The organism is Tenacibaculum adriaticum, assembly GCF_008124875.1.
GTDB lineage: Bacteria > Bacteroidota > Bacteroidia > Flavobacteriales > Flavobacteriaceae > Polaribacter > Polaribacter adriaticus.
Map to the genome: position 1 here is coordinate 1 of NZ_VNIA01000005.1, position 57671 is coordinate 57671.

At 31.2% G+C, this 57671-nt stretch carries 56 protein-coding genes (1 of these 56 running past the window's edge); 22 read left to right on the forward strand and 34 right to left on the reverse strand.

The features are described from left to right. Positions 1-322: 322 nt before the first annotated feature. A complete protein-coding gene (locus tag C7447_RS12875) occupies positions 323-1060 on the reverse strand; it encodes a hypothetical protein (protein WP_148870925.1) in 738 nt (245 codons plus the stop codon). Between the two features lie 223 nt (positions 1061-1283). Here C7447_RS12875 and C7447_RS12880 point away from each other — a divergent pair, with 223 nt between their 5' ends. Next, the gene (locus C7447_RS12880; protein ID WP_148870926.1) at positions 1284-1763 is read left to right on the forward strand and encodes a DinB family protein; all 480 of its coding nucleotides are present in this window, start codon (positions 1284-1286) and stop codon (positions 1761-1763) included. A gap of 8 nt (positions 1764-1771) precedes the next feature. Here the strand turns inward: C7447_RS12880 and C7447_RS12885 are convergent, their stop codons facing one another. The 11 genes from C7447_RS12885 to rplS form a co-directional block, all read right to left on the reverse strand. Continuing rightward, on the reverse strand, positions 1772-2947 hold the full coding sequence (locus tag C7447_RS12885; protein ID WP_148870927.1) for a gliding motility-associated C-terminal domain-containing protein: 1176 nt from the start codon (positions 2945-2947) through the stop codon (positions 1772-1774). A gap of 8 nt (positions 2948-2955) precedes the next feature. Next, positions 2956-3813, reverse strand: coding sequence for a G8 domain-containing protein (locus C7447_RS12890; protein ID WP_148870928.1), 858 nt, complete (start codon positions 3811-3813; stop codon positions 2956-2958). A 17-nt stretch (positions 3814-3830) separates the two neighbouring features. Further along, positions 3831-5009: a hypothetical protein gene (locus C7447_RS12895; RefSeq protein ID WP_148870929.1), complete on the reverse strand. Its 1179-nt coding sequence runs from the start codon at positions 5007-5009 to the stop codon at positions 3831-3833. Positions 5010-5031: 22 nt separating this feature from the next. Then, on the reverse strand, positions 5032-5175 hold the full coding sequence (locus tag C7447_RS14865; protein ID WP_170246036.1) for a hypothetical protein: 144 nt from the start codon (positions 5173-5175) through the stop codon (positions 5032-5034). Between the two features lie 191 nt (positions 5176-5366). Next, a complete protein-coding gene (locus C7447_RS12900) occupies positions 5367-5771 on the reverse strand; it encodes a hypothetical protein (protein WP_148870930.1) in 405 nt (134 codons plus the stop codon). Between the two features lie 35 nt (positions 5772-5806). Continuing rightward, entirely contained in the window at positions 5807-6736 is a 930-nt protein-coding gene (locus C7447_RS12905; RefSeq protein ID WP_148870931.1) for a hypothetical protein, read from the reverse strand. Between the two features lie 121 nt (positions 6737-6857). Beyond that, entirely contained in the window at positions 6858-7907 is a 1050-nt protein-coding gene (locus C7447_RS12910; RefSeq protein WP_148870932.1) for an ATP-grasp domain-containing protein, read from the reverse strand. 1 nt (position 7908) lies between these two features. Continuing rightward, the gene (locus C7447_RS12915) at positions 7909-8145 is read right to left on the reverse strand and encodes a DUF6095 family protein (RefSeq protein WP_148870933.1); all 237 of its coding nucleotides are present in this window, start codon (positions 8143-8145) and stop codon (positions 7909-7911) included. Positions 8146-8147: 2 nt separating this feature from the next. Beyond that, entirely contained in the window at positions 8148-8960 is an 813-nt protein-coding gene (gene murQ / locus C7447_RS12920) for an N-acetylmuramic acid 6-phosphate etherase (protein ID WP_148870934.1), read from the reverse strand. A gap of 173 nt (positions 8961-9133) precedes the next feature. Next, positions 9134-11359, reverse strand: coding sequence for an NADP-dependent isocitrate dehydrogenase (locus tag C7447_RS12925; RefSeq protein WP_148870935.1), 2226 nt, complete (start codon positions 11357-11359; stop codon positions 9134-9136). A 668-nt stretch (positions 11360-12027) separates the two neighbouring features. Further along, the gene (rplS, locus tag C7447_RS12930; RefSeq protein ID WP_148870936.1) at positions 12028-12375 is read right to left on the reverse strand and encodes a 50S ribosomal protein L19; all 348 of its coding nucleotides are present in this window, start codon (positions 12373-12375) and stop codon (positions 12028-12030) included. 497 nt (positions 12376-12872) lie between these two features. On the opposite strand from rplS, the gene C7447_RS12935 reads away from it, so the two are divergent. Together C7447_RS12935 and C7447_RS12940 are read left to right on the forward strand one after the other, a co-directional pair. Further along, entirely contained in the window at positions 12873-13322 is a 450-nt protein-coding gene (locus C7447_RS12935) for a phosphatase PAP2 family protein (RefSeq protein WP_170246038.1), read from the forward strand. After that, complete coding sequence (locus tag C7447_RS12940; RefSeq protein ID WP_148870938.1) at positions 13322-14815, forward strand: ArnT family glycosyltransferase; 1494 nt, start codon at positions 13322-13324, stop codon at positions 14813-14815. Before C7447_RS12935 ends, C7447_RS12940 begins: the two co-directional genes overlap by 1 nt. Here C7447_RS12940 and C7447_RS12945 read toward each other — a convergent pair. The 4 genes from C7447_RS12945 to C7447_RS12960 are packed head-to-tail and all read right to left on the reverse strand — an operon-like array spanning position 14805 to position 18193. Continuing rightward, a complete protein-coding gene (locus C7447_RS12945; RefSeq protein WP_148870939.1) occupies positions 14805-16283 on the reverse strand; it encodes a glycosyltransferase family 39 protein in 1479 nt (492 codons plus the stop codon). The genes C7447_RS12940 and C7447_RS12945 overlap by 11 nt on opposite strands. Next, a complete protein-coding gene (gene trmD, locus C7447_RS12950) occupies positions 16276-16953 on the reverse strand; it encodes a tRNA (guanosine(37)-N1)-methyltransferase TrmD (protein WP_148870940.1) in 678 nt (225 codons plus the stop codon). Before trmD ends, C7447_RS12945 begins: the two co-directional genes overlap by 8 nt. 51 nt (positions 16954-17004) lie before the next feature. Then, on the reverse strand, positions 17005-17664 hold the full coding sequence (locus C7447_RS12955; RefSeq protein ID WP_148870941.1) for a pyridoxamine 5'-phosphate oxidase family protein: 660 nt from the start codon (positions 17662-17664) through the stop codon (positions 17005-17007). 10 nt (positions 17665-17674) lie between these two features. After that, positions 17675-18193 (reverse strand): DinB family protein, encoded by a 519-nt coding sequence (locus tag C7447_RS12960; RefSeq protein ID WP_148870942.1) that lies wholly within the window; start codon positions 18191-18193, stop codon positions 17675-17677. An 82-nt stretch (positions 18194-18275) separates the two neighbouring features. On the opposite strand from C7447_RS12960, the gene pdxR reads away from it, so the two are divergent. Continuing rightward, positions 18276-19769, forward strand: a complete 1494-nt coding sequence (pdxR, locus tag C7447_RS12965; protein ID WP_148870943.1) for a MocR-like pyridoxine biosynthesis transcription factor PdxR — start codon at positions 18276-18278, stop codon at positions 19767-19769. On the opposite strand, the gene C7447_RS12970 is transcribed toward pdxR, so the two are convergent. The 4 genes from C7447_RS12970 to C7447_RS12985 all read right to left on the reverse strand — a co-directional run bounded on the left by C7447_RS12970 (position 19744) and on the right by C7447_RS12985 (position 24669). After that, entirely contained in the window at positions 19744-20607 is an 864-nt protein-coding gene (locus C7447_RS12970) for an RluA family pseudouridine synthase (protein WP_148870944.1), read from the reverse strand. The genes pdxR and C7447_RS12970 overlap by 26 nt on opposite strands. Then, the gene (ggt, locus tag C7447_RS12975) at positions 20607-22292 is read right to left on the reverse strand and encodes a gamma-glutamyltransferase (protein WP_148870945.1); all 1686 of its coding nucleotides are present in this window, start codon (positions 22290-22292) and stop codon (positions 20607-20609) included. Before ggt ends, C7447_RS12970 begins: the two co-directional genes overlap by 1 nt. Positions 22293-22303: 11 nt before the next feature. Further along, entirely contained in the window at positions 22304-22888 is a 585-nt protein-coding gene (locus tag C7447_RS12980; protein ID WP_246143075.1) for an acyl carrier protein phosphodiesterase, read from the reverse strand. 320 nt (positions 22889-23208) lie between these two features. Continuing rightward, positions 23209-24669: an aminoacyl-histidine dipeptidase gene (locus C7447_RS12985; protein ID WP_148870946.1), complete on the reverse strand. Its 1461-nt coding sequence runs from the start codon at positions 24667-24669 to the stop codon at positions 23209-23211. Positions 24670-24737: 68 nt separating this feature from the next. Here C7447_RS12985 and recR point away from each other — a divergent pair, with 68 nt between their 5' ends. Then, positions 24738-25355: a recombination mediator RecR gene (gene recR, locus C7447_RS12990; RefSeq protein ID WP_148870947.1), complete on the forward strand. Its 618-nt coding sequence runs from the start codon at positions 24738-24740 to the stop codon at positions 25353-25355. A gap of 512 nt (positions 25356-25867) precedes the next feature. On the opposite strand, the gene C7447_RS12995 is transcribed toward recR, so the two are convergent. The 4 genes from C7447_RS12995 to C7447_RS13010 all read right to left on the reverse strand — a co-directional run bounded on the left by C7447_RS12995 (position 25868) and on the right by C7447_RS13010 (position 29013). Continuing rightward, positions 25868-26455 carry a CopD family protein gene (locus C7447_RS12995; RefSeq protein ID WP_148870948.1) on the reverse strand — a complete coding sequence of 196 codons (588 nt, stop codon included), beginning with the start codon at positions 26453-26455 and terminating at the stop codon, positions 25868-25870. A gap of 66 nt (positions 26456-26521) precedes the next feature. Beyond that, on the reverse strand, positions 26522-27544 hold the full coding sequence (hemH, locus tag C7447_RS13000) for a ferrochelatase (protein ID WP_148870949.1): 1023 nt from the start codon (positions 27542-27544) through the stop codon (positions 26522-26524). A gap of 50 nt (positions 27545-27594) precedes the next feature. Next, on the reverse strand, positions 27595-28128 hold the full coding sequence (locus C7447_RS13005) for a TrmH family RNA methyltransferase (RefSeq protein WP_148870950.1): 534 nt from the start codon (positions 28126-28128) through the stop codon (positions 27595-27597). Continuing rightward, complete coding sequence (locus C7447_RS13010; RefSeq protein ID WP_148870951.1) at positions 28129-29013, reverse strand: helix-turn-helix transcriptional regulator; 885 nt, start codon at positions 29011-29013, stop codon at positions 28129-28131. A 210-nt stretch (positions 29014-29223) separates the two neighbouring features. Here C7447_RS13010 and hemA point away from each other — a divergent pair, with 210 nt between their 5' ends. From hemA to C7447_RS13060, 10 genes are all read left to right on the forward strand, one after another. Further along, on the forward strand, positions 29224-30486 hold the full coding sequence (gene hemA / locus C7447_RS13015; RefSeq protein WP_148870952.1) for a glutamyl-tRNA reductase: 1263 nt from the start codon (positions 29224-29226) through the stop codon (positions 30484-30486). Next, positions 30470-32053: a hydroxymethylbilane synthase gene (gene hemC / locus C7447_RS13020; protein WP_148870953.1), complete on the forward strand. Its 1584-nt coding sequence runs from the start codon at positions 30470-30472 to the stop codon at positions 32051-32053. Before hemA ends, hemC begins: the two co-directional genes overlap by 17 nt. A gap of 4 nt (positions 32054-32057) precedes the next feature. Then, positions 32058-33023 carry a porphobilinogen synthase gene (gene hemB, locus C7447_RS13025; RefSeq protein WP_148870954.1) on the forward strand — a complete coding sequence of 322 codons (966 nt, stop codon included), beginning with the start codon at positions 32058-32060 and terminating at the stop codon, positions 33021-33023. Positions 33024-33114: 91 nt separating this feature from the next. Next, positions 33115-34404: a glutamate-1-semialdehyde 2,1-aminomutase gene (hemL, locus tag C7447_RS13030; protein WP_148870955.1), complete on the forward strand. Its 1290-nt coding sequence runs from the start codon at positions 33115-33117 to the stop codon at positions 34402-34404. A 91-nt stretch (positions 34405-34495) separates the two neighbouring features. Next, positions 34496-35521, forward strand: a complete 1026-nt coding sequence (gene hemE, locus C7447_RS13035; RefSeq protein WP_148870956.1) for a uroporphyrinogen decarboxylase — start codon at positions 34496-34498, stop codon at positions 35519-35521. Positions 35522-35540: 19 nt separating this feature from the next. Next, the gene (locus tag C7447_RS13040; RefSeq protein WP_148870957.1) at positions 35541-36140 is read left to right on the forward strand and encodes a TlpA family protein disulfide reductase; all 600 of its coding nucleotides are present in this window, start codon (positions 35541-35543) and stop codon (positions 36138-36140) included. Positions 36141-36203: 63 nt separating this feature from the next. Further along, a complete protein-coding gene (locus C7447_RS13045; protein ID WP_148870958.1) occupies positions 36204-36950 on the forward strand; it encodes an EI24 domain-containing protein in 747 nt (248 codons plus the stop codon). Positions 36951-36979: 29 nt separating this feature from the next. Continuing rightward, positions 36980-37882: an oxygen-dependent coproporphyrinogen oxidase gene (gene hemF / locus C7447_RS13050; protein ID WP_148870959.1), complete on the forward strand. Its 903-nt coding sequence runs from the start codon at positions 36980-36982 to the stop codon at positions 37880-37882. A 176-nt stretch (positions 37883-38058) separates the two neighbouring features. Further along, the gene (locus C7447_RS13055) at positions 38059-39363 is read left to right on the forward strand and encodes a dihydrolipoamide acetyltransferase family protein (RefSeq protein WP_148870960.1); all 1305 of its coding nucleotides are present in this window, start codon (positions 38059-38061) and stop codon (positions 39361-39363) included. A gap of 86 nt (positions 39364-39449) precedes the next feature. Beyond that, positions 39450-40187: a hypothetical protein gene (locus tag C7447_RS13060; RefSeq protein WP_148870961.1), complete on the forward strand. Its 738-nt coding sequence runs from the start codon at positions 39450-39452 to the stop codon at positions 40185-40187. A 30-nt stretch (positions 40188-40217) separates the two neighbouring features. Here C7447_RS13060 and C7447_RS13065 read toward each other — a convergent pair whose 3' ends face one another. From C7447_RS13065 to C7447_RS13085, 5 genes are all read right to left on the reverse strand, one after another. After that, entirely contained in the window at positions 40218-40907 is a 690-nt protein-coding gene (locus C7447_RS13065; protein ID WP_148870962.1) for a GNAT family N-acetyltransferase, read from the reverse strand. Next, positions 40894-41787, reverse strand: a complete 894-nt coding sequence (locus C7447_RS13070; protein WP_148870963.1) for a TIGR01777 family oxidoreductase — start codon at positions 41785-41787, stop codon at positions 40894-40896. Before C7447_RS13070 ends, C7447_RS13065 begins: the two co-directional genes overlap by 14 nt. After that, positions 41788-42354 carry a YdeI/OmpD-associated family protein gene (locus C7447_RS13075; RefSeq protein ID WP_148870964.1) on the reverse strand — a complete coding sequence of 189 codons (567 nt, stop codon included), beginning with the start codon at positions 42352-42354 and terminating at the stop codon, positions 41788-41790. It abuts the gene before it with no gap. Then, positions 42354-43682 (reverse strand): M28 family peptidase, encoded by a 1329-nt coding sequence (locus C7447_RS13080; RefSeq protein ID WP_148870965.1) that lies wholly within the window; start codon positions 43680-43682, stop codon positions 42354-42356. Before C7447_RS13080 ends, C7447_RS13075 begins: the two co-directional genes overlap by 1 nt. Positions 43683-43774: 92 nt before the next feature. Further along, a complete protein-coding gene (locus C7447_RS13085; RefSeq protein WP_148870966.1) occupies positions 43775-44122 on the reverse strand; it encodes a DUF6249 domain-containing protein in 348 nt (115 codons plus the stop codon). 121 nt (positions 44123-44243) lie between these two features. Here C7447_RS13085 and C7447_RS13090 point away from each other — a divergent pair, with 121 nt between their 5' ends. Beyond that, entirely contained in the window at positions 44244-44843 is a 600-nt protein-coding gene (locus tag C7447_RS13090; protein WP_246143076.1) for an RNA polymerase sigma factor, read from the forward strand. Beyond that, entirely contained in the window at positions 44830-45252 is a 423-nt protein-coding gene (locus C7447_RS13095; protein ID WP_148870967.1) for a hypothetical protein, read from the forward strand. The genes C7447_RS13090 and C7447_RS13095 overlap by 14 nt, the downstream gene beginning before the upstream one ends. 70 nt (positions 45253-45322) lie before the next feature. On the opposite strand, the gene C7447_RS13100 is transcribed toward C7447_RS13095, so the two are convergent. From C7447_RS13100 to C7447_RS13120, 5 genes are all read right to left on the reverse strand, one after another. Further along, a complete protein-coding gene (locus C7447_RS13100) occupies positions 45323-47110 on the reverse strand; it encodes a DUF885 domain-containing protein (RefSeq protein WP_148870968.1) in 1788 nt (595 codons plus the stop codon). Positions 47111-47237: 127 nt separating this feature from the next. Continuing rightward, complete coding sequence (locus C7447_RS13105; RefSeq protein WP_148870969.1) at positions 47238-47750, reverse strand: MORN repeat-containing protein; 513 nt, start codon at positions 47748-47750, stop codon at positions 47238-47240. Between the two features lie 443 nt (positions 47751-48193). Then, complete coding sequence (locus C7447_RS13110) at positions 48194-48688, reverse strand: hypothetical protein (protein ID WP_246143077.1); 495 nt, start codon at positions 48686-48688, stop codon at positions 48194-48196. Positions 48689-49018: 330 nt separating this feature from the next. After that, positions 49019-50905 carry a molecular chaperone HtpG gene (gene htpG, locus C7447_RS13115; RefSeq protein WP_148870971.1) on the reverse strand — a complete coding sequence of 629 codons (1887 nt, stop codon included), beginning with the start codon at positions 50903-50905 and terminating at the stop codon, positions 49019-49021. Between the two features lie 97 nt (positions 50906-51002). Next, positions 51003-52547, reverse strand: a complete 1545-nt coding sequence (locus C7447_RS13120; protein ID WP_148870972.1) for a hypothetical protein — start codon at positions 52545-52547, stop codon at positions 51003-51005. A 136-nt stretch (positions 52548-52683) separates the two neighbouring features. Between C7447_RS13120 and C7447_RS13125 the strand changes: the two genes are divergently transcribed. The 5 genes from C7447_RS13125 to C7447_RS13145 all read left to right on the forward strand — a co-directional run. Further along, positions 52684-53859 (forward strand): 2-isopropylmalate synthase, encoded by a 1176-nt coding sequence (locus C7447_RS13125; RefSeq protein ID WP_148870973.1) that lies wholly within the window; start codon positions 52684-52686, stop codon positions 53857-53859. Continuing rightward, positions 53859-55241 carry a 3-isopropylmalate dehydratase large subunit gene (leuC, locus tag C7447_RS13130; protein WP_148870974.1) on the forward strand — a complete coding sequence of 461 codons (1383 nt, stop codon included), beginning with the start codon at positions 53859-53861 and terminating at the stop codon, positions 55239-55241. The genes C7447_RS13125 and leuC overlap by 1 nt, the downstream gene beginning before the upstream one ends. Then, positions 55241-55822 carry a 3-isopropylmalate dehydratase small subunit gene (gene leuD / locus C7447_RS13135; RefSeq protein ID WP_148870975.1) on the forward strand — a complete coding sequence of 194 codons (582 nt, stop codon included), beginning with the start codon at positions 55241-55243 and terminating at the stop codon, positions 55820-55822. The genes leuC and leuD overlap by 1 nt, the downstream gene beginning before the upstream one ends. Before the next feature lie 79 nt (positions 55823-55901). Beyond that, positions 55902-57017: a 3-isopropylmalate dehydrogenase gene (gene leuB, locus C7447_RS13140; protein ID WP_148870976.1), complete on the forward strand. Its 1116-nt coding sequence runs from the start codon at positions 55902-55904 to the stop codon at positions 57015-57017. A 379-nt stretch (positions 57018-57396) separates the two neighbouring features. Further along, positions 57397-57671, forward strand: partial view of a porin gene (locus tag C7447_RS13145; protein WP_246143078.1) — the 5' portion only. It continues 739 nt past the right edge of the window; the window shows 275 of its 1014 coding nt (coding positions 1-275); its start codon is at positions 57397-57399; its stop codon lies off the right edge, out of view.

The window sequence follows — 57671 nt, forward strand, 5'->3', positions numbered from 1 at the left end:
TACTGCCAATGGTGGGAGAGTAGGTCGTCGCCTTTCTTTATACAGAAACCCAATCTTATATAAGATTGGGTTTTTTTTGTTTATAATACTTGCTATTAGGTTTTAATAAGAGTGCATTTACTATATAAACAGATTGAACTTTTAAGGCTTAATTTTTTATTGTTTTTAAATGCGTGAAGGGATATAGTGAAAATCCAACAGCGATCAAAGAGCGAAGACTTTCTTATAGCGTTATTACTAAGAATTATAAAGTAATAAATTTATAATTCTTAGTAATAACGCTAAAAAAAATCCGAAGCTTTGAACTCCGGATTTTATAATTTTATCTATTTCTTTTTGAACGCCCTTTTTGCTCTGGTTTTACAATCCTTTTATCTTGGTGTTTTTTGTAATGTTTTACCATTTTTTTTCCTGGCTTTTTGCGTTTTAATATTTTATTTCTTTTACCAATTTTAGCATTAGGTACAGCTTTGTAATAAAAATAGTTGTTATCTTCTTTAAATTGACGATAGTTATTTCTAAAGTCTCTTTTGTAAAAATATGCATCTTCATATTCGCAAACATCTCCTAGGTTTATATTAATATTTAATCCATTATTGTAATAATAATCATTGTTATATTGTCTACCCGTTTTTACAAAACCTCTAAAATGAGGGTAGCCCCAACGGTCATAATTTATTTTTAGATGACCAACTTTTGAAAGTTGTCCGAATCTATAACTCATAAAAACGTTACCAATGCGTGATACATTACCTCTAACATCATAATTAATAAATACAGCACCAACTTTTCTTACACGACCACGAAAATCTCTTTCAATTTTAACTCCACTATTTATTCTCATCCCGTTATAATCGTAGTAGCGGTCGTTTCTGGTATGTGTATTAAAATCGAAATTACCATCTAAATATACAAGAAATTCTACACTTCGCTCCGTAAAAGTTACTGCGTCGTTATAAGGATAGTTAACCCCAATATTGTTATTTGTTGTATTAATGTCTTTTGCAGATATACTTGTTAAACTTAAAAGTCCAATTAATAAAAATATCCCTTTTTTCATAATATTAAATTTTAGGGTTATGCTTACTCTATATGCTTTTCGGCTACCGCATTTGTGAGTTATTTTTCAAATAGCATGCCATAATTTTTTTTTAATGGTCATTTTAGTTTAAGTGTCAATATATTAGTGTTTTAGTTTTGTTTTTAAATTTCGTTTATAAACAATTTTAAAGACCAATGTAAAATTATTTATATTTATGCGACTTACAACGAAACTTAATTGAATGATTGAAGCAATAGAAAAAAACTTACAAAGAGGTATTAAACTTTTAGAAGCTATTTCTGATGAACAATATAGCGATTGTACAATTCCTCCTTATTATTCAAGTATAGGTAATAATATGCGTCATATACTCGATATTTTTTCTTGTATATTTAATGGTTTAGATAATGAATGTGTTGATTTTTCTGACAGAAACAGATGTGAATCTGCACAACAAGAAACTGCTGTTGGAATCACTTATTTTAATGAGATTATAGAAAAACTATATAGGTTAAAATCAGAAGATTTTAATAAAATTATAGAAGTTACAGATGATTTAGGTGCAGGGAAAATGACTGCTAATTATACTTTAGGTAGTGCTTTAATACAGGCGCATAGCCATGCAATACATCATTTTGCAAGTATTGGTTTTATTATTCATCAATTAGGGATAGAATTACCAGATGCTGATTTTGGATATAACCCAACCACACCTAGGTAAAACAGGAGCTATCGGTTGATGTATATCCAACCTCTTTTTTCTTTAGTTAAGTTAATATCTCCAAATTTTAAAATGTAAAAGTAGGTACCAACAGGTAATTTATTTTTTGATAATATAGTTGTTTTTGCAGTTGACACCCCTTCCCAATCATTTTTATAATTGTTAATTTCAAAAACAATTTCCCCCCATCTATTAAATATGAGGAGTTTATTTTCTTTAAATAGTTCCAAACCTTCAAATACTAAAGCATCATTAAGATTGTCACTATTCGGAGAAATTATAAAGTTATCGTTAGATACATCTCCATTATTAAATTCAGATCCAATGGTTATTACAATATAATCATCAGGTATAAATGTATTAGATGTTATTCGACCTTCATTTAAATTTCCTTCAATATCAGTTCTTCCTAAATCTACCCATTCGTTTTGTGTTTCACTCCACCCCACAACTCTTAAAAGGTTAGTATTCTGTGTTATTGCAGGTATATTACTTTGGGTATCCCAAGTTAAGGTAACAACAGTTTCTGTATTACCATCTAAATCCCAAAATTCATAATTGCTAATGTTTTCTATAAAAAGTTGCTTTTCGGAGGTTGTAAAATTTGTTGAAAATATTGTTGGTGTATTCGGATCTTCAAAAAAATAAGCGCCTTTAAAAAAGGTGTTTTGACTTTGAAAAGGAGTAATCATAGGGCGAAATCTATCATCATCTCCAATAGGAAAAACAAATTCATCCTCTCCAGTTATAGATGCATAACCATCAGTATGATTGTTATCGTCTTCACCTATATAAACATTATAATTTATAAAATCTAAAGAAATGTTAGTGTTGTTTCTAGGGGTAATTACTTTACCGTTTACAAATTCTAATTCATTTGTAACTCCCAAAGATGTATTTAACTGAAGATTGTTAATAGCATCAATCTCAACATTATAAAAAACAGCCTTGTTTGTACCAGATACCGTTCTAACTTCATTATCACTATAAAAACCGGTGTATCCCAAGTTATTAGTATCAAAAACACCGTCGTTTATAAAATTGGTATGAAAACCTATTTCGGCGTTATTATGCATTTGGATATTGCCAAAATTTTTAAAAGCTGTTTGACCTAAACAAATAACAATACTGCTCATAAAAGTGAGTGTAAAAAGAGAAATTTTATATTTACTATCTTTTAACATTTTAGGTACTAAATTTTATTTGTTACTCTAAAAGTTATTCTCCTATTGGTTATTACTTTTTTAGTACTAAAAGCAGTAATATTAACTGTTGTTGAATTTGTATGCTTTGTTCCAGAGGCATTTGTTATAACTACCTTATAAATATATGTTCCTGCTATGGTAGGGACATCTGTTGGGTTTTCATCTGTAGAAGAAAATCCAGAGCCAGTAGGAGGAGTAACTGTCCAGTTATATGTAATAGGATTATCAGATAGTTGTGGTCCAGATGGATTCGCAAAGAGCGTAACCGTTTGACCAAGGTTAATTTGAGTATTTGAACTAGGATCAACTCTTAAATCTATACCATTTATTTCACTAAAAGAATAAAGTGTACCAGAACCACCTCCATTACACGTAGCATAATTAGCACTACCTATTATTAATTTTCGGTTAGCATTACAGCCGCTAGAAGTTAATCCTGGACTGCCAGTGTTAATTGTCAGATTAGAACCTAGGGGTAATGTTAAAGTTGAATTTGCAGACCAAAAAATAGTACCATTGGTAGTAATTATTACATTAGGTGTGTTCAAAGTTTGATCACTATCTACTTCTAAAATTCCTTCGATAGTTAGTGAGTTTAAAATATTTGGTGTAATAATAGACGTATCAATTACTATTGTATGTCCGTTTAAAATCGTAACATCATTTGTAGTGCCATTGCCAGGATAATACAATGCAGGTATCCAGAAGCTACCATCATACATTTGCCAGTTTCCAACTACACTCCAATCCGCCGAAGCGATGGTTCTAAAATCATTAAGACTTTGAGAAGATATTTCGCAAATGGTTACTAAAATTAGTAATAAAGATAAAAAAGTTGCTTTCATATTCTTTTGCGCATATTTTATTTAACTACAAATACAACATTAATTATTGTATTATCGTTAAGCGGGACAAAAATCACATCGTAAGTCATAACACCATTAGCATCTATACTAACATTACTAAAAATAGTTGGATCGTAATATGTTACATAGTAGTATAAATCAGTTCTAGCATAGGTAGGAATAGCAGAAGGAGCTCCAGCACTAGCAACAGAAGGTGTGTTAAATTGATTAAAATACTCAGCATACAAATCTTTAGTTTCATCTCCAGGAGGAGTTAAAAGAACAGATATAGCACTGATATCTATAGCAATGGATGGAGGGTAAAATATCCTAGCTGCTTTTATTGGACTAAATTCGACCCAAGTAGATCCATCATATATTTTGGTTGAAGTATGATTAGTATCAGAAGTATCGAACCAAACATCACCTTCTACAGGAGCAGCCGGAGCTGTAATAGACGTTGTAACAGTATTACTACTTCCGGAAGAACTATCTATCCAATCTGTACCTGTAGCTGTAGACGAAAGAACTTGTCCCGCTGTACCAGTTTCATTATTACTATCACTATAACTTCCTGTAACACTTAAGTTTTGGCCAATAGATAAACTTTGACCAATACTTACGTTTTGAGTGTTATCTATACTTAAAGCGTTAACACCTCCTGTAGAAAAACCTAATTGATTTGTACCTATTAGATACATTCCAGTATCAGAATCATTCGAAAACCTGTATGAAGGTTGACCAAAAGTACCGTCGGCATTATTTATAGCTGTTCCTCTAATTGCTCCTTGTACCGTTAATTTATTACTACCAGTAAGCGGTGTACCTAAACTTAGTCTGTTTAAGCTATTATCCCAAAAAAGCTGATTATTATTTTCAGTAGGCGTACCATCTGTATTTGCAAAAAAAATAGAACCAGGAGTACCCGTATGCGAACCTGATGAGGATAAATTTAACCAAGTACTGCCATCCCAAATTTTAATAGTATTGGTAGAGGTGTCAGACCATATATCATTTTCAAGAGGTGAAGCTGGTGCTGTGGTTGAAGTTATAACAGTATTATTTCTAATGGAAGCTATGGTTCCTTTATTATCAATTACCCTAACTTCTTGTGCGTTTATTTTTAATGTTAAAAATAACGCACAAGCTATAAGTATTAATATATTTATTATTTTATTAAGGTTATGATTACGCATGTACAATTAAAAACTTAGTTGATTATTTTACGTATTGTACTTCAATTATATCACCTGTATATAATGTCCAATCGTTAGGGTCTGTAGCATTAGGAACAAGAGTAACAACAGATCCGGCAACAGTATAATCTACATTTGCAATTAATTTAGCACCATTTCTATACACCCATACTTTACTATAGTCAGGTAAAGGAATTTGAGCGCCACCTAAAGCAGGTGTACCTGCAGTAACATCAAAAGCTAATTCTCCAGCAGTTGGTGCAGCACCAGCAACGGCAGCTGTAAATACTGTTTGGCCACTTTCAATTAAGTCAGTTACTAGTATTTTTCTAACAGCTCCTGTCGCTTCGTCTCTAACTAGAATATATAACCACTAGTATCTAGAGTTGCTGTAGTAGCGGCAGCACCTGCTTCTAAAACAACATCATTAACATTAAAGTTACCACCATTAATAGTAAGAGCTTCTGTAGCTCCAGTAGTAATAGTAGTATTAGATGTAAGTGTGCCTCCTAATTGCCAAGTTGTAATGACACCTCCATCTGGAGCAGTATCAGTAAAAGAGGTAAGTCCATTTTCAACCTGTAAGTACTTTTTAGTACCTTTATTATCTATAACTCTAACAGAAGTGGCAGTACTACCTAATGTAGCGTTTGCTTTTTTACCAATGTTTCCTGTTGTTGTTTGCGCATTAACAGCTCCTGCTGCCATCATTACTATTGCAAATACTGCAAATTTTAGTTTTTTTGTAACTTCTGTTTTCATAATTGATAATTTATTTATTTTTCTTTTTTAGATTATTAATAAAATTGAACTATTTTTATTTGATCCCCTTGATAGCAAACCGCTTCTGGTTCTACTTCAATGGTGGTATTGTTTATTATTGTAAAATCTATACGTACTCCGTTTCTATATACATTGATTTTATCTGTAGAAAATAATGTTAAACCATTAAACACTAATTGTCCGTTATTGGCTATAATTTCAGTTACATCCTCTCTAAAAAGATTGGTAGAATTAATTTTTCTTAATTCTCCTGTTGTTTGGTTTACTGTTACAATATCGTCTTCGATAACATCTCCATCTTCTAAGCCAGTTATTGCCAACGTATTTATGGCGCTAGTTTCTAAAATAGTAGGTTTAATTAATGTGCCACCTAATTGAATCGTATTATTTGTGGCTATAGAAATTCCATTATCTGTACTAAAATTAAAGTTAGAATTTACCCAGGTTGTACCGTTATAAGCATAAATTTCTCCAGTAGTTTGGTCAACATAAACTTCTCCTGCAATTGGGTATTGAGCATTACTTGAAGTAGGAGAGCCATTACCTCTTCTAGGATTTGAGTCTGTTGGAATCCACGCACTACCATTCCAAATACTAACTACGTTATTAGCAGTGTCGTTAATCCAAAAATCACCCATATCATTGTTGGTAGGAGCAGTAGAAGAAGTAGTAACATTAGTTTCAATATTACATAGGCTGACCCAAGAAGAACCATTGTACATAAAAATACAATTTACACTAGTATTGTAAACCATAGCTCCTGTAAGAGGCTGAATGTTATTCATTTCTGAATTAGACATTCTACTTATCACTAATACTTTATCAGAACTTTCTAGTTCTAGAATAGAAGTAGCATTTATTTGAGAAGGATTATTTCCAATTTTAACTTGAGAGTATACTGCCATACTCGTCAAAATAAACAAGATAATAATTATTCTTTTCATAGTTAATTGGTCAAATTTCGGGGCCTGCTAATATAGTAATATTTTAAAATATTAACATATTTTTATGATTATATATTTTTTAGACACAAAAAATATATATGGGTCACAAAAAAATAGTTTTTTATTGTAGTTTTTTTATAGTTGAAATATAATCTCTTAACTGAAGAATTTCATCAATAAATTTTCGAGGGCTTTTATATGGAATATTAAATTCTTTGTGATTTGTTATTGCAATTTTGAATAATGATTTCCAATGGCTTCTAATAGCTTTTAGAGCTTTAAAATAAGTATAATTTTGGCTGTCGTAAATATGTGTAGGTTCAGAAATAATTCCGTTTATCTCTAAAACTTTGAAGTCAAATCCGTTTTCAAGTTCCTCAAATTTATTGTATTTAATGTCAACTCGTCCGTAATACCAACCGTCAATGGATTTACTTAGTTCATCAAATGTTTTTTTTAGTTGTTTAGAAATTAAATGATTTCCATTGATAAACTGAGTTCCTTTAGAATGATTGCCTATAGCGGTAAGTTTTATGGTTTCTTTTTCCTTCGGAACGCTATGTATTATTTCTTGATGAATTTTTTCGAATAAATCGATATAAAGTTTCGCTCTATTATCAGATAAAATAAGTTCTTCTAGCGTAGAAGTTCCATCGCCTTCAACAGATAAAAAATGTTTTAAGGTTAGTGAACTTATATTACCCTTTTTTGAATTCGGATTTCGATGATAAAACACACCGCATTCGTTTTCGTAATCCAAAAATTCTTGAATAATTATTTTTATAGGATAATTATCTAAATAGTATTTTAATTCTTTTTTAGAATTTATCTTTTTAACCAACAAACCTCTAAAACCAATATCTGGTTTTGCAATGATAGGAAAAGTTATTTTATTTTTTTCTAATTGAAGTAAAACTGAAGTGAAATCTGTATTTGGTAGAATTAAAATTGATTTAGGTCTGTACTTTTCTGGAACTAATAGAATGGTTTTATACTTACTTTCAGTACCATTTCCTGAGCTTTTCATACCAGGATTTGTTGCTGTAAAAAATGTTATGTTTTTTGCTCTAATAGCTAAATAAAAAGCATAAGGGAGGTTAGGGACATAAAACATAGATGAAGGCCAATGCTCCCAATTCAGAATTTTTTCTATGGATGAACTTCTACGCAAGCTATTTTCTAAATAATACGTCTAAAAAAGATTGAAAGGTTTTAAATCCGAAGTAAACAGTGAATAAAATCATACAAATTCCGATTACTAATAAAGCGTATGCAATTAACACTCCTGGATTTTCAGTATAAATTTTTAGTGCTTTAAAAGCAACATTTAAAACGATAGGAGATATAATTAGTAAGCCTAATAATATTAATAATCTTTTTAAAGGTTTTTCATACGGACTTCCTTCCATAATTAAGATTTATAGTTTTTAATAGCTTCTCTAACATTGCCAAATTTGCGTATAAGCTCTTTGGCAGTTTTTAAGTCGATATTTAATTCTGAAACTAACATTCTTTGAGCTCTTTCGACCAATTTATTGTTAGAAAGTTGCATATCAATCATTTTATTTCCTTTTATTTTTCCCAGTTGAACCATGCTTACGGTAGATAGCATGTTTAATACAAGCTTTTGTGCAGTTCCTGCTTTCATACGAGAACTACCAGTCACAAATTCTGGACCAACAACTACTTCAACTGGGAATTGTACGGTCTGGGCCAAAGGACTTCCCTCATTACAGGTTATACAGCCTGTTGTAATATCATTTTTATTACATTTTTCTAATGCAGAAATTACATAAGGAGTAGTTCCTGATGCAGCAATTCCAACCACAACATCTTTATTTGAAATATTGTGTTTTAGTAAATCTTTCCAACCCTCTTTTGTGCTATCTTCAGCAAACTCAACCGCTTTTCTAATGGCAGTATCTCCTCCTGCAATTAAACCAATAACGAGTTCATGAGGAACACCAAAAGTAGGGGGGCACTCTGAAGCATCAACAATGCCTAATCTACCACTTGTTCCAGCACCTATATAAAATAACCTACCACCAATTTTGAGTTTTTGAACTATTTGTTTAGTTAGTTCTTCAATTTGTGGCAATGCTTTTTCTACCGCTAAAGGAACAGTTTTATCTTCTGTATTAATGTTTTTTAATAATTCAGAAATACTCATCTTTTCAAGATGATTATATTTTGATGATTGTTCGGTTGTTTTTGTAAAGCTCATGTTTCAAAAATACATATTAATACGTTATTTCAGTTTTTTTTGAAATTAATTGTGACTTTTTAAAAAAGAAAGTGTCAAATAGAAAGAGCTAGATGAAGAAGAAGGAAAGAGAAGAGAAAGAGGAATAAAAAAAGCGAGTGAAATTTCACTCGCTTTTTTTTATGATTTTAATTTTATATCGTGGTTAAAATGCTGTTTAATAATTTACTAGGTCTCATGGCATTATTAACCAATTCTTCATTTGGTTCATAATATCCTCCAATGTTAATTGGTTTACCTTGAATTTCGTTTAATTCATTTACAATAGCATTTTCATTTTTAGCAAACTCTTTTGCTATAGGAGTAAATTCTGTTTTTAAATCAGCATCTTTATCCTGATTTGCTAATTCTTGCGCCCAATACATTGCTAAGTAAAAATGACTTCCACGATTGTCTAATTCTCCAGCTTTACGAGATGGTCCTTTTTTATTCTCTAATAATTTATCGGTTGCGTTGTCTAGAGCTTCCGCTAAAACTTTTGCTTTTGCATTGTTAGTAGTTTCTCCTAAATGTTCTAACGAAACAGCTAAAGCCAAGAACTCCCCTAAAGAATCCCAACGTAAGTGGTTTTCTTCTACAAATTGTTGAACGTGTTTTGGAGCAGATCCACCAGCTCCCGTTTCAAATAATCCACCGCCATTCATTAAAGGAACAATTGATAACATTTTTGCAGATGTTCCTAATTCCAAGATCGGGAATAAATCAGTTAAATAATCACGTAAAACGTTTCCTGTTACAGAAATAGTGTCTTCTCCTTTTTTAACTCTTTCTAAAGTATATTGAGTAGCATCAGCAACAGATAAAATTTTAATTTCTAATCCTGTTGTATCATGATTAGGTAAATATTTTTCTACTTTTTTGATGATTTCCGCATCGTGAGCTCTATTTTTATCTAGCCAAAAAACAGCAGGAGTTTGTGTAGCTTTAGCTCTTGATACAGCTAATTTAACCCAATCTTCTATAGGAGCATCTTTTGTTTGACACATTCTCCAAATATCACCTTGCTCTACTGTATGCTCTAATAATGTCTTTCCTTCTGAATTAATTACAGAAACCTTACCGTTAGATGCAATTTCAAAAGTTTTATCATGAGAGCCGTATTCTTCTGCTTTCTGAGCCATTAAACCAACGTTAGGGACAGTTCCCATTGTTGTTGGGTCAAAAGCGCCGTTTTTCTTACAAAAATCGATGGTAGCTTCATATAAAGGAGCGTAAGAACTATCTGGAATTACCGCTTTGGTATCTTGTTGTTTTCCTTCTTTATTCCACATTTGTCCAGAAGTACGAATCATTGCAGGCATAGAAGCATCAATAATTATATCTGAAGGAACGTGTAGGTTGGTAATTCCTTTATCAGAATCTACCATTGCAACATCTGGATTGTTATCGTATGCTTTTTGAATATCAGCTAAAATTTCTGCTTTCTTTTCTGCAGAAACTTCCTCTAAATTGCTTAATAAGTTCCCAAAACCATTGTTAACATCTACACCTATTTTTTCGAAAGTTTCATTATGTTTAGCAAATACATCTTTGAAGAAAGTACGAACAGCATGACCAAAGATAATAGGGTCAGATACTTTCATCATCGTTGCTTTCATGTGTAATGAAAATAAAACTCCAGTTTTATTCGCATCGGTAACTTGTTCCTGTAAAAAGGTTAGCAATGCTTTTTTACTCATTACTGAAGCATCAATAATTTCTCCAGCTAATAGCGGTGTACTTGCTTTTAAAACAGTTTCTTTTCCGTTAGCATCAGTATGAATTATTTTTACATCTGTTGCGGTAGGTACAGTTACAGACTTTTCAGTATGTGCAAAATCTCCTGCTTTCATGGTTGCAACGTGTGTTTTAGAATTTGCAGACCAAGCACCCATTCTATGTGGATTCTTTTTTGCATAATTTTTAACTGCTTTTGGTGCACGACGATCTGAGTTACCTTCTCGCAATACTGGGTTTACAGCAGATCCTTTAATTTTATTATAACGGGCTAAAATTGCTTTTTCTTTGTCAGTTTTAGGCTCTTCAGGAAAATCTGGTAAATCATATCCTAAAGCTTGTAATTCTTTTATTGCCGCTTTTAATTGCGGAACAGAAGCGCTAATATTTGGTAATTTTATAATATTTGCTTCTGGTTTTTTAGCTAATTCACCTAAGAATGCTAAAGCATCTTCAACTCGTTGTTCTTCGAGTAAATAATCAGAAAAATTGGCTAAAATTCTTCCTGCTAGTGAAATATCTTTGGTTACAATTTCTATGTTAGATGATTTTGTAAAAGCTTTTACAATTGGCAAAAACGAACGCGTAGCTAGTGCAGGTGCTTCATCCGTTTTAGTGTACATAATTTTAGCTGTAGTACTCATATATTGATATATAATTTTTAGTTTGAAGTGGTGCAAATTTAAGCATTAGAATTGGAATTTTTGATGCTAAATTGTTATTAATAAGATTGTTTTATTAGAGATTTAATAAAATAAGTGCTTTTTTTTATTAAATATTTATATAAAAAAAAAGCCATATCATACAATTCCCTGTGTGATATGGCTCATTTGAAACAAATTTAATAATGAATAGCTCTATTTGTTAATCAAATAAAGAAATTTCTTTTCAAATATTCAAATTATCAAACTATTTCAAAAAAAAGAAACATTTCTATATACTAGTGTTATAACTAGATTTGTTAAGTTGATGTTTCTTAGTCTTTCAAAAATACTTCCTATTAATTTTCTTTACATTGTATTATAAAGTTTCTTATCTAAAAATAAATAAGTAAGCCTCTATGTTTTATATAATTAATCATTAAAGTATCATGAAAAACACGATTATAAAGAACGTTATTTTAAATTTATGCGTATAAATAAACGTTTAAATATATGCATCTATTCAAATATACAAACAAAATTTTCAATACAGCTTATTTTAACAAATTAGATATCAACAGATTAAAAACAATACTTATTAACATTTGTAAATAAAAAAAAGCGATGTGAAATTCACATCGCTTTTTTTATTTCTAGAAAGAAAAATAATATTAGTTTCTTCTTTCTTTAATTCTTGCTTTCTTACCTGTAAGATCTCTAAAGTAGTAAATACGAGCTCTACGTACTTTACCTTTTTTGTTTAATTCAATTTTTTGAATTGTAGGTAAGTTAATAGGGAAGATACGCTCAACACCTACAGTACCAGACATTTTTCTGATAGTAAATGTTTCTGAAGCACCGTTACCTCTTTTTTGAATAACTACTCCTCTAAAAAACTGAGTACGTACTTTATCACCTTCTCTAATTTCGTAATAAACTGTAATTGTATCTCCAGCTGCGAATTTTGGTAACTCATTTTTAGTTACAAACTCGTCTTGTACAAATTTAACTAAATCCATTTGTATAATTTTTTTGTGTTTAACAAAGCAACATTCACGGTTTTCGTCAGAGGTTGATTTTGCGTGTGCAAATATATATATATATTTTAACTAGAGAAGTAAACAGTATGATTAATTTTTAGTTAAGTAAAGATAATTAATTTTAATAAAACATTGTTTTTTAGTTAAATGAGACTTGAAATTTTATAATAGTTTAAAATTTAGTTAAGCTTAAATGTAAAGATTGAAAATATATTGCATAAAAAATAAGCAATAAAATGAATTTAATAAATCTCCACTTAAATACTAAAACAGATAAGGTTAATGTGTTTGAAAGTTTTTTCACAAGGTTTGTATTGTTAGCAAAATCTGTTAAAAAAGAGACCGTATTTATTTATGCAGTTTTTTTTATATTTTCTATTTTGTCAATGTCAGTTTATAATAAACAAACTTTACATTTATTATTTAATAAGTATCATTCTGTCTTTTTTGATAATTTTTTTAAATATTCAACTTTTTTGGGAGACGGAATCATGTTTGGTGTTTTAACGATAATTTTCTTTTTTGTTAAAAAGAAGATGTCTTTAGTTTTTGCCATAAGTGGTGTTTTAACATTATTAATAACTCATTTTTTCAAAAAGATTATATTTAAAGGTATTCCTCGTCCAGCAAGATGTTTTGGGGCAGATGAATTACATTTAGTTGAAGGAGTGAAAATGGCATTTTGGAACTCTTTTCCTTCAGGTCACACCACAACAGCATTCGCAATATTCACAATTTTATGTTTGTATTTTAGTAAATGTAAGTCTCAGTATTTATGGGTTTCGTTAGCTGTTATTGCAGGACTGTCTCGTGTTTATTTATCGCAACATTTTTTGATGGATATTTTTGTAGGTTCTTTCATAGGAATTATTATTGGCTTTTTAAGTATGGGGCTTTTTTCTCATATTAAACAACGAGTTCATTAATGCTCTCATTTAAAAAAGCTACTTTTTTATTTATTTTTTTCAGTACATTATTACGTTTGTTTTTAGGTTCTAGTCTAGAATTTGGTAATGATGAAGTGTATTACTGGTTGTATGCTAAATATCCAGATTTCAGTCATTTTGATCATCCACCGATGGTTGGTTTTTTTATTCAGTTTTTTACGTTCAATTTAGAATTCGATTCTGAAGTAATAATAAGATTAGCAGCTATTATTCCAGCAAGTATAGGTATGTACCTTGTTTTTTTAATAGGAAGTTACCTAAAAGATGAAAAAGCCGGATTTATCGCTACAATTTTATATAATCTTAATATTTATGCATTTATAATAGCAGGAACTTTTATTTTACCAGATTCTCCATTAGTTTTATTTTGGTTATTGAGTTTTTACTTTTTTATTCAAGTATTACCGAACGAACCAGATAAAAAGTATAGAAAAAAACTATTCCTAGCTTTTTTCTTTTTAGGTTGTGCTATATATTCAAAATATCAAGCTGTTTTTTTACTGTTAGGAATCTGTTTATATGTGTTGTTGTTTAACAGAGAATGGTTAAAAAAGAACTATTTTCATTTGGGTTTTATTTTTCCATTACTAGCTGTATTTCTAATTTTTTATTGGAATTTTCAAAATAATTTTATCAGTTATAAATTTCATAATAATAGGGTTTCGTTATTTAGCTTTAAGCTTAATAAAGATTCGTTTTTGAGAGAGGTTTTAGGACAGATTTTGTACAATAATCCTTATATTGTTATTATCGTAATATTGATGATAATTTCTTGGTATAAGAAACAATTTGTTTTCGAAAAGAAATATATTTATTTGGTTTTTGTTTGTTCATTTCCGTTGATTTTTACAACCATTTATTTATCATTATTTAAAGATACATTACCACATTGGTCTGGTGTTTCATATATCGCATTATTGCCTGTTGCGGCTATTTATCTATCAAAAAAAGAAAATATTCATAAAAAGCTATTGATTGGTTTTTCTGGATTTTCATTGCTATTAATTATAGTAACATTTGTAATTAATGAAGGTTGGTGTTTGCCAAAATCAACTTCTGATAAGATAGAAAAATTAGGAAGAAAAGATGTTTTTATGGACATGTATGGTTGGCAGCAGACATCAGAAAAAGTAACAAAGGTTTTAAAAGAAAAGAATCTCATAAACTTACCGATTGTGTCAAACAGATGGTATCCTGCAGCACATATAGATTATTACATTGCAAGACCTAATAATATGAAAGTGTATGGAGTAGGGAGTTTAAAAGATACGCATAAATATTATTGGGTTAACCAAGAACATCCTCCTTTACAAAAGAAAGTCTTATATATTACCGATAGTAGAAATTATAAAAATCCACAAAAGTTATATGGTGAAGAGTACAATACGATTGATTATATAGAAACAATTCCTATTGAACGTAATCGAGAGATTGTAAAATATGTTTTTGTTTACAGATTATCTAAGGAGTAGCGTTATAATTTTTACAATAATACACCCAAAATTTCCGTACTTCTTTATCATTTATTGAAACTATAATAGGTTCTAATTCTGTGATTTGACTAAAGTGAAATTTTAATTCAGGAAGAATATCTCCTTTTTTATTATGATTTTTAAAACGTTTATCAGAATCAATAAAAATAGCATTTTTACCATTTAGAGTTTTTAGATTATCTCCTAAATAATCAAAATGTAAGGCGTGTTTACCAATAATATTTTGTGCGTACACTTTTTCATCTAAATAAAAATTTAAACATGCTGATGTTTTATAATTATCATCAGAAAAAATAAATGTATTTGGATATGTTTTTTGAAGCTCTTTGGTTTCTTTAGCTAATTCTTTCCAACCTACCCAAGTGTCGTCACTTTTTATTGGTACGATATAAAAAATAACTTGCAAGGCTAATAATACATGAATAAAGATTGAAAACCCTATTTGCCATTTTATCAATTTTTTACTGATAAAAAAAGAAGCTAAAATTACCCCTGTAATATAAGAAGGCATCATCCAGTTTAATTTCACCCAATAAATAGGTGTCAAAGAAAAAAAACCTACAAATGTTGGAATAAAAAAAGCTAACAAGAATAAAACTTTGCTACTTGGTAATTTAAATTTAGTAATAGCTCTTTTTACGTACTTGTAAGTAAAAAAGGTAAAAACACTAAATAAAATAGGGAGTAATAAAAAAAGTTGATGACCAATGGCTCCGAAAAAGAAGTTAAAATTTAGATTTAATTTTGAAATACTTCCTGTTCTTTTGGTAGATTGAAATGCAAATGAAGCAAAATCATGTTGATAATTCCAATACCAAATGGGAAAGGTGACCGCTAGTGAAATTAGTAAACAAACCCATAACCAAGGTGATCGTAAGAGTTTTCTATATTTATTTGAAAAACCTAAAAATGCTAATAAGCCTATTTGCAAAAGAAGTGCAGTGTATTTACTATCAAAAGCAAGTCCCATGGTAATTCCACCTAAAAGCCAAAACCATTTCTTGTTTTCAAAAATAGCTTTGTATAAAAACAAAATACTTAATGTCCAGAATAATATTAAAGGGACATCTGGAGTTGAATTGAAGGTTAGAATAGAAATAAATAAAGTTGAAACTAATAATAGCGTTGCAGTATTAGCTCTTTCTTTTGATATGAATTTGGTTGCTAATTTGTAAAAACTATAAATAGTTAAAGAAGTAATTACAAAATCTGAAAATTTAATTACAAATACAGATTTTCCAAAAATGTCTGTAAATAAACGCAATTGATAGCCAATCATTCCTGGATGATCAAAATACGATAATGATAAATTTTCTCCGTAAAAATAATAATACGCATCTTGAGGCATTAAGCCCATAAATGGCAATAAGATGAAACGAAATAACTGAAAACCAAGTACCCAACTTGAAGCAGGATGCTCTTTAAAAAAAAGTAATACTTTATTCATCTAACAAATCGGGTCTAATTTCTTTGGTACGCTCATAAGCTTGTTCGCTTCTCCATTCTTCAATTTTCGGGAAATTCCCAGAAAGTAAAACCTCTGGAACTTTCATTCCGTCATATTCTGATGGACGTGTATACACAGGGGGCGATAATAAATTATCTTGAAAAGAATCGGTTAGGGCAGAGGTTTCATCTCCTAAAACTCCAGGAATTAAGCGTATAACAGCATCACATAAAACAGCAGCAGCTAATTCCCCTCCAGTTAAAACATAATCTCCAATAGAAATTTCTTTGGTAATAAATTTATCGCGAACTCGTTGGTCTACACCTTTATAATGTCCCGTTAAAATAATAATGTTTTCTTTTAAAGACAGCGTATTCGCAGTAGTTTGATTTAATGTTTTAGCGTCGGGAGTCATGTAAATAATTTCATCGTAATCACGTTCAGACTGCAATTTTTCAATGCATTTAGCTATCGGTTCAATCATTAAAACCATACCAGCGCCACCTCCAAATTGGTAATCGTCTATTTGACGGTAGTTACCAAAACCATACTCACGTAAATTATGTAGATGTACTTCTGCTATGTTTTTTTCAATAGCACGTTTCATCATTGAATTCTCAAACGGACTTCTTAATAAATCCGGTTCCACCGTAATAATATCTATTCGCATAGGTGCAAAAGTAACTAAAAAAGCCTTTTCCTAAGAAAAAGCTTTTTGATGTTATTTATGGCTTTGATAATAATTTAAAATATGCTGTGGAATTTCAATTCCATCTAATAATTTATCATCGGAAATAGGAGGTAAGGCAACTTGTTTTATAGGTATTAATCCAGCCCAAATTGGTAATTCATAATCTTCTAGTTCGTCGTTTACACCTTCATTTCTAATTTTGGCAGAAGCTGTTTCAATAGTAAATTCTACAACGATGGTTCTGTCTAACTCTTTTTGATACATCGGTCGTAACGATTGCCAATGATTCGGAACCATAGTATCCACAATTTGTTCTAAAATAGCAGCTTTTTCATTGTCGTCTACTACTTTTTTACAGTGTCCAAATAATGTTGCCGAACGATAATTTACCGAATGATGTAAGCCAGAACGAGCTAAAACCAAGGCGTCTAAATGCATTACTGTTATAGACGTTTTTTCTGCTTCTAAAATTGATAATAACATTCTGTTAGCTGTAGAACCGTGCAAATATATTTTATCATCTTTTCTAGCATAGGCCATAGGAATAGTGATTGGATATCCGTCATAGATATATCCAACGTAACATAAAAATCCTGCATCTAAAATAGTATTGATATGTTCTTTGTCGTAAACAGCACGATTTGCACCTCGTTTTACTCGGTTTAATTTATTTTTCTCAAATTCTTGCATAACTTAAAATTTATAAATAACGTTCTTTAATGATGTTAATATGCCAAATGCTATGTCCTAAAATTGTAAAAGCACAAGCTCTGGCTGAAATAGAAGAATCGCTTACTGTACCTACATATTTTAAATTTTTATCAGAAATACTATTAATAAGAGTGATAGAATACAATCTCGTAACTGTAAATTCATTTAGTAATGTTTCTAAAGTTTTGTGAGTTGCTTCTGAAGATATTATGTAGTCGTCTTGTTCAAAACCAGCTAAAGGAGTTTTATCATTTCTAGCGATACGCAAAAGACGATACATAAAAATACGTTCTGTATCAATAATGTGCTGTAATAATTCTTTAATTGTCCATTTTTCAGGTTGATAACGGTATTCTAACTTATCTTTAGGAATCGATGAAAAGAAGTTAATAACCATTTTTTTATCCTCTTCATATCCTTTTTTTAAATCTGTATTATCAGAAACCAAGTTGATATATCTCGAAAAATAATCGTTGTATTCTGTAGGTTGTAAATCTGATTTTAGCATAGTTGTAAGTTTTTGTTATCTCAAATATACTATCTTTATGGACTATTATTTTAATCCAGAATAAAAATAAAAAGGAGTCCAGATGTTTCCGTATAAAACCAGTTTTTTATTAAATAAAAGTGAAAAGCAACCTTTGTATTTACAATTGGCAAATCAATTTATCAAGTATATAAAAGAAGGGAAATTACCTTCAGGAACAAAACTGGTTGGAAGTAGAACGCTATCAGAAATGCTAAACCTGCATAGAAAAACGGTAGTCGCTTGTTATGAAGAATTAGTTTTACAAGGTTGGGCAGAAAGTATACCTAAAAAAGGGACTTTTATACATTCTAGTTTGCCAATGCTGCATCAACAAAAGTTTATTGATGAACTTCCGAAGGAAAACAAAAAAGATATCGGATTTGCATTTTATACTGATGAAGTTTTAGGTGATGTATATTCAAATCCAAAAGAGGATTGGATGTACATTAACGATGGAATTTCCGATACTCGATTAACTCCAACCGATGAAATTGCTCGTATTTACAGAAGAATTGCAGGGAGAAAATCAATTCATAAACATTTATCTTACGGAAGCACTTTTGGGAATGAGACTTTACGAGACGTACTGGTTGATTACCTGAATAAAACGAGAGGGTTAAATATTTTAAAGGAGAATTTATTAATTACCCGAGGTAGCCAGATGGGAATTTATTTATCTTCTCAAATATTATTAAAAGAGGGTGATAAAATTGCTATTGGAGAAACGAACTACGCTTCGTCAACGATTACTTTTCAACATCATAAAGCAACAGTTATAACTGTCTCTGTAGATGAAAATGGAATTGATACAAACGAGGTTGAAGCATTATGTAAAAAACATCAAATTAAAGCATTATATATAACCTCGCATCACCATCATCCAACAACGGTTACGCTTTCTGCTGAAAGAAGGATCCATTTACTAAACCTAGCTAAGAAGTACAATTTTGCGATTATTGAAGATGATTACGACTATGATTTTAATTACAATCATGCGCCTATTTTACCACTAGCCAGTCATGATGTACATGGAAATGTAATTTACATTGGTTCGGTATGTAAAACGGTGGCTCCTGTATTTAGAATTGGTTACTTAATTGCGCCAAAAAAGTTTATTAACGAGGCCTCTAAACTTCGTAGGATCATTGATAGGCAAGGAGATGCTTTGTTAGAACTTACGTTTGCAGAGTTTGTAAAGTCGGGTGATTTAGATAGGCATATTCGTAAAGTGATGAAGATTTATAAAACGCGCAGAGATTTGTTTTGTGATTTATTACAACAAGAATGTGGAAATTTTTTTCAGTTTAAAATTCCGAAAGGAGGAATGGCAGTTTGGGTAAAATTGAAAGAAAAATATTCTTGGAAAAAAATCAATAAAGTAGCTCATAAATACAACTTATCAATTCCGAATGTAGAAAGATATGATACATTTGATGTTGGACATAATTCTATACGAATAGGATTTGCAAGCTATAATGAAGAAGAAATTTATGAGTTGATTTATAGATTAAAACAAACGATGACCGAACTCATAATGAAGGAAAAATTTTCCTAAATTTCTTTGGAAGTTCTTTAGTAATTGAAATCTTTTCTTTTGTAAACGGGTGTGTGAATTCTAAATGAGATGCATGTAAATACAACCCTTTTCCTTTTAAAATCAAATTTTCAATAAAGTAGTCTTGATCTCCTAAAATAGGGTTTTCAATAGAAAATAAATGTCTTCTTAATTGATGTTTTCTTCCTGTTTTTGGTTGTAATTTCACTAGGTTTAAAGAACCAAAACGTTTTGAGAAAACGCTTTGCAAAACTTCATATTCTGTAAAAGCCTCTTTGTTTTCAACAGGAAGATTTATTTCTCCATTCCGTTCCATTTTACCGATGGAAATCGCATGATATGTTTTTTGAATTTCTTTGTTTTCGAATAATTTATTTAGAGCTAAAATACACGAGTTTGTTTTTCCTACTAATAATAAACCACTGGTAGGATAGTCTAAGCGATGTACAGGTCTTGGGCGAACAGTATCAAATTTTGTACTTTTAGTTAGGTTTTGAGTCAAAGCATTATCAATCGTAGCGAAAGAATTTCCGCTAACTAATATTCCTGCAGGTTTGTAAACAATGGCTAAATAGTCATCTTCAAAAAGAACCTCTAGAGGAAAAATAAATTGTTTTTTTTCTAAATTATTATCGAGCTTGAATAATTCAATAATTTCACCTCCTTTAATGTATAAAGCAGTTGAGGCTATTTTACCATTAACAAAAACGAGTTGTTTTTTGATTGCTTTTTTTAGTCCAGATTTAGTAGGCAGAGTTTTAAATATTCCAACTCCATATTCTTGTAACCGGATAGTTTTTTTTAGTATAGGAACTTTATGTTTTTCGGATAAAATCATTAAAACCCCACCGCTGTATCATCTCCACGATGGTCAGCGCCACCTTCTAATTTTCCATCTGGTAGTACTAAAATAGCGTCTACTTTTCCAATAACAAGAGAATTGGTTTCATCTATAGCATATCCTAGTTTTTCAAGTTTGTTTTTTACTTTAATGCCAAATCCTATAGGTTCCATTTTAATAATATCGGGTAACCATTGATGATGAAAACGTGGTTGATTTACGGCCTCTTGCATTCCCATTTTAAATTCATGAACATTTAAAATAGTTTGTAGAACAGAAGTGATGATAGTAGAACCTCCAGGAGTTCCTACAACCATAAATAATTTTCCGTTTTTTTCAACAATTGTAGGTGTCATAGAACTTAACATTCTTTTCTCTGGAGAAATTTCATTTGCTTTAGCACCCACTAAACCAAACATATTAGGTTCACCTGGTTTGCTACTAAAATCATCCATTTCATTATTCAAAAAGAAACCAAGTTCAGAGCAATATAATTTAGAACCATAGGCGCCATTAATAGTGGTGGTAACAGAAACAGCATTGCCAAATTGATCTACAATAGAGTAGTGAGTAGTTTCGTCACTTTCTATCATTTCAATAGTCCCGTGAGAAACATCTTTTGAAGAAGTAGGTTTTTCGAAAGAAAAATCATTCATTCTCAGTTTTGCATAATTTTTACTAATAAGCGTGTCTAAAGGAATATTCACAAAATCAGGATCACCTAAAAAGTGACTTCTATCAGCATACGCTCTACGTTCTGCTTCTGTAATAACTTGTATGTATTTTAATGAATTATGTTGATATGTGTCTAAATCATACGATTCAATCGCGTTCATAATTTGTGCTAAACATACGCCTCCACTAGAGGGTGGAGACATAGAAATAATTCGTAAATCATCGTATTGAAACGTAATTGGTGTTCTCCATTTAGCTTCGTATTTTGCTAAATCCTCTTCCGTAATAATTCCTCCATTTTCTTGAATGAAATTGGCTAATTTTTTTGCTGTTTCACCTTTGTAAAACTCATCACGACCATTTTTTTGAATTTGAGTAAGTGTTTCCGCTAAAGGAGCATATTTAATCGTATCGTTCTCTTTCCAGTGTTTGTCAAAAATAATAGATTCATTGTTCGCTTCTAAAAATTTAGGTTGATACTCTTTAATTCTAGCTTCTTGTTTTTTGGTAACAATCACTCCGTGTTTCGCTAAATCGATAACAGGTTGTAAAATTTCTTCAATAGGTAATGAACCAAGTTTTTTATGAGCTTCAAAAACTCCTGCCACCGTACCAGGAACTCCGACTGCCATTGCGCCTATGGTACTTTTTCCTTCAATTACATTACCAAGAGAATCTAGATACATGTCTTTATGAGCAGCTAATGGGGCTTTTTCCCGATAATCTAACGCGCCAATTTCACCGTCATTTTTTCTATATATCATAAATCCACCACCGCCAATATTACCTGCATATGGGTAAGCAACTGCTAAAGCAAGTTCAGTAGCAACCATAGCATCAAAAGCATTTCCACCTTTTTTAAGAATATCTGATCCAATTTTTGAAGCTTCTTCACGAGCAGAAACTACCATCGCTTTTTGTGTAATTACACCAATTTCAGGTTTAGGTTTTTTACAAAAAACAAGTAGTAACGTAAAACTTAACAAAAAAAGTTGGCGTAGTTTCATATTTAATGGGATTATAGTTTTTGTAATTCTGAGTTAGTAAACATACATAATTCTTTGAAAAAATTTGAAAAATCTGTTTCTAATTCTTTATTATACAGTTGTAGGTCTTCAAGAGCTAAATGCATTTGTGATTTACCTTGGGTACGTCGGTTCATTCCGTTTAATACTTGCTGAATACTGTCTAAAAATTGATAATTATACAACAAGTCGTACTTTATCATATAAGGAAGAAATTCTAGCGTTTTCTTCGGAAGAATTTCTTTATTATTTGTTAGAAGGCGATAAACTGCTTGTGCGTAAATATCTAATGGGATTTGAGAGTAGTTGCCCCAATTTTTAGCGAGAAAATAATCGTAAAAAATATCGATGATTACCCCATCGTAATGTCCGTAGCGCTCGTGTAAACGACGTTTGCTTTTACGTACAATTTTATGTGTATCGGTAAATGTATCTATTTGTCGATGTAATATAATTCCCTGCTGAATTTCTTCTGAATAATGTTTGAATTTATTTCCGCGAACATGATCAGCAATAAAGTTGCCAATCATAATTTGAGTATTGTTTTGAGATAAGTATAAATGTGCGAGGAAATTCATTGGCTAAATGTAAGTTTTTATTTCTTATCACTATTGATGCCTTCAATTATTTTTGTGATAGGTAAAATTTGTAATAAAGAAGTTAAAGCTTTGTTGACTTCTTTCATTTTATTTATAGGCATTATCCAATAAATAACAAGGATCAAAATAAAAGTCGCGCAAAAAGTTAAAATAGCTATTTCCATTACGTTGTATAATTTTATTATTACAGGTATAAAATTATAGAACTATTTTGGTTAAATTTTTTTAAACAGCTATTGATTCTTATTATTATATTTTGTATGAAAATGAAAAAAATCCGCATTTTAATGCGGATTTTTTTACTTTTTCGGAATATTTTTTAGAATCTCCAATAAGAACTTCCAGTATTTTTGAGTGGATGAAATTTGAGCACGTTCATCAGGAGAGTGTGCTCCACGAATATTTGGTCCGAAAGAAACCATATCCATTTTTGGGTAATTCTGACCTAGAATTCCGCATTCTAAACCTGCGTGACATGCAGCAACGTTTGGTTGCTCTTTATATAGATCTATATATAAATTGGTGACTAATTTTAAAATTTCTGAATTTACATTTGGTAACCAACCAGGGTAGGTGCCTGAAAACTCAACATTTAATCCGGCTAACTCGAATACAGAGCGTAAAGAATTCGCTAAATCCCACTTGTTAGTTTCAGAAGAAGAACGCGTTAAACATCCTACTTTGATATTTCCGTCTTTTACAATAATACGAGCTATGTTGTTAGAGGTTTCTACCAACCCTTCAATATCCGGACTCATTCTGTAAACACCATTTAATGCTGCGTAAATAGATTTAATAAACCCTTCTTGAACACCTAAGTCCATTATCTTTTTAGGTAACTCAACTTCTTTTAATTCAATTGTTAAATTAGGTTCTAATGTAGCAAACTCAGCTTTTATATTATTGATTAGTTCGTTTAATTCAAAAAAGAAAGGTTCTTTTGAAACAGTGTCAATTACCACAGTTGCAAAACTTTCACGAGGAATGGCGTTACGTAAACTTCCACCGTTTATTTCAGCAATACGTAATCCGAAGTTGGTAAAACCATCAAATAACAAACGATTCATAATTTTATTAGCGTTTCCTAATCCTTTATGAATATCCATTCCAGAATGTCCGCCATTTAACCCTGTAACTGAAAGCTCGAACGAAGTTGTGTTTTCTGGAGTGGTTTCTTCAGAATAAGTTCTTGTGGCAGTAATATCTACACCCCCAGCACATCCCATTCCTATTTCGTCATCTTCTTCAGTGTCTAGATTTAATAAGATTTCACCTTGTAAAAGACCTCCTTCTAGTCCCATTGCACCTGTCATTCCTGTTTCTTCATCAATGGTAAATAAAGCTTCTATAGCAGGATGAGGAATGTTGTCCGAAGATAAAACAGTCATAATTGACGCAACACCTAAACCGTTGTCGGCACCTAATGTAGTTCCTTCTGCTTTTACCCAATCACCGTCTACAAACATTTTAATTCCTTCTTTATCGAAATCAAAAACAGTATCGGCATTTTTTTGATGCACCATATCTAAATGTGATTGCAATACGACAGTTTTTCTGTTTTCCATACCAGCAGTTGCTGGTTTACGGATGATAACGTTACCTACTTTGTCAACAACAGTTTCAAGGTTTAGGTTTTTACCAAAATCGACCATAAACTGAATAACGCGTTCTTCTTTTTTAGACGGACGAGGAACCGCGTTTAAATCTGCAAAGTGGTTCCAAACAGCTTTAGGTTCCAAGTTTCTTATTTCTGAATTCATTGAAGTGTAGTTTAATTTTTGATGATTCAAAGGTACATTATTATGTAGTAAAATTGTAATTTCGCCGTATGGATTTTTCTTCAAAATTATTAGAAAACGCAGTAAATGAGGTGAGCAGATTACCGGGTATTGGTAAACGAACAGCATTGCGTTTGGTGTTACATTTATTAAAGCAACCTACAGAAAATACAAAGTATTTAACTGAAGCTTTATCGCTATTACGAAATGAAGTAAAGGCATGCAAGAAATGTTATAATATTTCAGATACTGTTTTGTGTGATATCTGCGCAAATCCAAATAGAAATGAAGAGATTGTGTGTGTGGTAGAAGATATTCGAGATGTAATGGCGATAGAAAACACAGGTCAGTTTAGAGGATTGTATCATGTGTTAGGAGGGAAAATTTCTCCGATTGAAGGTGTTGGTCCACAAAACTTACAAATTGAACCTTTGGTTGAAAAAGTAAAAGAAGGAGAGGTAAAAGAATTGATTTTTGCTTTAAGTTCTACGATGGAAGGTGATACGACCAACTTTTATATTTACAAACAAATAGAAAAATATGATATAACTACATCTACCATTGCACGAGGAATCTCGGTAGGAGATGAATTAGAATATGCGGATGAGGTTACTCTTGGACGTAGCATTGTAAATAGAATCCCTTTTGAACAATCGATTAAGGGGTAGTAGTCTAGTTGTTAACAATTAAAAAATCAATTGTTTATAAAAAAACAACACAAAACCAATATAAAACTCTGATGGCATACATAAAGAATAAATTTAGTTATTTATATTTGTGTTGTTGTTACAATGTAACAAATAAAAAAGCCGGTTGCTGGAACAACCGACCTGAATGAAAAGTGAAGATTGAGTTTTTAGCTTTACACAAATGAAATGTAATCTAATTCTATTCTTCTCTACATTTTTTGATAGAGACTTACTTCACTACAAGTTGAGTATGTCAAACTCATTCTAAAACAGCTAATGAGACTGTCTTCGAACCTTGCTCTTGATATTTCAAAGATAAGTCTTATTAGTTTTATTAAAAATAGCTAGTTATTCACAAACTCCTATTAGTTTTTAACAAAAAAGTGTTAGTGTCTATGGTTTTGTTAAAACTTTTGATTTTAAAATATTTAAAATCAATAATTTAAAATAATTATTTTTCTCTGGTAGTGAACTTCACTGAGTTTCTTAGGTTATGATTGTTTTTCATCCTCCTCCATCAATTTCTTTTCAAACTTATCCCAACTTTTTTTAGCGCGTACTTTTTTATATAAGCGAACGCTCATCATTAGTAAGATGGAAACTAAAAAAATACCAATAACACCCCAAATCCAATTGATAGCGTTTTTTAAAACTACTAAAAATACTATGGCAAAAAGGATAATCGTAGCAACTTCGTTCCAAATTCTAAGTTTTAAAGAGTTGTATTTAACTTCATTACGTTGTAGTTGTTTGTAGATTGAATGACATGCACCGTGATAAAAATAAAGAGCTAAAACAAAAGCTAATTTTACGTGCATCCATGGCATTTCTAAATACACCGGATTTTTATACAGCATCCAAAAAGCAAAGAAACTGGCTAAAACTGCTGATGGCCATGTAATAATGTACCACAAACGTTTCTCCATTAATTTATATTGTGTTTGAAGAATTTCCTTAGCAGGCTCTTCCTTTTTTTCTGCTTCAGAATGATAAATAAACAAACGCACCATATAAAATAAGCCTGCAAACCAAGTTACTACAAAAATGATGTGTAATGCTTTTATGTATAAAAAATCCATTTTCAGTATTTTTAATTTGTCACCTTGAGCGCAGTCGAAAGGTCTCGACTCTGCTCGACTTGACATTTAATTATTTCTATCAAATTCGTTAATCCATCCTGCTAGCACATCTACCCATTCTGCGTTGTCGTTAATACAAGGAACCATATGGAATTCTTCTCCGCCAGCTTCTAAAAACTCATGCTTGCCTTCCATAGCAATTTCCTCTAAAGTTTCTAAACAATCGGAAACAAAGGCAGGAGTAACTACCGCTAGTTTTTTAACACCTTCTTGTTCTGCTTTTTTTACTAAAGTTCTGTCAGTATAAGGTTGTAACCAAGGATCTACTCCTAAACGTGACTGAAAAGACGTTGATACTTGACTTTCATTTAAACCAAGTTCATTCATTACATTTTTAGTGGTTTGATAACATTGTTGGCGATAACAGAATTCATGTGCTTTTGAAGGAGTATTACAACAGCTTCCATCTATTTTACAATGCGACTTTGTAATGTCTGATTTGTAAATATGACGCTCTGGAACTCCGTGATATGAAAACAAAATTTCATCATATTCCTTGTCAGCTAAATAATCTTTGATAGAATTAGACAATGCTTTTATATATTCTGGTTTGTTGTAAAAAGCAGGGATATCTGTAATTTTCATATCAGGAAAATGTTGCTTGCGTAATTTTTCAGCCAAAACAACAATCGTTTCTGTAGTTGCCATAGCAAATTGAGGATACAACGGAACTAACAAAACATCTTTTACGCCTTTATCATATAATTCTTGTAATCTGGTTTTAATAGATGGTTTTCCGTAACGCATTGCTAAGGCAACGGGTAATTCGGTTTTAGCTTGAACTTTAGCTTGCAATCTTTCAGAAAGAACAATTAAAGGGGAACCTTCTTTCCACCAAATTTTTTTGTAGGCTGCGGCAGACTTTTTTGGTCGAGTATTTAAAATAATTCCTTTTACAATAAAGGTTCTTAACCATAAAGGAACGTCAATTACACGTTCGTCCATTAAAAATTCACCTAAATATTTTTTTACATCTTTTGGATCTGTACTATCAGGTGATCCTAAATTGACTAATAAAACTCCTTTCATATTTTTCGTTTTGTCATTTCGGGTGTAACGAAGCAATCTTTATGAAGAGATTACTTCACTTCGTTCGTAGTGACGGTTTTTCGTTCTTTTAATTGATTTGTGGTTTCGTATAAAGCAATCGCTAAACTATGAATTACATTTATACTTGAGTTTCGTCCATACATTGGAATAGCAACAGTTGCATCTAGTAAGTGGGTGTTTTCTATACCGCGTCTTTCGCTTCCCAAAAGTAATACGATTTTATGATGATTTGTAAAATCAAAATCTTGAATATCGATACTTTCATCAGTAACTTCTATACCAATAATTGTGTTTCCTTCTTTTTTTAATTGATGAATGAGTTGTTCAAAATCTTGATACCTGTCAAAATCAATTTGATTAATGGTGTTACGAGCAGTACGTTGTACACTACGGTTGTCTATTGAAGGAGAACTTTCGTGTAAATATATTTTTTCAACGCCAAAACTTTCCGAAATTCGAAAACACATACCAATATTTTCGGGTGTTCTAATCGCATCACATACAATAGTGATAGGATACGTTTGTTGATTATTGGTTATTTCTTCGTGGTGTAATTGCTTCATTTAGTTGTTTAATGAAAGTACATATTGTTTAGGTGTCGTTCCAAATTTCTTTTTAAACGCTGCAATAAAGTGACTAGCGGTACTATACCCAATTTGTAAGCCAACCTCATTAACATTATACTGATTGCTTTCTAATAATTTACGAGCGTGTTCCATTTTATAATCGAATAAAAAACTATAAACAGTATCTCCGTAAATTTGTTTAAACCCTTCTTTTAATTTTTTTAGATTGATGCCTACCTCATTTGATAGTTCCTGTAGCGTAGGAGGTTCTGCCATACGAGCAATAACAATGTCTTTGGCAGTTCTTATTTTTGTTACTTCTCGTTCATCAACTAAAAACGGACAGTATTCGCCAGAAATTGTTTCGTCTTTTTGAAAATGTAAACTTAGTAACTCATAAATTTTTCCTTTAATATATAAGTCTTTAATAGAGCTGTTAATGTTTGCATTTATAATTTGTTGCAAAACAATTAAAACAGTTGGTTTTATAATACTGTCGTCATAATATTTTTTATTACTATTATTTTCACTCAAAAAAGGGATGTATCCAGCTTCTTTAGAAAACAGTGCATGAAATTTTTTAATAGAAACTAATAAAGAAATTAATGTGGTTTTGGGTCTTATTTCTAGATTTATTGGCAACTTTTGTTGTGGATTATATAATAAAATAGAATGCTCATCTAAAACATCGAAAGTATAGCTGCCATTGTTAAAATGAAACTTACAATTCCCTCTAAGGCAAAAATGTAGTTGAATAAATGTACTGTCGATATCACGCTCAAAACGTTTGGTTTCATCACTATTATTTTGAAATTCAAGTAATAAAAAGTCGTTTTCTAAATTGGTTTCGTTAAAAGTACTTTCGGCGTTGTTTTCTAACATATTTTTAAATCGATTTAAAATCGTTTTTATTTAGAACGATTCTATATAAAATAATCTTTAGTAGTTGATTTTACTACAAAAATACGTGATTTATATGATAAATATCAGAAAATAAATCAAAAAACAATATTCGACATTTTAAGTTCTTTTGGCGATACTTTTATCTAATGGAAGTTTCTACTTTTGTCGAGATTATATGACAATTACTAAATGTTTACTGAAAACACGAACTTTTACAATATTGGTGTAAGCTACGTTAAAGCAGATGCGCATACTCGAGGTAAATTTTCTTTATCTAAAGAGAATCAAATCTTACTTTTAAAAGAGGCAAAAGAACAAGGTTTTAACGGAATCTTTGTTTTGTCTACTTGCAATAGAACAGAAATTATTGGTTTTGCAGATCATCCTTTTCAATTGATAAGCATGTTGTGTAAATTTTCAGGAGGATCTGTAGAAGAGTTTGCTAGAGTATCGAACGTATATAAAAACCAAGAAGCTATTCAGCATTTGTTTAGAATGGGAACAGGTTTAGATAGTCAAATTTTAGGAGACTATGAAATCGTAGGTCAATTACGTCAAGCTTTTAAACAAGCTAAAAAACTTGGAACTACGAATGCCTATTTAGAACGTTTGTTAAATGCAATTATGCAAGCTAGTAAGCGTGTTAAAAATGAAACCAAGCTAAGTTCTGGCACAACTTCAGTATCGTATGCAGCCGTTCAGTATATTATCAAAAACTTGTTCGATTATAATAGCAAAAACATTTTAGTATTTGGTTTAGGTAAAATGGGTAAACATACTTGTAAGAACTTAGCAGAGTACACTCAAAATAAAACAGTTTCCTTAATTAATCGTACTGAAGAAAAGGTTGACGAATTTGTAAATGAACATTCAGAAATTAGAAAAGCAAATTTTGCTGATTTAACATCAGAAGTAAGGAATGCAGACGTGTTAGTGGTTTCTACGGGAGCGGATATTCCTACAATTACAGAAGCGCATATTCCGAAAGATAAAGATATTTTGATATTAGATTTATCAATGCCAGAGAACGTTTGTACAGACGTTAAGAAACTTTCGAATGTAACGTTGGTAAATGTAGATGAACTTTCTAAAATAACAGATGAAACTTTAGCGGTTCGTAAACAAGAAGTTCCATTAGCAGAAGCTATTATAAAAACGCATAAAGATGAATTTAACGAATGGTTAAGTCATCGAAAATTTATTCCAGCTATTAATGCTTTAAAGCAGTCGTTAGAAGCTATTCAACAAGACGAAATTAACTTTCACAAGAAAAAAATAAATAATTTTGATGAGATACAAGCGGAAGCAATCACATCAAGATTTATTCAAAAAATAACTACACAGTTCGTAAAACACTTAAAATCTGAAGAAACATCGGTAAATCAAAGCATTCAGGTAATGACACAAGTGTTCGGTACAACTTTAGATACAATCGATGCAGAAAATAATTAGAATAGGAACACGCGAAAGTCAATTAGCGTTGTGGCAGGCGAATAAGGTTCGTAAACAATTAGAAGAATTAGGGTACGAAACAGAAATTGTTCCTATAACATCTACAGGAGATATCATTTTAGACAAGCCTTTATACGAACTAGGTATAACAGGTATATTTACCAAAAATTTAGACATAGCAATGCTGAATAACGATATTGATATCGCAGTGCATTCTATGAAAGATGTTCCAACGGTTTTGCCAGAAGGAATTGTACAAGCAGCGGTTTTAAAAAGAGCTAATTACAATGATATTTTGTTGTTAAAAGATAACGAAGAGTTTTTTGGTCAGCCCAACGGAGTTATTGCTACAGGTAGTTTACGTCGTAGAGCACAATGGTTAAACCGCTACCCAACTCATAAAGTAGTTGATTTACGAGGAAACGTAAATACACGTTTACAAAAGTTAGAAGATAATGATTGGAACGGAGCTATTTTTGCAGCGGCAGGCTTAGAACGCGTTGGATTACGTCCGGCAGGAGCTTTAAATTTATCTTGGATGTTACCAGCACCTGCACAAGGGGCAATAATGATTACTGCATTAGAAGAAGATGAGTTTATTAAACAAGCTTGTGCTAAGTTAAACGATGCAGATACAGAGTTGTGTACAACTATTGAACGTGAATTTTTACATAAATTAGAAGGAGGTTGTACTGCACCTATCGGAGCTTTAGCATATATCAACGAAGTTGAAAAAGAAGTAATATTTAAAGGCGTTTTATTAAGTAGAGACGGAAGCAAAAAGCTTGAAGTTGCCAGGAAAGTTCCTTTAGGAAGGCATAAATATATCGCAAACGATTGTGCTAACTCTATTATTGATAAGGGAGGTAAATTGATAATGATGGAAGATCAAGGTATTGAAAAAGAATTTTCAGTATTCTCAACCAAAAAATTATCAGAAGTACAAAAGAAGTTATTACCCACAACTGTAAGTGTTGAAGATAGTGATTTTATTAAAATTCGTTTTAATAGAATTGCCCCAAAAGTGGTGAAAAATGAAATTGAAAATGTAATTATTACGAGTAAAAATGGTGTAGAATCATTACTACACAGTTTTTCTGCAATGGAATTACAGTTCAAAAATATATTTTGTGTTGGTAGAAGAACTAAAAAGCTTATCGAACAAAGAATAGGTAAGGTTACACATTCTGAAAAGAATGCTGAAAAATTAGCTGAATATTTATCAGGAAATATAAAAGGAGGGGTTACTTATTTTTGTAGCGATTTACGTTTAGATACTTTACCTAAAGTACTTAAAGAAAACGGAATTACAGTTAACGAAGTAGAAGCCTATAAAACGACTTATAGTTCATCAAATGTAGATGAAAAAGTAAAGGGAGTCTTGTTTTACAGTCCTTCTACGGTAGAGAGCTATATAGAGAAAAATAGTGTAGATAAAGTTGCTTTTTGTATTGGAGAAAGTACAGCAAATGAAGCAAGAAAGCATTTTAAAAATGTTCAAGTCGCTAAAGTACCAACGGTAGAAAGTGTACTAGAATTGGTGAGTTTACATTTTGTAAAAAAATAAGTTCATGTTTAGAACAAGAAGACTACGAAAAACAGAAGGTATTCGAAGATTAGTTAGAGAAAATAAGCTAACGGTTGATGATTTTATATATCCTTTATTTATAGAAGAAGGAGAAAATATTGAAACAGAAATTGTTTCAATGCCAGGAATTAAACGTTTTTCACTAGATAAAATTTCAAAAGAATTAGATGAAGTTGTTGAGTTAAACATTCCAGCTGTATTATTATTCGGAATTCCTTCAAAGAAAGATGATGAAGGGACAGAAACGTGGAATGATAACGGAATTATGCAACAAGCAATCCGATTTATCAAGAAGAATTATCCGAGTTTATATGTGATTACCGATGTGTGTTTTTGTGAATACACAAGTCATGGACATTGTGGGATTATTCACGATAACGATGTAGATAACGATGCTACATTGGTAAATTTAGCGAAACAAGTTGTTTCTCATGCGAGAGCAGGTGTAGATATGGTGGCGCCATCAGGAATGATGGATGGAACTATAGCAATGATTCGTGAATCTCTAGATAATACAGGTTTTCCTAACTTACCAATTATGGGATATTCAGTGAAATATTCATCAGCTTTTTACGGACCATTTAGAGATGCTGCAGATTCTGCTCCAACATTTGGAGATAGAAGAACCTATCAAATGGATCCAGCCAACCGTGACGAAGGAATGCGTGAGGCAACATTTGATGATCAAGAAGGCGCAGATATTTTAATGGTAAAGCCAGCATTATCGTATTTAGATATTATTAGAGATTTAAAAAATAGTTTTGATCGTCCAATCGCTTGTTATAATGTAAGCGGAGAGTATGCCATGGTTAAAGCAGCTGCCGAAAAAGGTTGGATAGATGGCGAAAAAGTAATGATGGAAAGTTTACTTTCTATGAAGCGTGCTGGTGCTGATATTATTATTACGTATTTCGCAAAAGAGGCGGCTAAGGTTTTAGCTAGAAAGTAAAAAGTGTCATTCCTGCGAAGGCAGGAATCTAAATATATAAAGTAAAAATCACAAGATTCCTGCCTTCGTAGGAATGACAGAAAGGATAAAAATGAATTTCAAAAAATCAGAAAAATTATATAAAAAAGGATTAAAAAATCTTGTTGGAGCGGTAAATTCACCCGTACGTGCATTTGCTTCTGTTGGAGGAAATCCTTTGTTTATAAAAAAAGCAAAAGGAAGTAAAATTATTGATGTTGATGGAAATGAATATGTAGATTTCGTTTTGTCTTACGGACCAATGATTTTAGGACATCGTCATAAAAAAGTACAAAAGGCAGTTACCAAAGCGTTAAAAAATGGATATTCTTTTGGAGCATCTACTGAAAATGAAATCAAATTAGCGAAAATAGTTTGTGATGCTTTTCCAGGAATGGACAAAGTTCGTTTTGTAAACTCTGGTACTGAAGCAGTTTTAAGCGGAATTCGTTTAGCACGTGCGTTTACAGGTAAAGACAAAATAATTAAATTTTCTGGTTGTTACCACGGGCATCAAGATGCATTGTTAGTTGCAGCAGGATCTGGTTTAGCAACATTGAGTTTACCAGGAAGTAAAGGAGTGCCAGAAGGAGCAGTAAAAAATACGTTAATAGCGAATTATAATGATATTGAAAGTGTAAAGGCACATTTCGATAAGCACAATGATATTGCTGGTGTAATTATAGAACCAGTAGGAGGAAATATGGGAGTGGTTGTTCCGCAGAATGATTTCTTAAAAGAATTAAAAGAATTAGCACATAAAAATGGAGCCGTTTTAATTGCTGATGAGGTAATGACAGGTTTCCGTTCTAAATTTGGTGGAGCACAAGAATTATTAGGTGTTGAAGCAGATATAACCTGTTTAGGGAAAGTGATTGGAGGAGGATTTCCAGTAGGAGCTTACGGAGCTCGTAACGAAATTATGGAAAACGTTGCGCCATTAGGAGGAATGTATCAAGCAGGAACGCTAAGTGGGAATCCAATTGCTATGGCGGGAGGAATTTCTACGTTAACTGAGTTAAAGAAACAAAATCCGTATGAGCAGTTTGAAGAAACAGCGAGTATTTTAGAGGTAATTTTATTGGAGAAAGCAAAAAAACACGGTGTTGATCTTGTTGTAAATCGATTTGGATCTATGATCAACCCGTTTTTTACAAAAGAAGCAGTAAATAATTTTGCAGATGCTCAAAAATCGGATACCGAAAAATTTGCAGTATTCTTTTGGGAAATGATTAAAAATGGAGTGTTTTTACCACCATCGCAGTTTGAAGCTTGGTTTTTATCATCAGCTTTAACCGAAAAAGATATAGAAAAAACATCAAAAGCCATTGGTAAAGCAATGGAGGCAGTTGCAAAAATGTAATAATAAACTGTCATTACGAGGAAGAATGAAGAAGCAATCTCTTAAAATAAAGATTGCTTTATTTTATTCGGAATGACGTAGAGAATATAAAATGATAAAAAACGATTTATTTTTAAGAGCGTTAAAAGGAGAAACGGTTGATCGCCCACCAGTTTGGATGATGCGTCAAGCAGGAAGATATTTACCTGAATTTATGGAAATTCGTGAAAAATACGATTTCTTTACACGTTGTCGTACTCCTGAGTTAGCTTCAGAAATTACAGTACAACCAATCCGTAGATACGGTATGGATGCTGCTATTTTATTTTCAGATATTTTAGTAATTCCCCAAGCAATGAATATCGAGGTAGAAATGAAACCTAATTTTGGTCCGTATTTACCAAATCCAGTTCGTGATCAAAAAGGAGTAGATAATGTAATTGTACCAGATGTTCATGAGGAATTAGGGTACGTGATGGAAGCAATTAAAGCAACTAAAGAAAAGTTGAATGATGAGATTCCGTTGATTGGTTTTGCAGGATCTCCATGGACGATTTTATGTTATTGTGTACAAGGACAAGGAAGTAAGAATTTTGATAAAGCAAAGAAGTTTTGTTTTACAAATCCAATTGCGGCACACAATTTGTTACAGAAGATTACGGATACAACAATTGCTTATTTAAAAGCAAAAGTTGTAGCGGGTGTAGATGCGGTTCAAGTTTTTGATTCTTGGGGAGGAATGTTGTCTCCAACAGATTATCAAGAATTTTCATGGCAATATATTCAGCAAATTATTGATGCATTGAAAGAAGATGCACCAGTAATTGCTTTTGGAAAAGGATGTTGGTTTGCTTTGCAAGAAATGTCAAAATCGGGAGCTGCTGCATTAGGTGTAGATTGGACGTGTTCGCCACGTAATGCACGTTATTTAACAGGGGGAAATATTACATTACAAGGTAATTTTGATCCAACACGGTTATATTCGTCACCAGCAGAAATTAAAAAAATGGTAAACCAAATGATTAATGATTTTGGTAAAGATAAATATATTGTTAATTTAGGCCACGGAATATTACCAGATATTCCTTTAGAAAATGCAAAGGCTTTTATTGACGCAGTAAAAGAATATAAAGTTTAATATAAATAAAAACTCCCCAATGAAGAGATTATTAACCCTTGTCTTAATCGTTATTTCATCTAGTGTTTTTGCTCAAAAAAAATACTATAATCAAGCAGTAAACAGTTGCTCTGAGAAAACATCAGAAGGATTGATTGATAAGTGTATAAAGGATAGTTACTTGTTAAATTATGACTTTACTACTTTGAATAACGAAGTTGTTAGTACAAAAAAAATAAAAAAATCTATAGTTATTGTAGCTGCGGCAACTTGGTCTGCTCCTTGTTGGGGTGAAGTTCCAACTTTAAATACAATGGTTGAAAAATATCATGATAAAGTTGAATTTATTATGATTTTTTGGGATAAGGAAGCTAAGGTTAAAAAGATGGCAGAAAAGCTTGATAAAAGAATCTTATTGGTTCCTGCAAGAGAAATGGATAAAACAGAAACAGGTAATTTAGATGTTAGTGGATTTGTACATAAGTTAGATTATCCAACAACTTATTTAATTGGAAAGGATAAAAAATTCTTAAATGTTAAAAGAGGAGCAGCTACACCTACAAAAGAAATGAATTGGGATCAAGTAAACGAATTAAATACTAAAAATTTCGAAGAGTTTTTAACACCAGTTTTAAATTAATGAAAAGTAATATAAAAAAGCCTCTTTCTTTATTAGAAAGAGGCTTTTTGTTTTTAGAAAAGTATGGTTCATAATATATTAAAAGGTATTAAAGCATATGTAAATGCTTTAGGTTTAATTTCTCAATTAAAATTATGGAAATATTTTATTATTCCAATTTTAATAAGTGTATTCATTGCAATAACAATTATTGTTTTGGCTTTTGAATTGTCTGATGATATAGGGCATTATGTAGCAAATTTTTGGAAATGGGAATTTGGTAAGCAAACTTTCGAAGTAATAAGTTCTTTTTTAAGCGGACTTTTAATTGTTGCTATAGGGTTGATACTCTACAAACATATTGTTATGGCATTGTCTGCACCATTTATGAGTCCCGTTTCAGAAAAAATAGAAGATTATCTTAGAGGAGAAAATCATCAACATAGAACAACCTCTTTTGCCGAACAGTTAATTAGAGGTGTAAGGATTAATGTTAGAAATCTTACTAAAGAATTGATGCTAACGATTCCTATTTTATTATTGAGTGTCATTCCTGTTATTGGTGTTTTTTCATCTGTATTACTCTTTTTAGTCCAAGCTTATTATGCAGGTTTTGGAAATATGGATTATACACTTGAACGTCATTTTAAGTATAAAGAGAGTGTTAATTTTGTAAAGAAACATAGAGGAGTAGCTATTGGTAATGGAATTATTTTTATGTTACTTTTATTAATTCCTGTAGTAGGAATTATTTTGGTTTTACCACTTTCGGTAACTGCAGCAACGACCCAAACAATTAAAGAAATTCAAGGAAAAGAATTACCCAAATAACTATTTTTGTAGGAGAATTAAAATAAATAATGAAAGATCAATTTTATAATTATATAGAGAACTTACAAGATACTATTACGTCTAAATTAGAAGAAATAGACGGAAAGGCTAAGTTTCAAGAAGATATTTGGAAACGTACAGAAGGTGGTGGAGGTCGTACTCGAGTAATTGAAAATGGAAATATTTTTGAAAAAGGAGGCGTAAATATTTCAGCAGTTCATGGAGAATTACCTGAAGTTTTACGTAAACAATTTAAAGTTAAAGAAGGTAATTTTTTTGCCTGTGGATTGAGTTTAGTATTACATCCGAAGAATCCATTTATACCTACAGTACACGCAAATTGGCGTTATTTTGAAATGTATGATGAAGAAAGTAATATTGTTACCCAGTGGTTTGGAGGCGGACAAGATTTAACTCCATATTATTTGTTTGAAGAAGATGCAATTCATTTTCATACGGTTTGTAAACAAGCTTGTGATAAGCATAATGATGAATTTTATCCTAAATTTAAAGAAACTTGCGATAATTATTTTTGGAATGCACATCGTGATGAAGCACGTGGTATTGGTGGTTTGTTTTTTGATTACTTAAAAGAAACAGAAGAGTTTTCTATTGAAGATAGATTTAATTTTGTGACTGAAGTAGGTAATAGCTTTTTAGAAAGTTATATGCCTATTGTTGAAAGAAGAAGAGGTCTAGAATACTTACAGAAACATACAGATTGGCAAGAAATTCGTCGTGGGCGCTATGTAGAATTTAATCTTGTACATGACCGAGGAACCTTATTTGGATTAAAGACTAACGGACGTATCGAAAGTATTTTAATGAGCTTACCACCTGTGGTGCAGTGGAAATATGATCATCATCCAGAAGAAAATTCAGAAGAAGCAAAATTATTAACAGTTTTAAAAACACCTAAAAATTGGGTGTAAAAACTTAAAATTCAATGAATAAAATCGTTTTTGATTGAATAAATAATAAAAAAACAAGCTAATTAAGCTTGTTTTTTACATTATCAATAATTAGTAAAATGTTTAATTTTTAATTTATTAAAGAAAAATCAGTTGAATTTCTTACTTTTGTGAAGCTTAAAAAATCAAATAGTATTATGGCAAGATTTGAACTTAAATTACCTAAAATGGGAGAAAGTGTTGCGGAAGCAACAATTACTTCATGGTTAAAAGAAGTTGGAGATTCAATTGAAATGGATGATGCAGTTGTTGAAGTTGCAACTGATAAAGTAGATAGTGAAGTACCAAGTGAGGTTGAAGGAAAGCTTGTAGAGATTTTGTTTGATAAAGATGAAGTTGTTCAAGTTGGGCAAACTATAGCAATTATTGAAACAGAAGGGGAAGAATCAGCGACATCTGTTGCTACTGAAGAAAAGAAAGATACTATAGTGCCTGCAGTAGCAGAAGTAGCAAAAATGGTTGCGGTAGCTAAAGAAACTACATCTGCAAGTTTAGATACATCATCTAGTGATCGTTTTTATTCACCATTAGTTAAAAGTATTGCACAAACAGAAGGTATTTCTGTAGAAGAATTAGAAGTTATAGCTGGTTCTGGTAAAGAAGGACGTGTAACTAAAACTGATATTTTATCGTATTTAAAGAGTAGAGGAAGTCAAACTAAGGCTCCAGTTGCAGCAGCGAAAATAGAAGCAGCAAAACCAAAAGTACAATCGGCTCCAATTACAATGAGTGGAGCAGATGAGGTGATTGAAATGAGCCGTATGGGTAAGCTTGTTTCTAAACACATGACGGATTCTATACAAACATCTGCACATGTACAATCGTTTATTGAAATAGATGTTACCAATATTGTAAAGTGGAGAAATAATGTTAAGAACGCTTATCAACAAAGAGAAGGAGAGAAATTAACATTTACTCCAATCTTTATGCAAGCGGTTGCACAAACTATAAAAAAACATCCAATGATTAATATTTCTGTAGATGGAGATAAAATCATAAAGCGCGGGAATATTAACTTAGGTATGGCAGCGGCCTTACCCGATGGAAATTTAATTGTTCCTGTTATTAAAAATGCAGATCAGTTGAATTTAGTGGGGATGACCAAACAGATAAACGATTTGGCAGGAAGAGCGCGTGCTAATAAATTAAAACCAGACGAAATTCAAGGAGGTACTTATACAGTAACGAATGTGGGTAGTTTTGGAAGTATTACAGGTACACCAATTATCAACCAGCCTCAGGTCGCAATTTTAGCTTTAGGAGCGATTGTAAAGAAACCTGCAGTAATTGAGACACCAGAAGGTGATTTGATTGGTATTCGTCATAAAATGATTGTTTCACACTCTTACGATCATCGTGTAGTGAATGGAGCATTAGGAGGAATGTTTATTAAGACTTTAAAAGATATTTTAGAAGCTTGGGATTTAAATCAAGATTTTTAAAATTAACATTTTTTAATAATAGGAAGAGTTCAGGTTTACCTGAACTCTTTTTTTATATATTAGAGCCATTCAAAATTTAATAAAAAATGAAAAAAATACTATTTGCTTTATTGTTGGTGAATACAACAATGGGTATAGCACAAGAAAAAGTTTTGTTACGTCTTAACTATGAAAAAGGAGATACATACGAAACAATTATGAAAATGGGGCAGGATATGGGAGTCGCGTTTATGGAGATGGAAATGAAAATGCAACTCAATGTTACTGATGTAAAAGAAAATGAGTATCTGGGAGAAACAAAGTTTACTTATTTATCATCAATTGTAACCAAAGATGGAGAAGAACAAGTTAATTATAACTCCAATATGAAAGATGAAGATTTAAATGAAGAAGGGAAAAAGTTTAAAGATCAAATGAGCCCTATGATGAAAGCTGTAATGTTTATGTCAATAAATAAATTAGGAGAAAGTAAACTGATGAAAGTAGAACCGAATACTCCTGGAATATCTGAGTTATCAAATCAATCAAATAGTTCGGTAGTTTATCCTAAAGAAGAAGTTTCTGTTGGTTCCACATGGACTAATATTCAAAGTAATCAAGGAATTAATATGGAGTTAACTTATACTGTAAAAGAGATTGTAAAGGATAAAGTAGTTGCAGATATGGTTGGTAAGATGTCATTAATGCCCACTGCAGACATTACAGGTTCAATAGAGATAGATAGAAATTCAGGGATACCAGTTAAGACATTAATAAATATTGAAATGGATATGATGGGAAACAAGTTTAAAAATACAACAGAAGCTATAGTAAAAAAGATATAATTTTAAAAGCTCAGAGATAATTCTGAGCTTTTATTTTTTATGATAATACCACCAGTTCATATCTCTGGTAATGTTATAGCCTAATTTTTCGTAAAGTTTTATAGCAGGATTTCCTTTTGTGGTGTGCAAGATTGGTGTCTTACCAGCTTTTATAATCTCTTTTGTAGTGTGTATAGTTAGCTGTTTAGCTAATCCACGTCGTGTATAATCTGGATGTGTAACCACAGCACTCACTTCAATAAAAGAGTCAGTTTGCATACGTTGTCCCGTGATAGAAACAAGTTTTCCATCTTTAAAAATACCGAAGTATTTACCCATATCAAAAGTACGTTTTCGATAATATCCAGGCATAACTAACCATACTAAATTGTAAATTTCATCAATATAATCTTCTGTTAAAGGAATGATTTCTTCTGTAATTTCCGATTCAATTAAACTATCTAAAACCATTTGACATCCTTCTATTTTTTTATCTAGTTTAACAAAATCTGTTTCAATAGCGGGAGTTTTATTTTCGCTAACTAAAAAGAACTTATCGGAAAGCTTCACATACTCGTTTAAAGCTTTTGCTGTATCAGATTCATTAATAAAAGCTCCAAACGGACAAATAGTTGGATTGTAAAATTTTACTCCGTTATAATCTATCACATATTTACTATGTGTTTCACAGAGTGAATACCAAACAGGATTTTCAAGTTTTTTTAATTCAGTTTTTTTCATTTTTAAAAATAAAATCAAAAGCACCAGCTAAAGATGGATATTTAAAGGTATAAATTTTAGTTGTTTTTTCAGCAGATATTTTACTTCCTTCCAATAATATTTTCGTCATTTCACCAAAAAATGCTTTTAAAAGCAATGATGGAACATGTATTGCGAGAACTGGCTTACCAATAACTTTCCCCAAAATTTTAGTAAACGACAAATTTGTATGGTTTTCTGGTGCCACAGCGTTAAAAACACCTTTAAAAGTATTTTTTTTAATAGCTTCTATATACAAGTTACACAAGTCTTCAATATGAATCCAAGGCATAAATTGGTTACCATTACCAAGAATAGATAAAAAGATAGGCGTGTTTATTTTAGGTAAAGCTCCTCCATTTTTGCTTAAAACAATTCCAGTTCGTAAAATAGTTACAGGAATTTGTAATTGTTGAAATTGGTTTGCGGAGGTTTCCCATTGTGAGCATACATCAGAGACAAAGTCATTTCCAGAGTTATCTTCTTCAGTAAAGATTTTGTTAGAAGTTACAGCACCATAATACCCAATTCCAGAAGCGGAAATAAATTTTTTAAGAGGAATTTTTAATTCCTTTACTTTACTGAAAAGTAAATTAGCTGATTGTACTCGGCTATCAATTAATATTTTTTTTCTTTCATTTGTCCAACGTTTATCTGCTATTCCAGCACCTGCTAAATGAATAATGTAATCGGTATTTTTTAATGCTTTTTCATCAATATAATTTTTAGAAATATTCCATTCATATTCATTTTCTTTTTTTGGGTTTCGTGATAAAATCACAACTTCATATCCTTCTTTTTCGAGTTTAGTAGTAAGATGTTTTCCTACTAAACCTGTTCCTCCAGTTATAAGAATTTTCATTTAACGTTTTTTTATATTCGTTTCACACAAACGGATAATTTCAGCTATTCTTTTTTGTCTTGTTTCTTCTCTTTTAGCTTGATTTAACCAATATAAGTAGCTTTTTCTATAGGATGGAGAAAAATTTTGATAATTATCAAAAGCAATTGAATTAGCATTAAAAGCCGTTTGTAAATCTTCTGGAATTATACCATTTTCAACATCATCTAAAGAAAACCAAGAGCCATTTTCTTTTGCCTTTTCAATTTTTAATATTCCTGCGGAATGCATTAAATCATCGGCAATTAATTCTTCAATATAGTTTTTGTTAAGCTTACTCCATACACTTTTTGAGTTTCTTGGAGTAAAGTATTGTTTGCGTTTTCCTTCGCCTAAACTTTTAACTGTACTGTCTATCCAACCAAAACACAAAGCTACTTTTACAGCTTCTTCCCAACGCATTGTTGGTTTTTTAGTTTCTAATTTAAAAAAAATCAAATGAACACCTGTAGAAGAATCATGATTTTCTTGTAACCAAAAACGCCATTCTACATCATTTTTAAAATATAATTCTGGTATTTTCGACATTATCTTATAATTTTTGAAGGAAAACAAACAATACTTTCATATCCATTTTCTCCAACAGCACTAACACCAAAAAAATAATTATCCAATACAATTCCATCTAAAGTAAATTCTGTTAGATTTTCTATATATTTAAAATGATCCCAAGTAGGAGAAGTGGTTTCACGCCAATAAATTTTATACCCTTTAGCACCTTCCACTTTATCCCATTTAAGTTTAGCAGATGCTTCTACAATTCCACCAATACCAACGTTTTGAGGAGAAGGAGGGGCAGAAGCAATACTTGCTAAATTAATAGCATTTACTGCAGTTAGTTTTTTTGTGTAATCAAAATTTACAAATTTGAGTTTATCTCCATATTCAATACCATTCTCAGTACGAATATCTTGGTGTTGTTGCGTATAGTTTTCATGAGCTTCCATAATACGAATTCCTGCAAAACCAGCATCATTAAAAGGACGATGATGACCACCACGGCCAAAACGATCTAATCTATAAATCATTTTTGGATTCATTTCTGGCATATAGATTTTGGTCGTTTTATAAATATATCTGGCTAACTGACGAGAAATACCATCTACTTCACCACCATAAAAACGACGCGCCTTTCTTTGCTGTTCTGTTTCTGTAGGAGGAACGGGTTCGGAGAAAATTCTGAAAGTTCTATTATCAATAACACCATCTACCCCTTTAATGTTTCCAATCATATCGTTGTTCATTACACCAACAATATTCCATCCTTTTTCTTTGGCGTATTTGGCTAATCCTTTTCCACCGAATAAACCTTGTTCTTCTCCAGAAAGTCCTACATAAATAATACTATTTTCAAATTTATATTTACTTAAAACACGAGCAGCTTCTATAGTTCCAGCCATTCCAGATGCATTGTCATTTGCGCCAGGTGCATCATCTGTATAATTATTAGGATCCGTTATTCTTGAGTCTATATCACCACTCATAATAATATAGTTATTTGGGTATTTTGTTCCTTTTTGAACCGCAACAATATTTACCACCCAAACATCTTTTGTAATGCGTTTATTGGCATTTTTTTTCACTAAATCTTTTTGATAGAATACATTTAAACAATTATTACAATTAGAAGAAATAGTGGTAAATTCAGATTTTATCCAACGACGAGCTGCACCAATTCCGCGAGTGTTAGAAATGGTGTCACTTAAGGTATGTCGGGTTCCAAAGTTAGCTAAAGTAGTAATGTTGGTTTTAATATTATCAGCAGAAATGGCTTCAATAATATCGTAAATTTTAGTGTCAGTTTGCCCTACAACTAAATTAAAAGAGAAGAAAAGTAAAAGTGTTAGTTTTTTCATTTGAATAAAGTTTAGATAACGAATTTACAAAACAAAAAGAGAATGTGTACTTCACATTCTCTTATCTAACAACTTTTATAGTATAGTTTAATTTACTCTTTGTCTAATTGTTTTGTTAGTTTAAATCCAGCAAATAAACCTACACCAGCCATTAAAAAGATCATTGCTGGGTAAATGGCATTTTCATCTAAACGAGTATAAGTGGTAAGCAATAAAGCAACAAAAACACCAAACCCAATTCCCATTAATAATAAGGCTAAATTTAAAATAATGACTCTACCAGTTAGGGTTGATTTTTTTCTTTCTCCAGACATAAATATTTTTGCATCTACTCCTTTTTCAATTAAGGCTAAACGTTCTTTATTTCGTGTTGTGAAGAATAAATAGAATATTCCGAAAATTACTGTAAATAAGAACATAAATACGATTGCTGCTTCCATAAGGTTATTTTTAAAAGGTTAAATTTATTCGTTTGCCAGTAAGACATCATGGATTTAAAAAAGGTTACAAAAAAATAAAAAAAAGTTTTTATAAATAATTGTAACCTTTTTTCCAGTAATTATGTCAAAGAATAAAATGACTATTAAAAACGACCAAACCTATATTGATAAAGTCTTAAAAGGAGACTCGAATGCTTATGCTTTTTTAGTTGAAAAGTATAAAGTGATGGTGTATTCTTTGGCATATAAAATGTTAGTGAATAGGGAAGAAGCAGAAGAAGTTTCACAAGATACTTTTATAAAAGCATTTAAAAATTTGTCTAAATTTGAAGGTAAATCGAAATTTTCTACTTGGTTGTATAAGATTGCATATAGAAGCTGCTTAGACACAATTAAAAAGAATTCAGCGAAGTATAATATTACAGATATTAACGAAATTACTACTAATCAAATTGAGGAAACTGAAACTGTTTTAGACGGAATTGAACGTAAAGAGCGAGCTGAAATTATGAACCAATGTTTGTTAAAGTTACCTGAAGACGAGCGTTCTGTTTTATGGTTGTTTTATTTTAAAGAGCTAAGTTTAAAAGAAATTATAGAAGTAACGTCGTTATCGGAGGCAAATGTAAAAGTAAAGTTGCACAGAGCCAGAAAACACTTACTAACGATTGTACAAAAAAATGTAGAACCAGAAATAATTAATCATTATGGGAGAAAATAAACATATTGAAGAGTTAGATGCTTTTGCAAAAAAGTATTTGAAAGAAATTCCTACAGAAAGACCTTCGGTAGATTTTACCGCTAACATAATGAATACAATTCTGGCGGATGAAAAGAGAGTCGTATTTCAAAATAAATCTAAGCTATCTAATAGTATTTGGTTTGTTTTAGGAGGATTTATCATTGCTTCAATTTATATATTGTTTAAGGGGAAATCATCGGAAATTAAGATTCCAAGCTTTGATTTTGGCAGTATTACATTACCTGATTTACCTGATTATCAAATGAGGCATTTATTAGATAACATTACGTTTTCTTCTACAACCGTATATGCATTTTTAATCTTTATAATATTATTTTTGGTGCAAGGGTATTTTATGAAAGAATACTTAACTAAAAGAGTGTCATAAAAAAAAAGCCAGCGTTATAGTTAACACTGGATTTTTTTTGTTAGTTCGAGGAAGTCAAGAACTATATCAATTATTTTTTAGAAACAATCCACTTATCGATCTTATTTTCTAATAATGCTAACGGAATGCATCCCGTTTCTAACACTTGATTGTGGAATTCACGAATGTCGAATTTATCTCCTAATTCCGTTTTTGCTTTTGCACGTAATTCACGTATTTTTAACTGTCCGATTTTATATGACAATGCTTGTCCAGGATTTGCCATATAACGTTCAATTTCAGAAATAATACTTGCTTCACCTTCCGCTTCGTTATCTAATGAATATTGAATCGCTTGCTCACGTGTCCATCCTTTTGCATGTAAACCTGTATCAACTACTAAACGAATAGCTCTGTGCATTTCCATTCCTAACATACCAAAGTATTGATAAGGATCTGTGTATAAACCTAATTCTTTTCCTAAATTTTCTGTATATAAAGCCCAACCTTCACCATATGCACTGTACCATAATGTTTTTCTAAAATCTGGCAAATCTTGATTTTCTTGTGTTAATGAAATTTGATAGTGATGTCCAGGAATTGCTTCATGTAAAAACAACGCTTCGTCAGAAAACACGTTGTATTTTGTAGCGTCAGGAATTGGAGTGTAAAATACTCCTGGACGAGTACCGTCTAAAGAACCGGGATTGTATTCAGCACTTGCCGAAGCTTCTCTAAATTTTTCAGTTTGTTTTACTACAAAAGGAGTTTTTGGCTTATTACCAAACAATTTTTCCAATTGTGGCTTCATTTTTTCATGAATCGCATTAAAGTTGTCAATGATTTGTTTCGGGGTTGTATAAGGCATTAATTCTTTGTTGTTACGCACAAAATCAAAGAACTCTTTTAAGTTTCCTTCAAAACCAACTTGCTCTTTCACTTTTTCCATTTCAGATAAAATACGAGTCACTTCTTTCAACCCTAACTCATGGATTTCATCCGCTGTCATATTGGTAGTTGTATAATTTTTAATAGCGTGTTGGTAGTACTCCTTTCCTTGAGGAATGGCAGAAATTCCACTTTCTTCTAATCCAGCAGCTAAATAATCAGACTTTAAAAATTCATGCATTGCGTTGAAGGATGGAATTAACTTATCATCAACCATCTTTGTATAATCTGATGTTAATTTCTTTTTTTCTTCGGATGAAAAGCTTTCTGGAAAATTTTTGATGGGAGAGTAGAATAAATGATCGCTTACTTTTGTAGTAGCTAATCCTTCAAACTGCGGAATTACTTTATTAATTAACGATTTTGGCAGTACATAACCTTCCTTAATTCCTTGTTGCATGCGCACTTTTGCAGATTGCAACCAAACATTAAACTTATCTAAACGTGTTAACCAGTTTTCGTAATCTTTTACGGTTTTAAAAGGTTGCGCACTACTGCCACTAGCCAATTGCCCCATAGTTAAATTAATCGTCCACATTTGGTTGATAGGCAGTAATAAATCATTTTTAAAACTGTTTTGAGATAATGCCATGTCACAATCCCAAGCTAAAACAGCTTTACTCATTTGCTGACTTTCTGTTAAGCTGTCGTCAGCAAATTCATCTAATTGAGCTTTGTAATTTGTATAAAAATCTTTGGTTTTTAACACGTACTCGTCAGACAAAGTATTGGGGAATTGATCGTTAAAACGATTGTCACCCGCATATGTTGCGTTAATAGGATTAAGTTCTAACTTACCTTCGTTATAGCTGTGTAATAACTCGTTAAAAGCTGCGTTAGGTGTTACCATACTGGTAGCTTCTTTTTGGGGTTGTTTACAAGAAATAGTAAACATAGAAAATGCTATAGCACTTATAAATACTTTTTTCATTGGAGATTTGATTAAAATGTCTACCAAAGATATTAAAATATAACACCAATAAAGTTTTATAAGTTGTTAATTGAGGTTGTTTTACAATTTTTATATATAATATTACTTCTACAAAAACTGCTATTTTTTAATTATTTAAATATTCTCCTAGCAGTTCCCTTCCTAATTGAGTATTAGAACTAATTTGAACTATTTCATAATTGTCAGGGTTTGTTGCTTCAAAACTGGCGGTTTGTGGAAAATGATTATAAATGTCAAAAACCACTTCTTTAACATCACTAATTGTAGTATTAAAAGATGGTAAATTGGCTTGTGTTTTTTTACATTGTTGTTCTGTTAAATGCCCCATATCCCAGCAACTAGAAATAAATCCTCGATGGGGAATAATTATAATACCTGGGCCATTTCTCCAACCATTATAAAAACTACCATAATATATGGTTCCATCTTTAAAATAATAAGTTCCAATTCCGTCTGCAACTCCATTATAAATATGCCCTTGATAATAGCCATTAGGATAAATGATACTATTTATACCGTTATAACCTTTAAGTTGAGAACTAATTATTCTTTGCGCACTAGTTTTGGTAATAAAACAGGAAGCAAAAATAAAACAGCTTAATAGTAGTTTTAATTTCATAGAGTTTGGTTTTAAGATGTTAGTAGGTTTATTTCTATATTATGATGTTTTTAATAAGTTTATATAGGGGTTTTAATGTTTAAATGAAAAATTATTCTCAAAGCTAAAAAAAACATAAGGTTTTAGAATAAGTGTTTTCCCTGATTTTATACAATGAAAACCTCTCTATTAACAATAAAGAGATTAATATATACTTGTATTATTTCGAGGAAGAATGATAAAAGAATCCTGTTGATGAAGAGATTACTTTGTTGTGGATAATAGAATTATTTTTCACGATTAGAACAACGCTTTCAGGTTCGTTTAACGTGTTTGTGTATGGTTTGTTGCGGTGAAAATCCGCGAGGATTTTCAGATTAAGAAACCAAGATAGTAAAATTGCGAGGAAATTCCGATAGGAATTTCAGAAGCAATGAATTATACACGTTGTTGTAAAACGTTTTTTATTCATAAATAGGTTTAGGAATGATTCCTCTATTCTCAAACATAAAACCAAAATTAGGTTTGTTGTCAAGTTCATTAATTCCCTCAATTATTTTTAATAACAACTTTTTGGTTTCAGCAATGTCTTTTGTTCCATCCACATTAATACTAATCAGTTTTTTTTCGCCTTTTGATGGAAAATTTTTATTATCATTTGGATTAAGCAAGTGATTTTTCAGAGTTACTTTTAAACTGTCAATTGGTAATTTCATTTCGTGATTGACTGTTATGCTATCTGTATTTATATAAAGTACTTCTCTCAATTTGTAATCGAAAATATCGTAGCAGAATTGTAAAGGTTGAATTTTATAGATTTTTTTGTCCGTTTCCAGTTTAAAAAGAGCGTATTCTTTTGAACAATCTATTTTGTCTAAAATCTCTGTTATTTCGTTGAAGTTCTTAAGTGTGTCAATGTCATATTCTATCAACTTATTATCAACTAATCGAAAAGTCATAAAATTTTGAGTTGGCTTTTCAGTCGCATTTTTTTTCTCTGTGACTTTATTCTGTCCGCAGTTGAACAGTAGACAACTTAATAATAATATGGCGATAGTTTTTTTCAAAATGTTTTACAACAGTGTTAAGAATATGAATTCGTTTTAATGATTTATATTCAACGTTAAACGAAGCTAGCCTTTTTTTATTAGAAAGTCAAACTAAAAAAACCTCTTTGTAATTAACAAAGAGGTTTTAATAATATTTTGGTTTGTCACTGCGAGGAAGCATGACGAAGTAATTTGTTATTGATAAAGAGATTTCTTCGCTTTGCTCGTAATGACGTTTTATTACTTGATTAACTCGTAGCTACGCTTAATAAAGTTGGTTAATTCTTCACCGTGTAATAAGTTTTGAGATAACTTCGCTAAATCGAATGCTTGAGAGATCAATTGTTTTTGTTTGTCTTCATCAGCAGTTAAAATATCAGAAATTAGTTCGCTGTTGGTATTTACGACCAAATTGTACATTTCTGGTAAATTACCCATTCCCATCATTCCGCCACCACCAGAAGCTTGCATTTCTTTCATACGACGCATAAATTCTGGTACGGTAATTAAGAACGGAGACGCATTAGAATCCATCGCTTCTAATTGAACTGTGTAGGTTTGTGTTGGTACAGCACCTTCAATAATAGGCTTTAATTTCTCTTTTTCTTCCTCAGAAAGTTTAGAAATTACCGTATCATCTTTTTTAATTAAATTATCAACATGATCTGAGTCTACACGTACAAATTGGACTTTAGTATCTCCGGTAGTTTCTAATTTTTGCATTAAATGCGATACAATAGGAGAGTCTAATAACAATACTTCGTATCCTTTTGTTTTTGCTTCTTGGATATAGCTGTGTTGTGCATTTTTGTTAGCTGCATATAAAATGATGTGGTTTCCGTCTTTATCCGTTTGTGCATCTTTCGTTTTTTCAACTAATTCGTCAAACGTAAAGAAAGTATCATTTACAGTAGGGTATAAGGCAAATTTCTTTGCTTTATCAAAGAATTTATCTTCAGATAACATTCCGTATTCGATAATCACTTTAATATCGTTCCATTTTTGCTCAAAATCTTCACGATTATTTTTGAATAAAGAAGTTAGCTTATCAGCTACTTTTTTAGTGATATATCCTGATATTTTCTTTACCGCACCATCAGCTTGTAAATACGAACGAGATACGTTTAATGGAATATCCGGAGAATCAATAACACCTTTTAGCATTTGTAAAAAGTCAGGTACAATACCTTCAACATTATCAGTTACAAACACTTGGTTTTGATATAATTGGATTTTATCCTTTTGCATGTCTAAATTCTGACTCAATTTAGGGAAGAATAAAATACCAGTTAAGTTAAACGGATAGTCTACATTTAAATGAATGTGGAATAAAGACTCTTCAAATTGCATTGGGTACAATTCTCTGTAGAAATTTGTGTAGTCCTCATCATTTAAATCTGCCGGAGCTTTTGTCCAAGCAGGATCTGTATTGTTGATGATGTTATCCACTTCAATAGTTTCTGGTTTTGCATCTTCGGCAGCGCCTTCTGGTAATGGAAGTGTTTCTGTTTTGGTTCCGAATTTAATAGGAACTTGGTTAAAACGATTGTATTTGTTTAATAAACCAGCAATTTTACTTTCTTCTAAAAATTCTAAAGAATCATCTGCAATGTGTAAGATAATCTCTGTTCCTCTGTCGGTTTTGTCATGTTCTACTAAAGTATATTCAGGAGAACCATCACAGGTCCAATGTGCAGCAGGCTCATCTTTAAACGATTTGGTGATAATTTCTACTTGACCTGCTACCATAAATGCAGAATAAAAACCTAATCCGAAGTGTCCAATAACACCTGTATCATTTTTATCGTCTTTATATTTTTCTAAAAATTCTTCAGCACCAGAAAAAGCAATTTGGTTAATGTATTTTTCAACTTCATCAGCCGTCATTCCTAACCCTTGATCTTTAATCGTTAAGGTTTTAGCGTCTTTATCTATACTAATTTCAATTTTAGCATCCCCTAATTCGGTTTTTGCTTCACCAATAGAAATTAAATGTTTTAGTTTTGTTGTAGCGTCGGTTCCGTTAGAAATTAACTCACGTAAAAAGATTTCGTGATCCGAATACAAGAATTTTTTAATTAACGGAAAAATGTTTTCTACCGATACATTAATGTTTCCTTTACTCATTTTTATATGGATTTATTTTTTATAATTATTTTCTGGTATAGAAATAGTCAAAAAAAATACCAAAGAGGAAGAGGTGACAAACTGACACTTTTGTTAATTAGGCCTTAGACTTAACAATCTCAAGAATAGTTTTGTTTTCAATTTTACTCTCTAGCCAAGAGAGAAGATCTAAGTATAAGAAAGCTCTTTTTTCGTAAGGGTGATTTTCATATTTTTTTAGTTGAGAATGAATGCTCTTAAATTCAGTTTTATATTGATGAGGATAAAGATCTTGAAGTTTTCTCATAGAGGAAATAAACAACTTTTGAACTTCTTGTAAGTTTTCCATTTTAATTAGAAACTTATAGGTTTCTTTAAATTGTCTTTCTAAATGATAATCTAATCCGCATTCATAATGAGCAATAAGATTTAAAATTCGTGCAAAACACTGTAAATCCTGACCAACATAAAGTTTTTTTGCGTTTATAATTTTTGATAGGTATTTAATACACTCGCGATTTTTTCCCATTCCAAAATACAAACAGGCAATTTTATAATACAGAATAACAATATGATGCTTGTCTAAGAAATTTTTATAAACAGCTATTTTCTCGTTTATTTCATTTACCAAATATTCTCCTTCATCAAAAGTACCTTCTAAAAAATGTTTGTGAAGTTTGTTTGCATAGTAGTATTGAAAAATAAGAATTTCGGTATTATTGTTTATCGGAATAATATTATTTTCTATTTCCTGACTAAAAAGATCTAATTGAGAGGTAAACTCTTCTTTATGTCGGATAAAAAATAAAGATTCTAATAAATAATTTTTTCCTTTTAAATAAAAAACAGGATTCAATTGTATCATTTTGGGATATTCTTCAAATAATTCTACCCATTTATGAGCGTATTTATATCCGTGTAAAAAATCTTGTGTTAAAAGACACCGCCAAAGGTGTGCTTTGAATAACCAAAGACGTTCTCTAAAACCGAGTAGATTATAATCAAAATCTGGAAGTCTAGCATTAAAATAATCTGTAATTTTTTTAAGTTCTTCATCATTTCGAACGTATCCGGTTTTTAATAATATTCCGTATAGTTGAAGAGATAAGTTTGAAAGTTTACTTGTTATAACATTTAGTTGGCTTAGTTCTTTTGCTTGAATGGTTAACTCGTCTGCTCTACTACTAATACTTCTTGTAATGTATTGACTTTCAATAATTTTTTCAAGTTCTACAATTTCATAACTTATATTTTTTTCTTCATTTTCAATGGCTAAATTCTTTGCTTTATCTAATAATTTTAAACTCTGTTTGTATAATCCTTTTTGATATAAAACGGTTGCAAAATCTAATTGTTCTCGGATTTGCATACGAATATTCTTATGAGAAGGATTCATACGTAAACTTGTCAAAATTTGTTTATACAAGTGGGCTTTTAAGTTAGAGACTTGCTGTTTACTTACAATTCCATTTTTGATAATCTCTATTTCACTATATACTTTTTGTTTCTCTAAAAATTTAAATAATGAAAAAAATTTAGCATCTACATTTCCTCCTAATCTACCAACGTACAGGTTAAATTGACGCTTTTCAGATTTTGTTAACGATTTTATTAAAATAAATAAAGGATCATTTTGTTTATTAACCTTTGTAAAACTACGCATCTTAATATATTGTTTTTCAGAGTCTTACCTCTTAAGTCATTTGTCTAAATATCGTATTAATTAACAATCAATTTAAACTTTCAATAAAGCCAATATATACATTTGTATTTTATGTTAGATAATTTTTTAGATAAATATGAATAACGAAAAGGTAGAAATTTTTGATACTACACTAAGAGACGGCGAGCAAGTCCCTGGATGTAAATTAGATACTAATCAAAAATTAATCATTGCAGAACGATTAGATATGTTGGGCGTCGATGTTATTGAAGCGGGATTTCCTGTATCTAGTCCAGGAGATTTTACTTCTGTAAATGAAATAGCGAAAATAGTTAAAAATGCAACTGTTTGTGGTTTAACAAGAGCTGTAAAAAAAGACATTGAAGTTGCTGCTCAAGCGTTAAAACAAGCTGTAAAACCTAGAATTCATACTGGGATAGGAACAAGTGACTCTCATATTAAATATAAATTTAACAGCACAAGAGAAGATGTTATAATAAGAGCTAGAGAGTCAGTTTCTTATGCAAAAAATTTTGTTGATGATGTTGAGTTTTATGCAGAAGATGCTGGGAGAACAGATAATTCATTTTTAGCAAAAATATGTGAAGAAGTAATTAAATCTGGAGCTACAGTTTTAAATATTCCAGATACTACAGGGTATTGTTTGCCAGAGGAGTATGGAGCAAAAATAAAATATTTAAAAGACAATGTAAAAGGAATAGAAAATGTAATTATTTCATGTCATTGTCATAACGATTTAGGTTTAGCAACTGCAAATTCTATTGCTGGAGTAATTAACGGAGCGCGTCAAATAGAATGTACTATAAATGGTATAGGAGAGCGTGCTGGCAATACAGCCTTAGAAGAAGTCGTCATGATTTTAAAGCAACATCCATATTTAAATTTAGAAACCAATATAAATGCCAAACTCTTGTATGACACAAGTTTAATGGTTCGTGAAAAAATGGGAATGTTTGTACAGCCCAATAAAGCTATAGTTGGAGCGAATGCTTTTGCACATAGTTCAGGAATTCATCAAGACGGTGTTATTAAAAATCGTGAAACCTATGAAATTATAAATCCTGAAGAAGTTGGTGTTACCGAAAGTGCTATTGTTTTAACAGCAAGAAGTGGAAGAGCAGCTTTAGCTTTTAGAGCAAAAAAAATAGGGTATGAATTAACAAAAGTTCAGCTAGATTCAGCATATAATACATTTCTTCAGTTTGCAGATAAACAAAAAGAAGTAATTGATGATGATATCCATGTAATTATGAAACAAGTAAGTAAGTTTTCAAAAATAGCAATAGCCTAATGGGAAAGACATTATTTGATAAAGTATGGGATGCACATGTGGTTGATACAATTAAAGACGGACCACAGGTTTTGTATATAGATAAACATCTAATTCATGAAGTAACAAGTCCGCAAGCATTTAAAGAATTAGAAGAACGAAATATTCCAATTGCTCGCCCAGATAAAATAGTTGCTACTGCCGACCATAATACACCAACAGTAAACCAACATTTACCGATTAAAGATGAGTTGTCTCGTAATCAATTAGATCAACTAACCAAGAACTGTGAGAAAAATAAGATTACTTTATATAATTTAGGAAACGAAAATAATGGTATTGTACACGTTATAGCACCAGAATTAGGAATTACGCAACCAGGGATGACCATGGTGTGCGGAGATAGCCATACATCTACACACGGAGCATTTGGTACTATTGCGTTTGGTATTGGTACTAGTCAAGTAGCACAAGTTTTTGCGAGTCAATGTTTGTTGCTAGAAAAACCAAAAAGTTTACGAGTAAATGTAAACGGTAAATTAAAAAAAGGAGTCTTACCCAAAGATGTAATTTTATACATAATAGCAAAACTAGGCACTAATTCTGGTACAGGATTTTTTTGTGAATATGCTGGGAATGTGTTTGAAGAAATGTCTATGGAAGGGCGTATGACTGTATGTAATATGAGTATCGAAATGGGAGCAAGAGGAGGAATGATTGCTCCAGATGAAACAACTTTTGAGTATGTAAAAGGAAGAGAATTTGCTCCAAAAGATGCTGTTTTTGATAAAAAAGTAGCTTATTGGAAAACTTTATCTACTGATGCTGATGCAATTTTTGATAAAGAGTATTCTTTTGATGCAGAAGATATAGAACCAATGCTTACTTACGGAACAAATCCAGGGATGGGAATTAAAATATCAGAAAACATACCTACTGAAAACGATACTTCTTTTGAGAAGTCATTGGCCTATATGAATTTTAAAAAAGGAGAATCTCTAATTAATAAGCCTATAAACTTTGTCTTCATAGGTAGTTGTACAAACTCAAGAATTGAAGATTTTAGAGTTGCAGCGGCCTATGTTGAAGGCAAACAGAAAGCAAAGAATGTGAATGCTTGGTTAGTACCAGGATCTCAAAGAGTAGCAAAACAAATAGAAGAAGAAGGATTACAAGACATTTTTGAAAAAGCAGGATTTCAGTTGCGTCAACCAGGATGTTCTGCGTGTTTAGCCATGAATGATGATAAAATTCCAGAAGGAGAATACTGTGTCTCAACATCTAATAGGAATTTCGAAGGTCGTCAAGGTCAAGGAGCAAGAACTATTTTAGCAAGTCCTTTAATGGCGGCTGCTACGGCAATAGAAGGTAAAATTATCAACTTTACAAATCATTTAAACTAATGGAGAAATTTGTTAAATTAATAGATACAGCTGTGCCTTTGTCCATAGAAAATATAGATACAGATCAAATTATACCCGCTCGTTTTTTAAAAGCAACAGATAAAAAAGGTTTTGGAGATAATGTGTTTAAAGATTGGCGTTACAATAAAGACGGAAGTATTAATGAAAAATTTATCTTAAATAACTCAGCTTATAAAGGAAGTATTTTAATAGCTGGAGATAATTTTGGTTGCGGTTCTAGTAGAGAACATGCTGCTTGGGCGTTGTCAGGTTATGGGTTTAAAGTAGTTATTAGTAGTTTTTTTGCCGATATTTTTAAAGGAAATGCACTAAATAATGGCATATTACCCATACAAGTTTCTAAAGTGTTTTTAACCAAATTATTAGAAAAAGTAACAGCTAATCCTGAAACAAAAATAATTATTGATTTAGAAAATCAAATTTTAAGAACAGATATAGGAAATATAGATTTTGAAATAGATCCTTATAAAAAGCTCTGCTTGTTAAATGGCTATGATGATATAGATTTTTTAATAAGTAAGAAGAAAAAAATAGCAGCTTTTGAATTAAGTAATATATAAAAGAATATTTATTTTAAGGTATTGCCTGTAAGTCAATAAAGATTGATGAGCAGGCAATGTCTTCATAAAAAAGAAAACAATGAAATTTAATATAACAGTAATACCTGGAGACGGTATAGGACCTGAAGTAACTGCTCAAGCAAAAAAAGCATTAAATGCTATCGCAGATGTTTTTGATCATACTTTTTTATATAAAGAAGGGTTAATGGGAGCTTGTGCTATTGATCAAACAGGAAACCCTTTACCAGAAGAAACAATAATATTATGTGAAAAATCAGATGCTGTTTTATTTGGTGCTATTGGTGATCCTAAATATGATAATGATCCTACTGCAAAGGTGCGTCCAGAACAAGGTTTATTACGATTGCGTAAAGAATTAGGCTTGTTTTGTAATGTTCGTCCAGTAAAAGCTTATGACCGATTGATAGAAAAATCTCCTTTAAAAAGAGAAAGAATAGAAGGAACAGACATAACTATTTATAGAGAGTTAACAGGTGGAATTTATTTTGGTGATAAAAGTTTAAGTGATGATGGTAAAGTTGCTTTTGATGGATGTTCTTACACAGTTGACGAGATTGAAAGAATAGCACATTTAGCATTTCAAGCTGCACAAAACAGACGAAAAAAATTAACATTAGTAGATAAAGCGAATGTTTTAGAAACTTCAAGATTGTGGCGAAAAACAGTAACTGCTTTAGCGAGCCAATATACAGATGTAACATTAGATTTTTTATTTGTTGATAATGCTGCAATGCAATTAATACTAAATCCAAAACAGTTTGATGTAATTTTAACTGAAAATCTTTTTGGGGATATTATTTCTGATGAGGCAAGTGTTATAGGAGGTTCTATAGGGTTGTTAGCATCAGCATCTATAGGGAAAGAGAATGCTTTGTTTGAACCAATTCACGGTTCTTTTCCGCAGGCAAAAGGAAAAAATATAGCGAATCCATTAGCATCTATTTTATCAGCGGCAATGTTGCTAGAGCATTTAGGCTTAAACGAAGAATTTTTAGCAATAGAGAAAGCGGTACAAAAATCATTAGAATTAGGAATTACCACCGAAGATCTAAATCCCAATAAACCTTTTTCAACAAGTAAAGTAGGAGATTTTATTGCGGATTATATTCAAAATCAAGATGATAGTAATATTAATTTTCAAAATATACATATGGGACAGTCTACTATTATTTGACAAAATTTATCAAAAAATAATTAATTAAAAACAGTTATGTTTTTCACAATGTTTTTGAGTTATTTGACGTTTTTTACGATTATTATCAATTTAAAATTGATTAAAACACAATAAAAACACCTTATTTTAGGTGTTTTTTACATTTTTTTTAATAGTGTAGTCATTTTTATCATATTGATAAAATTTCATCTTTATTTTTCACAACTTATATTTTTAGACATTTTTAAAATCTTCATTTTGAAAGATTAAAAAAATACAGCCCTTTTTTTTAATACCTACTTTTTACAAAATCGTTTTAAATGTGTGTTAAATTTGTAACTATTTGTATATGAGTATTTTTTGAAGCATTTTTATGCGTAGAAAACCAAACTCTACAAATATGTTAAAAAGAAAATCACTTGCAATAGTATTAATAGCTATTTGTCAATTAACAATTATTGCACAAGAAAAAAAGTTTTCATTATCAGGAAGTATTGATGCTTATCACAAAACTAATATCAATGCACCATATGAAACAGCACCAGGATCATCCTTTGCAAATTTACCAGGGTTTGCATTAGGTATGGCAAATGTAATCGTATCTTATGAGGGCAAAAAAGCAGGTTTCGTAGCAGATTTAGTTTTTGGTCCAAGAGGTACTGATGCAATTTTTGC

Bases quoted from the DNA above. Each gene is read 5' to 3' on its own strand.
- C7447_RS12875 (WP_148870925.1), bottom strand. From the start codon at position 1,060: ATGAAAAAAGGGATATTTTTATTAATTGGACTTTTAAGTTTAACAAGT.
- C7447_RS12880 (WP_148870926.1), top strand. From the start codon at position 1,284: ATGATTGAAGCAATAGAAAAAAACTTACAAAGAGGTATTAAACTTTTA.
- C7447_RS12885 (WP_148870927.1), bottom strand. From the start codon at position 2,947: ATGTTAAAAGATAGTAAATATAAAATTTCTCTTTTTACACTCACTTTT.
- C7447_RS12890 (WP_148870928.1), bottom strand. From the start codon at position 3,813: ATGAAAGCAACTTTTTTATCTTTATTACTAATTTTAGTAACCATTTGC.
- C7447_RS12895 (WP_148870929.1), bottom strand. From the start codon at position 5,009: ATGCGTAATCATAACCTTAATAAAATAATAAATATATTAATACTTATA.
- C7447_RS12900 (WP_148870930.1), bottom strand. From the start codon at position 5,771: ATGAAAACAGAAGTTACAAAAAAACTAAAATTTGCAGTATTTGCAATA.
- C7447_RS12905 (WP_148870931.1), bottom strand. From the start codon at position 6,736: ATGAAAAGAATAATTATTATCTTGTTTATTTTGACGAGTATGGCAGTA.
- C7447_RS12915 (WP_148870933.1), bottom strand. From the start codon at position 8,145: ATGGAAGGAAGTCCGTATGAAAAACCTTTAAAAAGATTATTAATATTA.
- murQ (WP_148870934.1), bottom strand. From the start codon at position 8,960: ATGAGCTTTACAAAAACAACCGAACAATCATCAAAATATAATCATCTT.
- C7447_RS12925 (WP_148870935.1), bottom strand. From the start codon at position 11,359: ATGAGTACTACAGCTAAAATTATGTACACTAAAACGGATGAAGCACCT.
- rplS (WP_148870936.1), bottom strand. From the start codon at position 12,375: ATGGATTTAGTTAAATTTGTACAAGACGAGTTTGTAACTAAAAATGAG.
- C7447_RS12940 (WP_148870938.1), top strand. From the start codon at position 13,322: ATGCTCTCATTTAAAAAAGCTACTTTTTTATTTATTTTTTTCAGTACA.
- C7447_RS12945 (WP_148870939.1), bottom strand. From the start codon at position 16,283: ATGAATAAAGTATTACTTTTTTTTAAAGAGCATCCTGCTTCAAGTTGG.
- trmD (WP_148870940.1), bottom strand. From the start codon at position 16,953: ATGCGAATAGATATTATTACGGTGGAACCGGATTTATTAAGAAGTCCG.
- C7447_RS12955 (WP_148870941.1), bottom strand. From the start codon at position 17,664: ATGCAAGAATTTGAGAAAAATAAATTAAACCGAGTAAAACGAGGTGCA.
- C7447_RS12960 (WP_148870942.1), bottom strand. From the start codon at position 18,193: ATGCTAAAATCAGATTTACAACCTACAGAATACAACGATTATTTTTCG.
- pdxR (WP_148870943.1), top strand. From the start codon at position 18,276: ATGTTTCCGTATAAAACCAGTTTTTTATTAAATAAAAGTGAAAAGCAA.
- C7447_RS12970 (WP_148870944.1), bottom strand. From the start codon at position 20,607: ATGATTTTATCCGAAAAACATAAAGTTCCTATACTAAAAAAAACTATC.
- ggt (WP_148870945.1), bottom strand. From the start codon at position 22,292: ATGAAACTACGCCAACTTTTTTTGTTAAGTTTTACGTTACTACTTGTT.
- C7447_RS12980 (WP_246143075.1), bottom strand. From the start codon at position 22,888: ATGAATTTCCTCGCACATTTATACTTATCTCAAAACAATACTCAAATT.
- C7447_RS12985 (WP_148870946.1), bottom strand. From the start codon at position 24,669: ATGAATTCAGAAATAAGAAACTTGGAACCTAAAGCTGTTTGGAACCAC.
- recR (WP_148870947.1), top strand. From the start codon at position 24,738: ATGGATTTTTCTTCAAAATTATTAGAAAACGCAGTAAATGAGGTGAGC.
- C7447_RS12995 (WP_148870948.1), bottom strand. From the start codon at position 26,455: ATGGATTTTTTATACATAAAAGCATTACACATCATTTTTGTAGTAACT.
- hemH (WP_148870949.1), bottom strand. From the start codon at position 27,544: ATGAAAGGAGTTTTATTAGTCAATTTAGGATCACCTGATAGTACAGAT.
- C7447_RS13005 (WP_148870950.1), bottom strand. From the start codon at position 28,128: ATGAAGCAATTACACCACGAAGAAATAACCAATAATCAACAAACGTAT.
- C7447_RS13010 (WP_148870951.1), bottom strand. From the start codon at position 29,013: ATGTTAGAAAACAACGCCGAAAGTACTTTTAACGAAACCAATTTAGAA.
- hemA (WP_148870952.1), top strand. From the start codon at position 29,224: ATGTTTACTGAAAACACGAACTTTTACAATATTGGTGTAAGCTACGTT.
- hemC (WP_148870953.1), top strand. From the start codon at position 30,470: ATGCAGAAAATAATTAGAATAGGAACACGCGAAAGTCAATTAGCGTTG.
- hemB (WP_148870954.1), top strand. From the start codon at position 32,058: ATGTTTAGAACAAGAAGACTACGAAAAACAGAAGGTATTCGAAGATTA.
- hemL (WP_148870955.1), top strand. From the start codon at position 33,115: ATGAATTTCAAAAAATCAGAAAAATTATATAAAAAAGGATTAAAAAAT.
- hemE (WP_148870956.1), top strand. From the start codon at position 34,496: ATGATAAAAAACGATTTATTTTTAAGAGCGTTAAAAGGAGAAACGGTT.
- C7447_RS13040 (WP_148870957.1), top strand. From the start codon at position 35,541: ATGAAGAGATTATTAACCCTTGTCTTAATCGTTATTTCATCTAGTGTT.
- C7447_RS13045 (WP_148870958.1), top strand. From the start codon at position 36,204: ATGGTTCATAATATATTAAAAGGTATTAAAGCATATGTAAATGCTTTA.
- hemF (WP_148870959.1), top strand. From the start codon at position 36,980: ATGAAAGATCAATTTTATAATTATATAGAGAACTTACAAGATACTATT.
- C7447_RS13055 (WP_148870960.1), top strand. From the start codon at position 38,059: ATGGCAAGATTTGAACTTAAATTACCTAAAATGGGAGAAAGTGTTGCG.
- C7447_RS13060 (WP_148870961.1), top strand. From the start codon at position 39,450: ATGAAAAAAATACTATTTGCTTTATTGTTGGTGAATACAACAATGGGT.
- C7447_RS13065 (WP_148870962.1), bottom strand. From the start codon at position 40,907: ATGAAAAAAACTGAATTAAAAAAACTTGAAAATCCTGTTTGGTATTCA.
- C7447_RS13070 (WP_148870963.1), bottom strand. From the start codon at position 41,787: ATGAAAATTCTTATAACTGGAGGAACAGGTTTAGTAGGAAAACATCTT.
- C7447_RS13075 (WP_148870964.1), bottom strand. From the start codon at position 42,354: ATGTCGAAAATACCAGAATTATATTTTAAAAATGATGTAGAATGGCGT.
- C7447_RS13080 (WP_148870965.1), bottom strand. From the start codon at position 43,682: ATGAAAAAACTAACACTTTTACTTTTCTTCTCTTTTAATTTAGTTGTA.
- C7447_RS13085 (WP_148870966.1), bottom strand. From the start codon at position 44,122: ATGGAAGCAGCAATCGTATTTATGTTCTTATTTACAGTAATTTTCGGA.
- C7447_RS13090 (WP_246143076.1), top strand. From the start codon at position 44,244: ATGTCAAAGAATAAAATGACTATTAAAAACGACCAAACCTATATTGAT.
- C7447_RS13095 (WP_148870967.1), top strand. From the start codon at position 44,830: ATGGGAGAAAATAAACATATTGAAGAGTTAGATGCTTTTGCAAAAAAG.
- C7447_RS13100 (WP_148870968.1), bottom strand. From the start codon at position 47,110: ATGAAAAAAGTATTTATAAGTGCTATAGCATTTTCTATGTTTACTATT.
- C7447_RS13105 (WP_148870969.1), bottom strand. From the start codon at position 47,750: ATGAAATTAAAACTACTATTAAGCTGTTTTATTTTTGCTTCCTGTTTT.
- C7447_RS13110 (WP_246143077.1), bottom strand. From the start codon at position 48,688: ATGACTTTTCGATTAGTTGATAATAAGTTGATAGAATATGACATTGAC.
- htpG (WP_148870971.1), bottom strand. From the start codon at position 50,905: ATGAGTAAAGGAAACATTAATGTATCGGTAGAAAACATTTTTCCGTTA.
- C7447_RS13120 (WP_148870972.1), bottom strand. From the start codon at position 52,547: ATGCGTAGTTTTACAAAGGTTAATAAACAAAATGATCCTTTATTTATT.
- C7447_RS13125 (WP_148870973.1), top strand. From the start codon at position 52,684: ATGAATAACGAAAAGGTAGAAATTTTTGATACTACACTAAGAGACGGC.
- leuC (WP_148870974.1), top strand. From the start codon at position 53,859: ATGGGAAAGACATTATTTGATAAAGTATGGGATGCACATGTGGTTGAT.
- leuD (WP_148870975.1), top strand. From the start codon at position 55,241: ATGGAGAAATTTGTTAAATTAATAGATACAGCTGTGCCTTTGTCCATA.
- leuB (WP_148870976.1), top strand. From the start codon at position 55,902: ATGAAATTTAATATAACAGTAATACCTGGAGACGGTATAGGACCTGAA.